The organism is Sphingobacterium kyonggiense (assembly GCF_039536825.1).
Classification (GTDB): Bacteria; Bacteroidota; Bacteroidia; order Sphingobacteriales; family Sphingobacteriaceae; genus Sphingobacterium; species Sphingobacterium kyonggiense.
This window is the reverse complement of sequence record NZ_BAAAZI010000001.1, coordinates 90,096-147,766: the sequence shown is the minus strand read 5'-3', so window position 1 is coordinate 147,766 and position 57,671 is coordinate 90,096. Positions and strand designations below refer to the sequence as shown.

Below are 57,671 nucleotides of genomic sequence, written 5' to 3'. Positions count from 1 at the left end.
CGACCACCATGAATATCCTTTGTGGCGTTATCAACCAAACCGAAGGGGAGGCTTTAATCGATGGAATTAATATCCGGAAGAATCCTGTCGAAGCAAAGCGTTTAATTGGCTTTTTGCCTCAAAAAGCCCCCTTACATTTTGAATTAACAGTAGATGAATATTTAACCTACTGTGCCAATCTTAGGGATATCCCTTCAGCTGATATCCCTAAAGCGTTGGAAGTTGCTAAAGCAAAATGTGGAATTAGCCATTTTAGTAACCGCTTATTAAGCAACCTCTCTGGTGGTTACCAACAACGTGTTGGTATAGCCCAAGCAATCATCCATAATCCAAAGCTTGTTGTATTAGATGAGCCAACTAATGGTTTAGATCCAAATCAAATATTAGAGGTTAGAAAACTCATAAAGGAAATAGGAGAGGAACGGTCTGTCATCTTATCAACCCACATCCTCAGTGAAGTTCAAGCAACATGTGACCGAATTATTATGATCGAACATGGTGAAGTGGTATTTGCAGATACCATGAATGCATTTAACAATTACATTGAACCAAATTCCTTAGTCTTACATTTAGATAATCCGCCAAGTCTTACCGAATTGGAATCCTTGGATCAGATTAGCCAGGTGGAAGTTATTAATCATGGACAATTTAGATTGACCTTTGAAAACCCAAATCAAATCACACAAAAATTAATTGCGATATGTTCGGAACGCCAATGGGGTTTATCAGAGATTTACCTAGAGAAAAGTTCTCTAGATGGCATTTTTGCACAATTATCTGCTAACTCTAAAGGAAGGAAATAAGATGCGTAAAATCTTAAAAATAGCACGCTTAGAATTAAGCGTCCTCTTTTATTCGCCAATTGCATGGATAATTTTAGTTGTTCTGTTCCTTCAAGCAGGATTGGCCTATTTCGATATGTTATACAGTCAGGAGACTCAACAGCAATTGGAGCGTCCTTTAACTGTCCTAACTCGAGTTATGTTTGCAGGGGAAAAGGGGATGCTTTCTTCCATTATTGAATACCTCTATCTCTATATCCCATTGTTGACAATGGGTGTCTTCAGTCGTGAATATACCAGTGGCTCTATTAAATTGCTGCAATCTTCGCCTGTTACCACTACACAAATTGTGTTAGGAAAGTACCTTTCAATTGTTGTTTATGCGCTAATAGCGGTATTGATGATGTCGCCATTTGTTTTATCAGCATACTTCTCCATAGACCAAATGGATTTAACATTTGTCCTTTGTGGCTTATTGGGAATATTTTTGTTGATCTGTACATATTCTGCAGTTGGACTATTTATGTCTAGCTTAACTTCTTATCAAATTGTAGCGGCCATTAGTACCCTTGCATTTTTAGCTTTTCTTAATTATGCCCCTCTCTTGGGCGCTAAATACGATGGATTGCGAGAAATAACCAATTGGCTGTCTATTTCAGGCAGAGCAGAAGAAATAGTCAACGGTTTATTGACGAGCAGAGAAATCGCTTACTTTATTTTGGTAATTGTGTTCTTCCTCAGCATCACCATACTTAGAATGGTGCAATTAAGGGAGGGAAGCAGTGTTTTGAAGCGTATAGGCCAATATGCTGCTTTAATTGCTGTTCTGTTTTTGTTTGGTTTTATTTCTGCAAACCCTAAATATATTGGTTATTATGATACGACCAGAATTAATGATCGTACGATCTCTCCAAATGGTATATCGCTTGCAAAACGCTTTACAGAACCTATAAAATTAGTCTCTTATGTGAATGTATTAGACCAAAATGCAGCATATGGTGACCCGGTCAACCGAATTGCTGATATGTCTAGTTTTGACTTTTATTTTAGGGAAATTCCACAGTTGAAAATGGAATATATAGCCTATTATGATAGCATTCCATATTTACGATTGGATTCAAACGAGACTTTTCTTAGTAAGGCAGAGAAAGCGGCAGATGCTTTAAATCTTAATTTTAAAAAGTTGCTGACTCCTGAGGACATAAAAAAAATGCCATTCATTGCTAAAGAGTCAAAGATGTTTGTCCGTTTTTTCGAATATAATGGAAAGAGGGAAGCACTTCGTATGTATGATGATATGTTTAGATATCCTCGTGAAGGTGAAATATCAGCTGCTTTATTGAGACTCTTGGAAGGGCCTGCCAAATTAGGAATTCTAAGTAGTAATGGCGAAAGGAATGCTATAGACTTTTCAGAAAAGGCATATAGCTTCGCGCTTAATGGAAAATCCACCAGATCATCTATGATTAATCAAGGTTTTGAAATTTTACCTGTAAAAATAGATTCCTTAGCTCAATTTCAGGGGGTAGGAATCATTATCGCTGACCCTGCAAAACCTTATTCTAAGGAAGAATTAAGTGCTATTTTCCAGTATATCGATGCTGGTGGAAATGTTTTTCTTTTGACTGACCCTGCAAGTTCTGCTTTCTTACAACCGATCGTTAATAAGCTCGGCTTGAAATTTATGGATGGTACATTGATGCAGGAAAGTGAGGATTTCGATCCTGATTTATTAAGAATAAAATTTGCTCCTGATGCTGCCAAAAACGGTTTTGATTTTTATGATGGAGCAATTTCAGTAATGAAAGGTACAGTCGGTATTCAATTCGATCAAAATAATAATGGATTTGAACGAACAGTATTAATTGAAACCGATCCTAAAGACACCTGGAATAAAACAGAGAAATATGATCTCGCCTTAGAAAAAGTGCTATTCAATCCGATCTCCGATAAAAGGGTGAAAGTACCAACTGCCGTTCGATTGAAAAGAAAAACAAATGCTAAAGATCAATTGATTTATGTATTTGCAGATGCCGATTATATGAGTAACTCAGAAGTAACACGATTTAATATTAACTCCATGAATTTCAATGTGATTTCACGGATATTTAAATCCTTTACGAATGGGAAATTTCCTGTTTCTGGTAAAAAAGAGAAGGCAACTGATGTCATCATAAAAGCAGACAGAAAAAGCATTAATATCCAAAGACTATTATTGCTCATTGTAGCTCCTATTTCAATAGCAATTATTGCAGCTGTGATCTTACGTAGAAGGAAGCGCAAGTAATCGAATTTTGTTGTTTAGTTTTATTAAAATAGCCCTTTCTGAAAATGTTAGGGCTGTTTTTTTTAATTTTAGATCAGTGCAAAATCTAAAGAGTATCTCTTTCTACCTCCATACCTTCCCGGTCTTTCCGCCTATAAACAAAGGTTTTTTACTCTGCAATCTTTCTGCTATTTCCTCTGTCTCTTCGATAAGTCCTTCCACATAATTCATCCGTTCTTCCATCAATTTAGGGTGGATTTGAAATCCTAATTTGGTCATTTGAATGGATAAACCAACCAATAGCGCATTAATTCTATAAGCTAGGGTCTGTAAATGTACAACGTCCTTTTTATGGTATTTGCCACTAATTGGGTCTTTGGAAAATTCCTCCAACGCATCATAAGACTGCGCTAAAGAAGCTTGAGTGAACTTTCGCATTAAACGTAAATCGTAATAATTCAGATTTTGAGATGCATAGCCTTCTTGGATTTTTTGGAGGTAAGTTCTAAAATGTTCCACTAAGGAATGGGTATTCTGTTGAATAGAACGGTAATGATTGATTGGGATTGCTAAACAGCCTAATACAGCGAATATGGAACCCAAAAGCGTAAATGCAACCCGACTACCCAATATGTCGACTAATTTGCCCTCATACATATGTTGGCCTAAAAGTATGGTTATAGTAATGAAAATCACACAAACCAAGTAATTAGGACGGTTGAATAGTAGAAATAAATATAAACAGACAATGGCAATGACCAATAAACTAATGGGGTCTGTAATCAAGAACAAGATTAAAAAACTTAAGCCAATACCGATTAAGGAGCCTATTATCCGTTGGTAGTTGCGTTTCTGTGTATTGTTGTAACTTGGTCTTGCGACTAAGATAATAGTCAACAGGATCCAAGATGCATAGCGGAATTCAGGTAAATAATAGCCTATAAGTCCACCGAGCATTAATAATACAGCCATTCTAACGGCGTATGAGAAGATTGCCGACTTGAAGGTAAGATTGTTCCATATAGTTCCTAATCCTGCCTTAGGAGCGATGAAATCCTTGAAATTCTTGCTTTCTACCCAGCTTTGGTCAGATTGAACCTCTTTTGCTTCAAGTTGAAGTAAAATGGAGGAAACTTGACGTAATTGTTTGCAGATGGACTGAATCAACTCCTGTTTCTCAAAATTACCCTCATGTTTCTTGGATTCCAGTTGTTGTAATAAACCATCCAATTCTTGCCTCTTTGGGAAACACACATCAGAACTTCGCTTCCATAAAGATAATTGTGCTGTCTCCTCAGACAATAAAATCAAAGATCGACGTACGATAGCTAGGGTTTCATCTCCTTTGAGAACCTCTCGAACCTGCTCATAATCATTGTCTACTGCCATGAGCAATTCGTAAAGATCAATAAGTTGATATAATTTAGCCAACCATAACTTACTTGCTTGATCATCCTCTGAAAAAAGCTTTTTATCACGTAATAGGAGGGATCTTACTGCTTCTAATTGATCACTCACTTTGGTATGAAGGGCTGAAAGGTTTTTATACGTCTGCGCTAATGGTACTTGTTCATCATAACAATCTACCTTTAAGCGGATAAGATTCGCCATTTGTTGGATTCCTCCAGCAACCGCAAAACGTAAGGATCGAAATGGAAAACTATAGACTTGGATTAAGCTAACAGCAAAAAAGAAGATCGCACCTGCTGTAACCGCTATTGTGAATGCCCAAGGATCTTCAGGACGTAAGCCTATTGTAAAACTGGCAACTATCAATCCTAAATTTCCAACGACATTAATCCGAAAACCTAATAAAGCAATTAAAGTATATATAAAACCAAATAAGCCCAATAGAGGAATAATAATCCAAGAGTGCGCATGTAAAGCTGAAGAAATCGAAATTGCGGTAATAAAGAATATAGGAATACAGAATAAACTGGTTTTAACCTTATCCCTTTTGTTGCCAGGAAGGTCTGTCAAAGCGGACAATAAAATACCTACGGCAAAAGCAATAGCAAAGTGGGAATCATAAAAAAAGAATAAAAATACACTTGGAAGAAGGATAACTAATATATTCCTTAATGCATCCTGACTAGACTCTAATTTTAAAAATGGTAATATCTTACCGAAAATAGTTTGTGTCAAATTATTGTATTGTTATTCTGTGTTTTATGGCTGCAAAAATAACAAAAATTAAATTTATAAAAATATTATATGGTCATTTAAATGTAGTTTGATATTTTATTTTGTTAATAGGCGAAACATAAGTCGGATACCACTGAATATTCCGATTTCAATAATTCTAAAGGAAATATTGTTTGGCTTGAACTATACCAATTGGCTAAATGGTTCAATTAATAGGTTGAAATATTCGATGTTATGTAATAAAAGAAACCCCTATTTTACGAATAGAATAGGGGTTTCAATGCTTTTTTATTGAAAATTCATTCTTTGTATCCGAACAGCATTCAGAATTGCCAATAGAGATACACCCACATCGGCGAATACAGCTTCCCACATGTTGGCTAGTCCACCTGCACCTAAAATCAGTACAATGGCTTTTACAACAAAAGCTAATGTAATGTTCTGCCAAACAATCTTCTTGGTTTGTTTTCCAATACGAATAGCCATAGGAATTTTCGAAGGTCTATCATCTTGGATGACTACATCTGCCGTTTCAATTGTGGCATCAGAACCTAGTCCACCCATTGCCATTCCCACGTCACTGAGTGCTACAACTGGAGCATCATTCACACCATCTCCAACAAAAGCAACACGTTGGTTGCTTGCTTTTATTTCCTTGACCTTATTTACTTTATCTTCTGGTAATAAATCGCCGTAAGCTTGGTCTATTCCCAATTCTTTAGCGACTTCATCAACCACGGTAGACTTATCCCCACTTAGCATTGTTGCCTTTACATTCATGCGATGTAAATCCTGAATTGTTTTTGCAGCATCGGCTTTGATGCTGTCTGCTATGGTCAGATAACCTACAAATTCACCGCCCATTGCCACTGCAATGGTCGTATAAACAATACTCTTTGGGTCCAAATCATAGCTAATGCCAAACTTATCCATAAGTTTGAAATTACCAACTAAGAGTTCTTTCCCATCAATATCTGCCTTTAAACCATGTCCTGCTATTTCTTCTATTTGCTGTAAGTTAATCTGATGATCAATTTCACCAACATACTCATGAATTGCTGTTGCAACGGGGTGGGTACTATGGCTTTCTAGTACATTGACATACTCTAATAGCTGATTTTGATCAAATTTTGTGTTGAAATGTACTTCCTGTACTTTGAAAACACCTTCTGTCATTGTTCCAGTCTTATCCATGACCACATGTTGAATAGTGGCAAGACTATCTAAGAAATTAGAACCTTTAAATAATATACCATTTCGACTTGCTGCACCAATACCGCCAAAATATCCTAACGGAATGGAAATAACTAGAGCACAAGGGCAGGAGATAACCAAGAAAATTAAGGATCGATAGAGCCAATCTGTAAACACATAATCTTTCACAAACAAGGCCGGTAATAAGCAAATTGCGATGGCTAGGAATACCACAATAGGAGTATAAACCTTTGCAAACTTTCTAATGAATAATTCGGTTGGGGCTTTCTGAGAACTAGCATGCTGCACCATTTCCAATATTTTACTCAATTTACTGTCTTCGTAAGCTGCTGTAACTTTAACCTCTGCGACACTTTGAAGGTTGATCATTCCCGCTAATACTGTTTCGCCGTTATATTTGCTGTCTGGTTTGCTCTCACCGGTTAATGCTGCGGTATTAAAGGAGGCTTGTTCGCTTATTAACTGTCCATCTAACCCTAACTTTTCTCCGGGTTTAAGCAAGATCACATCCCCAATCCTCACTTGGGCAGCTTTCATAGTTTTAGGTGTCTTATCGACTAACACGGTAACTTCATCCGGTCTTTGATCTAATAAGGCTTTAATATTTCCTTTTGCCCGACTAACTGCTAAGGTTTGGAAAACCTCACCAACGGAATAGAATAACATCACGGCTACGCCTTCAGGGTATTCTTTAATGGCAAATGCACCTATGGTAGCAATACCCATTAAGAAAAATTCAGAAAATACATCGCCTTTTTTGATGCTTTCCCATGCTTCTTTCAGTACCGGGAAACCTACAGGTATGTAGGCTAATAGATACCAGCCCAAACGAATATAGTCCTTAAACCAGGCTTGAGGAATCAGATAGTCAAATGCTAGACCTGTCAATAATAGCACTAATGATATGGCTGGCCACTTAAAGAGATCCAATTTAGAGCCTTCGATATGCTCATGATTATGACCATCATCTTCACCATGCTCATGATCATCTTTACCAGCAGCTTTTTCTTTGCCAATGGCTGTGTTATTTATTCGATCACTGATTTCGCAGCATGAATCTTCATTATTTAATTTTTGATGGTTTTTATCCTTCATATATTAATCCCTTTTTAATAGATGTTTAGTATGATATGGTTCAATTTGCCATTCGGCAATTTTAAACCTGTTTAAGCTCCTGCTGCTGACAGCGTAAAAGAACCTTATTAATTTAATAGATTCCTTTTATAATTTCAATTATTCAGCCAAAAGATGAGTTTTTTATGATGTGAATATTATATTTTATTGTAAATGAATAAAATAAAGATGTTAATTAATGTGAATGTCTATCAGCAGCTGTGGGTTTTACATTGAAGAAAAGGGCTCTTTTTACTATAGTTTTGCTACCCTTTTTGCAAATTTCAGAACTGGAGTGATAGCAGTATAGTCCTGGAGACTTACCTTATTCCGTTTAGCACGATTAAATGTTTAATTTTTAAAAAATTCACACGGAGGCTTCATTTCAAGGCTGCAAATGAAAGCATAATCTTAATTACTAAATCAATGATTGATAAGTAATGTTTTTGAATTCAGTAAATTAAACCTTTGGAGGAAGCCAGATGGAATCTGGGTAAATGGAACTGATTAATGTGTTTTCAAACAGTTTGGGAATATGGAGGTTTCTTTCAAACGGTTTTTCCAATTCTAAGAAATCCAAGTGAAACTCAGATAAAGCAATGCCACAGCAGGAACAGGTGCAAAACGCCGTACAAGTGTCCTTTTCATGGTTATGATCCTGATGTTGATCATTGGCGTCTGTAGAATGGGAATGCCCAATATGACGACTTGTAGAGCTGCTTGGCGTTGTATTTTCATCATATAAATGGTCGCTGCAAGGCACAAAGTGTAAAGCCAATACATAGAGCATTAATATAGTTGAAAATATCTTCATCTATAACAAATGTAATTATAAATCAATAAATACCAATGGATTATAGTGAGATTTCTAAATAAATCATATCAAAAACAAATACGATCCCTTCCAATAAAATAGGCCATTCTGATTGACAGATTGGCCCATTTTTTTATTAATATATAGTGTGCGATTGCCTTAAATTGCTGATGCTCCAGCTTCCGCTACTGCATGGTCATCTTCAACGGTGCTTCCACTCACGCCTACAGCTCCAATGATTTCTCCTGCTGCATTCTTAAGCACTACACCTCCTGGAAAGGTAATAAGACCATTGTTTGAATGTTCAATGTTGTACAAAGATCCGCCTGGTTGAGATAATTTACCAATCTCACCGGTATTCATATTGAAATATCTCGCTGTTCTAGCTTTTTTCTGGGAGATATCAATCGAACCCAACCAAGCATCGTCCATTTTATTAAACGCTACTAAATTGGTGCCTGCATCTACTACAGCGATGTTCATCTTTACACCTAATTCTTCAGATTTTTTCAATGCAGCATCAATTACTTTTCTTGCTCCCTCTAATGTGATGTTATTCATAGTTCTATGTTATTTGTGATTTCATAAATTTATTTCATTTCAAACAGAAAGCATGATACTATCGTTTCAATATATAATAAGATAGTTTCATTACGAATAAAGAAGAATTATACTATTTTAGGGAATCCATTATGGTTGAACCAATGAATCACACAATTGACTTATTAGCTATTCAGACTCCTGAACACCTTCGTGAAGGGCTGGAACATCAAACACGATTTGATGGAGGGCTTTTTGAAGTCAATATTTTTGAAACTTTCCAATCCTCCACCAAGGTGCGCATTCAATATGCCGGACTTAGTATCTCCAGTATGATTCGAGGCTATAAAATTGTATATGGAAAGGATGGAAGGAAAATTAAATTTACTCCAGGTACTTCTTTGGTACTTCCAGCTGAGGAGCAGATTTATGCTGATTTTCCGGAAGCAGATGCACGTAATCCGGTTCAATGTGCTACGATCTTAATTCCTAAAGAAACAGTGGAACGATTGATGTTGGAATTGGAAAAGCAATATCCGGAGGGTAATTGGCAATTTGATTTTGCAAATTATCACTTCCAGAACGACTCTGCTTTCGTACGTGCCATCAATGAGTTGCTGCAATTGGCTAGTGAGGAACGTTTGCAGATTCCTTTAAGTGAGGTTTTATTAAAGTCCTTATTTATACGATTATTGAATGCCCAACGGGAATATGTGCAAGAACAGACCGTCTTCCGTAAGAATAATCCCATGTTGCAAATAAAGCAATACATTCAGGAACATATTGATCAAGATTTAAGCTTGGAAAAACTCATGGAAATAGGCAACTGTAGCAAAAGTACCTTGCATCGGCTTTTTGAAAGCTATTGCTCCAAAACTCCAGGGGCCTATATTTTACAGGAACGCATGCTTTTAGCTTCTAATCTTTTGCTACATCCTGAATTCAGTATCTCTGATGTGGCCTATAAAACGGGTTTTAGTTCCCTCAGTTATTTCGCCAAACAATTTAGAACATTCCACGGCTGTACAGCAGGAGATTTTAAAAAGAAGTTTGGACATTAAAACCGCCATTTTAAACCCGTTTTTATCCCTAAGACCGTTATTCGATCTGGATAATTACCCTCCGAGAATAAAATGATAGAATTAGCCTTTACAAATGGCTCTACAAATAAACCAAAATTGGATGTGAAATAATATTGCCCCCCAATTCCAGCATACAATCCAATACCATTTTGCTTATCTACATATTGGTCATTTCCTTGTAATTGGAAATGAAAATTAGGACCAGCGTGTGCATAAAAGTATTTACCAAGATCCATGGATAATAATACAGGTACCTCCAATAGGCTTAAGTCTATGCTATCCCGAAATACAGGTTTGCTTGGATCAACGATGGCTCCTCTCAAATCAATCTTAAATTTGGCGTATTCAAAGCCGGTATTTATGGAAAATAACCTCGAAATTTTATATTTAATCTTGGCATCTATGGCAAAATAAGAATAGCTATCTTTTGACGAACTTCCATCTAATCGTTCTCTTGGGCCAACATTTTGTTCTGCTAGTGGTGTAATACCTATGGAAATTTCAATTGGATGATTTTTGTTTTCTTGTGCTTGAATCGTCAGATTGCATAAAAATAGCCCCAGGATAAGTCCTAAAGCACGAATGGGTAAATTTACTTTCATAGGTTTTCAAATCTAGTTTTATTTTGAACGAAAATACCAAAGTCTTTGCTACAGAAAGAAAACAATATTTCTTTTCCCGTAAAATCTTCTGTTTTGTTAAATGCAAGTCCAACTAGTTTCTTTGTTTTTAATACTTGCTTCGGTCTTCGTTTCCTTATGTTTTGTCTCCTATGCAATAACAATATCTCAAATCTCATGTCCCAGGTCTAATATCTATTTTCTATCCAATCCCTTTCTATTTCTGGTGTCTTTTGTCTAGTATCTAAGGTCTCTCACTGAGGTTTCATTCGAGACTCTAACGGATCTCCTTCGGAACTCCTTCGGATCTTGTTCGGATCTCGTTCGGTTCCGACCGAACGAGATCCGAACAAGATCCATAGCAGATGCTTACAAAATCCTTTAGACTCTCGAAGCAATTTAGAAGAAAATACAGACTTGACTAGACCCAAACCTTTACAAATCATGGAAGAAAACTGCTGTTGGATTTCGCTTTTTAGCTATAAATAACTAATTTCATAAGGAAAGTCAACCTTATGAAAAACCTTATTCGTTCTACCTACCTCATTCTCTTCCTTACAGTTTTCCAGTTTTCAGCTGTTCAAGCACAGAAAAAACAGAAAATGGAATTGATTATTTTCGATACAGACATGGGAAATGATATTGATGATGTTCTTGCTTTGGATATGTTGTATAAATATGCAGACCAAGGGAAGATTAAGTTGTTGGGGATTATGAATAATAAAGGTTCTGCCTATTCTACTCGATTAATTGATTTGCTTTCTACTTGGTATGGATATGGGAAGGTTCCTATTGGCAAGATTGAAAGTGGAGTGTTAATCGATGATTATGCCGATTATAGTAAAAACATGGTGCAATTGAATGATTCTACTAATCGTTATAAATATTCTGTCAAACAGCATGATCAGTTGCTTCCTGCGCATGAGTTATATCGAAAGATACTAGCAAAGCAAGCAGATGGATCGGTAACTGTAGTTTCTGTGGGTTTTTCCACCAACCTAGCAAGACTATTACAGAGCGGACCTGATAAGTACAGTAAACTGGATGGAAAAGCTTTGGTAGCCAAGAAAGTTAAGTTACTCTCTATCATGGCAGGTTCATTTGGCGATAAAAAACGTGCAGAATTTAATGTGATTCACGATATACCTGCTGCCAGGTATACTCTAGCTAATTGGCCCGGAGAAATAGTATTATCTCCTTTTGAAGTTGGTAAGCAAGTCGTTTATCCGGGGGCCAGTATCCAAGAAGATTTTCAATGGGCAACACATCACCCCTTAGTGGATGCCTATAAACGCTATCGACCTTTTCCTTACAATCGTCCTACCTGGGACTTAACTTCGGTTTATTATATCGGTGAAAAAGAAAACAGCCTTTTGGACAAATCCAAACCCGGCATTTTGACCATAAATGAACAAGGATATACCGATTTTGTGGAAAATCCACAGGCCATACATTATGTACTCTCCATTCAAAAACAACACATTGAACCTCTAAAAACCTACTTTAAGGATCTCATTCGTCAAAAACCTAAAGCTTATAGGAAATAAGTAATTACTAATAATTGGAATGATTCATCTTGGAATAATGGTTTAGGAATAAAATTAAAAGAGGAAATAACCTATCTACTCACCAAATGCAACCACTTAAATTAACCCTAATCCTTTATAAATAAATAGTACAGGATAAGTAAAATCAATCCAATCGCTTGAGCCATTATACCAATAGTTCTAATCTTAGAATATAGAGGTGTATCATTTTTATTTTCCCATATAAGCATTCTAAACGCCAGATATGCTATTAACATGAAGCAACAAATAGCAACAATTGACTCAAGAGTATTCATAACCAAAAATAAAATTCAAATGCGAATGCAAACAAAATGTGAGAGATAAAATTTATAGGACTCCGCACCGGTTGAAAATGGGGCTATGTGGATTTAAAAAGAGTAAACGACAATAGACGAGGTGTTTAATGGTATTACATTTGGGTTGGCACTCATGATATTGAAGATGAAGGAATGCATTGGGTATATTAAATCAACGATTAAATAATACTCCAAAATCAATGATTTTCACCACAAAATTTTACTCTTTTTGTTATATTTGGTTAGCAAACCAGTTATTACATGAAAGTTTTTCATCTATTCATTTGGATGATTTTGTTTGGTTTTACCTCAACCTACGGGGCAGAACCACTTAGGCTTCCTGGGGCCAATGATATCCGTATTATCCCTTATTTATCGGAATATATAGATTGCAGCTGTTCTGAAAATGCTTCAGAGGTTCTAAAAAAATGGAAAGCTGGACAGTTTAAAAAGTTATCAGGTGCTACAGTTGTGAATAAAGGGGTGACAGATTGTGTGCATTGGTTTGCGCTTCATGTCATCAATGATTCCAAGTATAGAGAGAACTACCTGTGGAGTTTTTATAATGATGGAATAAAATTTAATGTATTTGAACTGGATAGTCTAGGGAATAAAATCATTCGATCGACTCAAGGTTCGCACTTTCAACGACTTTCAGAACGTGATGTTCCCATACGCCCAGTGTCCTTTGAATTTCCAATGGAAGCTGCGGAAGAAAAGGTCTTTTTATTACGCACAGAAGTTTTTGGACGGCAGAATCTCTATTTCCCGACAGACATCAGTACAAAAAGTGATATCCTAATTTATGAACTTGGCTTTTCTTTTCTGTTAGGGCGGTATTTTGGTTTCTTCTTCTTCGCCATAGTTTTTAATCTCTGCTTGTTTTTAATTTTAAAAAAACGCTTTTATGCGATGATGCTTGGTTATATTTCATCACTTCTCGCATTTAATATGATTGAATACTTGCACGATGTTTATGTCATTCCTGATGGATTATATGCTGTTTGGACACAAATCCCTAAACTCACATTTCTTGCGCTTACCCTCTATTTTAACGTGTATGTGTTTATGACTTTTGTTCAACAGAAGAAGTATTTTCCGAATTTGAGCAAAAAGTTGATTCTATTGAATAAATTGGTGTTATCTGCTACTTTGATTTATCTGCTTTTGCACTTTGCACTAAATAGTAATACCTATTTAGTACGTGTCTTTCAGTTAATTTTCGCAGCGCTTTTGTTGACACAAACTGCCTTTTTGTTGGTCAATATCTGGTATTGTATTAAAGGTAAATCGCCATATATCTTTCATTATTTATTGGGGAATAGCTTGATATTCCTTTCGGTTGTCATGTACCTACTGAATACGTTTGACATCTTCTATTTTCCTCAATTTGTTAGGCCAGGCAATATCATTTTTGCATTTTCAGTGGAGATTATTTACCTCATGATTGTATTCTCTGTGAAGTATAAACAAGATTTTGATCATTTTGTAGCTGATTTAGCTTTTGCTGAAAACAAAAGAAGGATGCTGGCTCTAGAATTAGTAATGATTCAAGAAAAGGAAAGATCTCGGATAGCACAAGATATACACGATGGTATTGGCGGCACCTTGCAAGGATTAAGATTGTTGTTATCTGCTGAACAGCTACAACAAAAGAACAAAGTTCAGGAAATGCTTAAAGATATCAACGGCGATTTTAAGAGGCTGATTCATCAATTGGCACCGAAAAACTTGAAGAGTCTTGGTTTATGTGGTTCCATTCAGCATGATGCTTTAACTTATGGCTCAGTGCCAAAAATTGAATTGCAATGTTTTGGGGATGAAAAGGTCATGCCTTTTGATATGAAAATACATTTGTTCAGAATCTACCAGGAATTGATAACAAATGCTTTAAAACATGCTATAGGCGTAACACTCATCGAAGTGGATTTAGCGATAGATGATCATGAAGTTCGTTTGTTAGTTCAAGATAATGGGCAGGGAGTCGCAACATGTATGCCTGAAAATGGTAATGGGATAGGGATGCATAGTATTCGTTCAAGGGTAGATTATTACCGTGGGACATTTGATTTTTATTTAACAAAAAGTGGCTGTAGTGCTCAGGTAATAATTCCGTTTAAAACCAACGTAGATAAGATATGATGATAAAGCTGATAAACATTGATAACCATAAATTGTTTAGTGACGGGCTTCGAGCTATCATTTCTCAAGAGAAGGATATGTTGTTTTTAGAGGCATATTCAGATGGCAAGGATATGAAAGATCGCCTTAGATTGCATGAACCTGATATGGTTCTCTTGGATATGTATTTGAATGAAAAGTCAGGTATTGCCATAGCTAAGGAGATTAAAAAAATAAGACCGAAAACCAAAATCATTATTCTTTCCTTAGAGGTGAACCCCGTATTTACTGCTGAACTAGAAGAAATAGGAGTAGAAGGTTATATTTCCAAAGAATTGGATTCGGTGGATCTACTAGCTGTTATTCGTAAGGTTTATGCTGGTCAGACACAATATAGCCATGATATTTTACAGAATTCCAACTCAGTGACCGTGATGGTGAATGATTTTGGTTTAACTTATCGTGAACTCGAGATTTACCAATATATCAAAGAAGGTAAATCAAGTCAAGAGATTGCAGAACTGTTGCATCGTAGTGTCATGACTATCCGTACCCACAGAAAGAATATTAGACAAAAACTGAAAACGAAAATTAGAAATCAAGGTGATTTTTTTGATTATTAATTTTTACCTTGCTGAACCCGGTATTTTTGAATGCTATTGATTAAAAGTAGATACTATCCTGGTGTAAGGTCTACTTTTTAGCATAATCAACCCGAGAAAGCATGGAAAAAGAAATACAAGTAAAGAATAAGTTGGAGCGAAGTCTTAGTCTTAAGGTTGCAGCTTTTGACCAAAGTAAATCGAATACAAAGCCACATAAACATAATGGCTACTTGGAACTTGTATTATTGACGAAAACTTCTGGTAAACATGTAATTGATGGGAGGGTATTCAAAATTGAAACGCCTTGCCTACTCGTGATAAGGCAAGATAATGTACATCATTGGGATTTGGAAAAACCCATCTTAGGCTATGTATTGTTATTAAAGAGACACTTTGTAGATGCAAGTTATGATCCTGAACTCAATATGCTTTTGGATCAACTCGTTAAATTGGATATGCTGCCAATACTTAACGTCAAAGTAGTGGAGACTATTTTTCAGTTATTGATGAATGAAACAAATAAGACCTGTCAAGAGGGATTATTTAAGGCTTTAATCGCAAAATTATTGGAAGCCAATTCTACTTCTCCTAGACGAGCTGAATTACCGGATAATTTATACAAGCGTTTTACAAAATTACTGCGTGAGGATGTACATCCTGTAAATCATGTTGCGCACTATGCAGAGAAATTGCATACCAGCCCGCAGAATTTGAATGCAGCCTGCAAGAGAGAAGCTTCTAAAACAGCTTCTGATGTACTTGCAGACTACTTGATCCAAGAAGCAAAGCGACTGTTGATCTATACTGGTAAGAGTATTTCCGAAGTAGCCTTTGATTTAGGCTTCTCCGATAAGTCAAATTTCTCGAAATACTTTAAACGTTATACCCTTCAAAGTCCCAAAGACTTTCGCCATGAAAACCTTAAAATTCCTTTTCACCAAACTCACTCTTAGGCAATTTCAGGATTTGATTCAATCGTTGAAGATTGATGTTTAAATTAATTAAGAATACGTTTTTCTCATACACATAGTTCGTCGTGGTATAAAAATCGGGAGCATAGGTGCTGATACGTTGTTCATTTACTCCCCATTTACCTAACTCTATATTTTGCCATTGCAATTGTGCTGTCATGGTACCTCGTAAGAATTGCTTGCTGAGATTAAAATGAGGCGTCACGAATTTGGAATCCATCCCTTGAACTGTAGGTCTTTCAGAAATGTAATTTACCTGTAACCCTGTGCTCCAGCCCTTAGAAAGATTGGCCTGCAATCCTGAATTGATGGAATACACCCAATCTTGGTTAGATCGGATATTTTCGTAATCTAATACTTTCCCGGAAACCTTATAATGATAAGCATTAGCTCCTAAATTAAATTGTAGCCAAGGCAATAGTTTGGTATTAGTACCTGCTTCAATTCCCCAACGTTTTGCATAATCTGCATTGCTGAATACGCGATGAAGAATGCTGTCGGCATAAACCGAGTTTACACGTTGAATGGGGTTCTTACTGTGTTGAAAATAAGCATTAAGGAATGCAGATCCTTTTGAGAATGTTTTGACGACTCCTGTTTCTACATTGCTGATGAATTCTGGTAAAAGTTCAGGATCTCCTTGTTCCAATGTTTCGGAATGCTCTCTTTCTGGTATGGGATTCAATTCGAAATTGTTATTTCTTTGCACCCGACGTGCTGCCGCAACTTTCCAAGACCATCCTTGACCTAAATCATGCATGAGGCTCATCGATGGGTATAATTGATGGATGGAGTAGGGGAACTTTTCATTCGTATGCAGCAATACTAAATCTCGATTATAGTATTCATAACGTAATCCAAGACTATATTGTGTTTTATCGCCTTTACGTTCATATTGGCTATATACAGCATGAACGATATTGTCAGCATTCATCCTACCAGAGAACTCGGTGTTGAGAATAGGGTTGTTTTTCCCTCCAATAGATTCGTAATATTCAAAATTGCCTTTTTGTAAATCTTGCCTTAATTGGTACCCGGATGTTAAACTACTATTCTCCCAATTCCATTTATGTTGGGCAGTTAATCTTAAACCCTTAAGCGGATTGGTATAGGTACTCCTTGTCCATTGTATGGTGTCTGCTTGCCCGTGTATGTTGGAGTTAAGTGTCGATCCATGAATATCGGCGTATTCGTAGATAGCTCCTAAGGATAATCCATGCGCTTCATTGATTTGGTATTGATAATTAAAGTCAATCAAATAAAACTCGCCCTGTTTATTTTGAAGGTTAGGGTTATGGTAGTCAAGTCTTTGCAATTCATTTCCTGTAGATGGCTGTATCGTCCGATTGTTGTAATAAATATCCGCTAAGCGATCTTGGAAACGTTTTGAAGCAAGTAGACCTAAATCAAATCGATGTTTCTCCGAAGCTTGGTAAGAACCATTTAAACGTAATCCATAATTATACTTGTCAAAGCTTCTTTCACCTTTTGATGGAAAGAAAGTTTGTTTATCTCCAATGATAGTATTTACATCGCCATCTCGGAAGCCTGCATTGTCATTTCTTAAGTAATTGGCGGAGCCATTCAATTCCAGTTTATCTTTCTTCAATTGAAAGGCAATATCGGCACCATATCGTTGTTGTTTTTCGAGATTGTCATAATCGTGGATACTCGGCAATCCTCCTTGAAGATTCATGTACCAAGAGAAACCATTTACCTGCTTTGTTTTGGTTTTAATATTGATCATTCCCGCCTTTCCATCCGGGTCGAATTGTGCTGATGGATTGGAGATATATTCTACCTCAGAGACATCATTTGCTGCTATCTGAACTAATATGGTAGCTGGATCCATCAGAGATGGCTTTCCGTTTATTAAGACTATTAAGCCAGCATTTCCACGAATGCTAATATTTCCTTGGGCATCCACTGAGGCTGCTGGAAGGTTTTTCACAATATCCAATGCCGTTCCTCCAACAGCATTTTTATATTGATTGGCTTGGTAAACTTGTTTGTCTGCCAAGTGTTTCTGAGCAGGGTCAGCTCCTAAAATACGAACTGTTTCAATGGATTCAGTACTTGGTGAGAGCCATATTGTTGAAAATAGTTTTTCTTTCTCCCCATGTATTTGAAAGGGAATACGTTTTTGTTGATAGCCAATGAATTTTACTAAGAGGACATAGTTTCCATTTTGCGTGTTAGGGATCGTGAAATCACCTAATGAATCAGTCATGACACCATTTATTATTTGGTTATTATGATCCAGTACTGCAACACTGACGTATGCAATGGGTTCCTTACTAATGGAATCTTGTACTTGGCCTTTGATTTGATGCTGCTGCCCAAAAAGACTGCTGCTAATTAATAAGAAATAGGTTAGGTATAGGAGTTTATTCACAATAATTTTATTTTTTGTAAAAATATAAAAGATGTTGATTTTGAGGTTGGAAGTAGAGAATTATACCACTCTATTTTCAAATAGACCTGGATTTGCGCTAATTGAGAATAATTAATATTGTAATTCATTAATCTATAAAAACCCCAAAGTATTAAAGGATAAAAAAAATAGTGAATACTGGGGCTTACACACTACTAATGGCAATGAAAAACAGTCCTTAGAATTACCTTCTTTTAAAACCTTCTAAATAGACTATAGAACAGTACTTGCAAGAAAAGATTGATTACTTTTATTAATCTTGTAAACCATATTACCTATGTCTTTAAATATTCCTGAAAACTTGATAGGACTAACTGATGCTGAAGTATTAGCTTCTAGAAAGAAACATGGATTAAATGAAATGGAGACCATTAAACGGTCCAATTGGCTGACTTTATTATTGGATATAATTAAAGAGCCCATGCTAATATTGCTCTTTGCAATCTCTATTATTTATGTAATAATAGGTGATTATGCAGAGGCATCCTTTATGTTTGTGGCGTTAGTTGCTGTTTCAGCTATTTCTTTCTACCAAGATAACCGCAGTAAGAAAGCTTTGGAAGCCTTGGAGAAGCTGAATGAACCATTAAGCCAAGTAATCAGAAATGGGGGAGTACTTAAAATTCCAACTCGAGAAATTGTGGTAGGTGATTTAAGTATAGTAGAAGAGGGTAAGATGATTAATGCAGATGGAAGAATTGTACATAGTCATGACTTTTCAGTAAATGAGTCTTCTTTAACAGGTGAAAGCTTGTCTGTTTTTAAGAATGCCGATCATGAAGATAATCGAGTTTATAGTGGAACATTAGCTGTGTCAGGATTGGCGGTATTTGAGGTAGAACAAATAGGCAAGGAAACACGATTGGGTAAAATTGGAACTACAATAGGGCAAATTAAAGAAGAACAATCTCCATTACAACATCAAATAGGGAAGTTTGTGAAGAATATGGCCATTATTGGGATAGTCATATTTCTATTGGTCTGTGCGGTAAATTACTACAAGGGACATGATTTGTTGCAAAGTCTTTTAAACGGCTTAACCCTGGCAATGTCCGTTCTGCCAGAGGAAATACCAGTTGCCTTTACCACCTTTATGGCGTTAGGTGCTTGGAAACTAATGCGAGAAGGGGTAATCATAAAACGAAGCAGTATTGTAGAAACATTGGGTAGTACAACGGTAATCTGTACCGATAAAACCGGAACTATTACAGAGAACAGTATGCACTTGAAACAGATCTATGATTTTGCTACTGATAAAACATACAATGAAGCAGAATTTGCTGCTCCTGCATTAAATGAATTGATCAGTTATGCTATGTGGAGTAGTGAGCCTGTACCATTTGATCCTATGGAGAAGACTTTGCATGAGGTTTATGTCAAAACACAAAAGGAGGATCTTCGTAAAGGCTATCACTTATTCCATGAATACCCTTTGGAAGGGAAACCACCCATGATGACTCACCTTTTCGAAGATAAGCATGGTAACCGAATTGTCGCTGCTAAAGGAGCACCAGAAGCCATTCATCAAGTATCTAATTTATCGAATGAAGAAAAGGAAAAGGTTAGGGGCTTGATTACTTCTTTTGGCAGGGAAGGATATCGTGTATTAGGTGTTGCAAAGTCTAATTTTGAAAGTACAGAATTTCCAAAAATACAACAGGACTTTCCTTTTGAGTTTATGGGATTGGTTGTTTTTTATGACCCTCCAAAAAAAGGAATTCAGGAGGTTTTTCAACAGATTTATGACGCTGGAATTCAAGTTAAAGTAATCACTGGTGATAACACAGATACTACCAGAAGTATAGCTAGCCAAGCTGGAATTCAACATACGGATGAAGCTTTAGAAGGCAAGCAGATTATGGCTCTTTCTGAGGATCAATTGCAGACTTCGGTTGAGAAAAATGTCCTTTTCACCAGGATGTATCCTGATGCCAAATTAACCGTGGTCAATGCCCTTAAGAAACAAGGTGAGGTGGTTGCCATGTTAGGCGATGGTGTCAATGATGGCCCTGCCTTAAAGGCTGCCCATATTGGGGTCGCCATGGGAAATAAAGGGACTGAGATTGCAAAAGCAGCGGCTTCTTTGGTTATTACCAATGATGACCTTGGCAAATTGATTGTTGGAATAGCAGCGGGTAGAAGGATATATACCAACATCAAAAAGGCTATTCAATACATCATATCCATACATATCCCTATTATTTTAACAGTTTCATTGCCCCTGTTCTTAGGGTGGATTTATCCACAGATATTTACTCCAGTACATGTGATTTTCTTGGAGTTAATTATGGGGCCAACCTGCTCCATAGTGTATGAAAATGAACCTATGGAAAAAAATACAATGATTCAAAAACCTCGGAAATTAACCGATACTTTTTTGAATTGGAAGGAGTTGACCATCAGTATTATTCAAGGCTTAATTATCACCATAGGCGTGCTTTTTGTGTATCAATGGTGCGTTTGTTTTGGTGCAAATGAAGAGAATGCACGTGCGATGGTATTTACCACGTTAATCTTTGCCAATATCCTTTTGAGTTTAACAAATAGGTCCTTTTATTACAGCTTGTTTGAAAGCTTTAAAAATCGCAATATATTGTTTGCAATCGTTATCACTTTGACTTTATTATTATTGATGGCTATTTTGTACATCCCAGTATTTGCCAGGTTTTTTGATCTAAGTCCATTAAGGTTTGGTGATCTTGTATTCTGCGGATTAATTGCTGCGGTCTCTGTACTTTGGTTTGAACTATATAAATTGATTAGGAGAAGAACAAAGGTTGAAGGCTAATTACAGAAGAATTTAAGATAGGGCATTAGCATATATTGCCAATGCTCTTTTCCTTGCCTCGTCATGGTCTACCATAGGTGAGGGGTATTGATCTGTACCATACTCTGGAACCCATTTTTTGACATAAAGATTTTCTTTGTCAAACTTCTTTAATTGGATATTGGGGTTAAATATTCGGAAATAAGGAGCAGCATCACAACCTGAACCTGCTGCCCATTGCCAATTACCATTGTTGGAAGCTAAATCAAAGTCATCCAATTTTTTTGCAAAATAAGCCTCACCCCATCGCCAATCAATAAGGAGATGCTTGCATAGAAAACTTGCAACCAACATTCGGACACGATTGTGCATAAATCCTGTTTGATTTAATTGACGCATTCCTGCATCCACCAAAGGATAGCCTGTATTCCCAGAGCACCAGAGCTCAAAATCCGCTTCCTTATTCAACCAAGGGATATGGTCATATTTTGGTTTAAATGATTGCTGTTCAACTTGTGGAAAATGATAGAGGATTTGCATGAAAAACTCTCGCCAGATTAACTCCTTCAACCATGTTTGATTATGGTCTAATGCAAATGCTACCGCCTCGCGGATACTTAATGTCCCAAATCGGAAAGCTATGCCTAAATGTGTCGTTTGATCCAAATAGGGATAATCCCGATATTGCTCATAAGAATCAATTATAGAATCATCAAACACAGGGGCAGTATACATGATTTCGGTTTTATTAAAACCTAATTCATTAAGGGTTATGATTCTCTGTGCTTGAATTTGTAGTAACCTTTCCCAATTCATTTCTTGCGGAAGGAGCATTTTCTCGTTCAATTTCTCGATCCACTTTCTTGAGTATGGCGTAAAGACCGTATAAGGCTTTCCATCCTGTTTTAATATATCCGATCCTTCAAATATGACTTGATCCTTATAGGATTGAAAGGGGACATCCTGTTCTTCTAAAAATGATTTTACTTCAAGGTCACGTTTGATTGCATAAGGTTCATAATCGTTATTACAGTAAACCGTATCAATTGCATAATGTTCCAATAATTGGGTGAATGCTTGAATCGGATTTGTGTAGAAACATCTTAAGGAAGCCCCCTTTTTTTCTAATTGCTGATTGACATCAAGAAGAACTTGCTGAATATAATCTACTCTGCGATCTGTTTTATCTTCCAGTTGATCGAGAATAGTAGGGTCGAAAATAAAAATAGGCAATACCGGCGAACTACCCTTTAAAGCATTGGCCAAACCTACATTATCCTTTAACCTTAAATCGCGACGAAACCAAAAAATAGATACCTTTTTCTTCATGAATACATAACCTCAAAAGCCTAAAATTAGCTATTAAATCAACAAAAATTAATCACTTAAAGGCACTAAAAGAATTTCTTTGATAATAAAAGAGAATCTTTAAGTATATTTAATTGATAATGATTCCTTTAAACCTATTTAATACCACTGCATTAATTTAGGCTGCATTATTTGACTAAAACAATGAAAGATATCAACCAACAAAACCAGGTAAACCGTCGTTATTTTTTGAAATCTGCTGCCTTTTTATTGGGTAGTTTGGGTTTATCACAGTTTGATGCATTTGCTGTTCCACTTGAACATGCTCAAATGGAAGAAGGACTTTTTGCCTGTAACCCGTTAATCTGGCGAAGGGGAGATGCGGAATTAGAAATTTTATGTGTTTTTAAAAAACCTGTAGTTTGCTGGGTTCATTATGGTAAGCAACCTGAAAACTTAAATCAAAAAACCAGGGAAGTAAGAGATGGAATGGCTCATGTTGGTACCATACATCGAATCCCTGTAGCTAATTTAGACCCGAATATTCCTTATCATTATCAAATTGAAGCCTCAGAAGTAATACAATTAGAGCGGAAAGACAGCCAATTTGGACCAAAGGAAAAAAGTCCTGTATTCTCTTTAAAAGGTTCTCAATCTAATCAGGCAGAAACATCTTTTATTGTCTTTAATGATATACACGAAACCCCAACTTCTTTTGCCGAATTGAGAAAATTGAGTACCATCAATGAGCCTGAGTTTTATGTGCTAAATGGAGATATGGTCAGTTCCATGAAATCTGAAGATCATTTTATAACGAGTGTTTTGGCTCCAATGGCACTTTTAACGGAGTCTACCATTCCTGTAATCTACTCCAGAGGAAATCATGAAACCTGGAGTGGACATGCTCGTCAGATTACCGATTATATGCGTGGAGTAGATCATCCTTTTTACTATGGATTTCGGCAAGGACCGGTGTACATGCTGATCATGGATTCTGGCGAAACGCGCTCCGATGAAGATGCGGCAAACTGGGGTTTAATAGAGTTTGATGCTTATCGTAGTAAACAAACTGCCTGGCTCAAAGAAGAATTAGAAAAACCTGCATGTCGTGATGCCAAATATCGAATCGTAGTGACACATATTCCTCCATTTTATGCTGGCAAAGAACTTCATGCTGCAACCCAGTATTTCAAAGAATGGGGTGATTTGCTCAATGCTGCTAACATTAGCCTTATGCTTTGTGGGCATACACATAAACCTGGTATACACCCTTCTGTTCCTGGAAAACACAATTTTCCAATTGTAATTGGTGGGGGGCCTAAACCCGGTAATCGAACTGTTATTCAAGTACAAGCCAATTCAGCTAAGTTAAATTTATCCCTTATCCGTGATGATGGTACTTCATTAGGAAACCTAACTGTTTAAAAATATCCTTTGTAATTGAGCCTTTTCATTTATATCTTAATTCCTTCATCAATTTGAGGGAGGTACAATACTTATGCGAAAAGTTATTTTAAATCTGGCGGTTACACTCGATGGTTTTATTGAAGGAAGCAATGGGGAAATTGATTGGTGTATCATGGAACAAGAAATGGATTTTAAAGGCTTTTTAGATAGTGTAGATACCATTTTCTACGGAAGAGTTAGTTATGATCAATGGGGGAATTATAAAGTTGATGAAACGGCTGACCTTTATGAACAAATTATGTGGAAGAAGATTCACGGAATGCATAAATACGTGTTCTCAAGACAAAAGAAGAAGGATGCTGGAGTGACCTATATTTCAGAAAATGTAGTGGAGCAGGTTGCGGCTATTAAACAGAAACCCGGAAAGGATATTTGGTTGTATGGAGGGGCAAGCTTAATTAATTCTTTTATTACAAATGACTTAATTGATAAATATATTTTATCAGTCCATCCAATTGCACTCGGAAAGGGAAAGCCGCTCTTTGAAGACTTAAAGCAATCGCTCTCCTTAAAGCTCGAAAATACAAGGATTTTCCACTCAGGAGTGATTGAGCTCACTTATGTACCCATAAAATAGGCGTCATTATAAGATTTTGGTCATTGTTTTATTTGGCTAATATCAAGCATATATACCCTTTTTCGGACATAATTTGTTCATCAATTGATGATTTAAATAAAAATAAAAAATTCGTTTCCAATAATTTCCACTATCTTTGAGCTAAAGCAAGGCCCTGCTACGGTAATGCTGGTGGAAAAATCTACGTGATCAACCATCATAATAACTATTTCAGTTGCCAAGAATTCGTTAAAAGAGATATAACGACTTAAGTGTTGACAATTGGAAAAGAATCCTTTAAGAATAATTTCCCAATATATTACGATTAACAATTTTAACATGCTCCAATTTATGCGGAGAAGGTCTTGTTGAATAAAGAATAACTTAGCCCTTGTACTAATCAAAGGGTTAAAGTAATAGATTGCGTTAATGAATTTTAAAGATATAGGAGTAATTGCTCCCATTTTAAGTGCCCTGGAAGAGAAGGGATATGTACAACCAACTGAAATACAAAAGCAGGCAATTCCGGTTGTACTTTCTGGAAAAGACCTTATAGGTTGTGCTCAGACAGGAACTGGAAAAACTGGAGCTTTCGCTATTCCCATATTACAATCCCTAAGTAAACAGAAAGAAAAGAGCTTTAAAACTCGTGCTTTGATACTTGTTCCTACTCGGGAATTAGCTATTCAAATTGATCAGAATATTTCTTTTTACGCCAAGAACCTTTCCTTATCCCATTTAGCCATCTTTGGTGGAGTACCACAGAAAAAGCAAGTTGATGCTATCCGCAAAGGCGTGGATGTCTTGATTGCTACTCCAGGTCGATTAATGGATCTGGTAGGACAGGGAATTGTTCATCTTGATGCAGTGAAATGCTTGGTATTGGATGAGGCAGACAATATGCTGGACATGGGCTTTATCCATGATATAAAAAGAATTCTAGCAAAAATTCCTAAAAACAGACAAAGCTTATTGTTTTCAGCTACTATGCCTACCGCAATTCGTAAATTAGCAGCTGATATTCTTACGAATCCAAAGGAAATAAGTGTCACTCCTGTTTCCTCAACAGTGGAAAAGATAAATCAAATGGTTATGTTTATGGAAAAGAAACAAAAACCAATCGTTTTATCCGATTTGCTGAATCAAAAAGAATACAAGCAAACCTTGGTTTTTACACGAACCAAACATGGAGCAGACCGTTTGGCAAAATCTTTGATTAAGAAAAATGTGAATAGCGTTTGTATTCATGGAAATAAATCGCAAAATGCAAGACAAAAAGCATTAGCTTTGTTTAAAGCTGGTGAAATACCTGTACTAATAGCTACAGATATTGCAGCGAGAGGGATAGATATTAAAGAATTACCACATGTAATCAACTATGATCTTCCCGATGACCCGGAAACTTATGTACACCGAATTGGGCGTACAGGTAGAGCAGGAAAGTCTGGCCACGCCATCTCTTTTTGTAGTCCGGAAGAAAGACAGCTGTTACAAAAGATTGAAAAACTAATAGGTTTTAAAATAGATAGTAAAAAAGAAAAAATTAATAACAATAAATAATAATTACAATGCAAGAAGGAACAGTAAAATTTTTTAACGATACTAAAGGTTTCGGTTTTATCACTCCAAACAACGGTGGAGCTGATATTTTTGTTCATACTACTGGTTTAGTGAGTAACATCAGAGAAAAAGATCAAGTGACGTATGACGTAGAAGAAGGAAGAAAAGGATTAAACGCAGTTAATGTACGCGTAGTTAAATAGTCTATTTTAACTTTTTGTGGAAAGGTTGAATTATCAATGGTAATTCAACCTTTTCTTTTTGGTACTGATCTCTTCTTTAATGTTGTGCTCATTTCCGAAATCAAATAATTCCCAACCTTAACACTATAAATAATAATCCATTTCGCATCTCCTGTTACTATATTCATGAAATAAACCTGTTTACATAAAAAAAATATATTTATGTATTCGCGGTTTTGATTGATGGAAAGATGGAATTATCCTGTGTTAGCTCTCATTCTCTTTATAATATTTTATCTTTTTTACGATTTTAATAATAACCCGCTAACAATTTGTTAATCGTTTGTGGTTTATTAATTTTACTTTCATGAAAGTATATGACGTATGAAGTCCCTACTTTTACATAAAGTCCTATTTTAAGGTTCTAATAATAGCACACTAAATTATAAATTGGCATGGTATTCCAAGGGGATAAGGAAAGCTTATCAGATGCAGATTTGTTTTTGAGAATAAAGGATGGAGATACCACATCTTTTCAGCTGCTTTATAATCGGCATATTGACAAAATCTACAGTTATGCATACAGTCTGAATTTAGAAGAAGACGATGCTGAAGACTGCATACAGGAGGTTTTCACTTCTTTATGGCAAAGACGTGCCCAATTGCAAGTTGATAATTTAGGTGCTTGGTTATTTATGGCACTAAAAAAACAGATGCTTTTTCAATTACGAAAAAAGAAGTATCAAGACCAATATGTTGACCAGATTGTCCGCTTTGTTAGCCCTTTCTATGATCCCGTATTGGATACACTCCAAGAAAAACAATTGCAAGAGTTCTTAGAAGTACAAATTCAGCATCTCCCTCCCCGAATGCAAGAAGTATTTAGGCTTAGTCGTATCGACCAGTTGAGCCATAAAGAAATTGCCGCTCAATTACAGATATCCGAACTTACCGTCAAGAAACAAATCAATTCTGTCTTAAAAATATTTAAGCATAAGCTTGGTTATAAGAGTGTTGAAACACTGTTAATCATCTTTTACCTCCTTGACAAAAAATAATTTTCACTTTTTTATACTACCCATGCTCTACTTGTGCAACATGTCTATAATTAGGGCTAATAGAGACCAATTATGACCAATGCTGATATAGCTAAATTGTTGGATAAATACCATGCTGGAGTGTGTACTCCAGAGGAACGTCTATTGCTTGAACTTTGGTTAGAAAATAACCGAAATAATACTGATCGAATCCCCTCAGAGGAAGAAAAAGCTCGAATCTGGCAAGCTATATCCAATTCCACACAAGAACAAGAAATTCAATTACTTTCTAAACCAAGAATTCCAATTTGGAAATGGTCAGCTGCTGCGGCAGTATTGTTGCTGGGCATGGCCTTAACCTGGAATTTAAGCCATCAGCACAAAACTCAAAAAGCGCAAGTTGAGGTGGCACAGCAAGGTCCTATTACTCCAGGAACTGAAAAGGCGGTCCTGACCCTAAGTGATGGAAGACAAATTGATTTGTCCAGTATATCCCAAGAAGGAATAGCGGACCAAGGGGTTGAAATAAGCCGAAATAAAGATGGATTATTGCAATATAAAGTCTTAGGTCAAAATACCCATTCCACAACAGCTTATAATACCATTGAAACTCCTCGAGGTGGACAATACAATGTATTGTTGCCCGATGGAAGTGAAATCCTACTCAATGCTTCTTCGAAATTGAAATTTCCGGTCAATCTTCATCTACAAGATCAACGCCAAGTTGAGTTTTCTGGTGAAGGGTATTTCCAAATAAAAAAAGATGCTGCCCATCCATTTGTGGTGAAAACCGAAGCTCAAGAAATGAAAGTCTTGGGAACAGCATTCAATGTAAACACGTATAGACAAGCTGAAACAGTGACTACCCTGATTGAGGGAAAAGTTCAAGTAAATAACCAAGAAATATTACGTCCTGGCCAACAAGCACGAAGTAATCCAAATGGAACGACTTTAAAGAATGTCCAAGTGGTAGATTTTATTGACTGGAAAAATAAACTATTCATATTCCGTGATGAACCATTGGAGAGTATCATGGAAAGAGTGTCTCGTTGGTATGATGTGGATATTAAATATGTGAATTCATCTAACAAACAAATAAAATTCAATGGGGAAGTTTCTCGATATGCTAAAGTGGAGGAATTACTGGATTTATTGCGCAAAACCAGTACAGTACAATTTGCTGTTCAAGGACGAACTATTGAAATCCGATAATTATCGGAAATGTAATTAATAATTTATTATAAACTAACTTAAATTATGAGGTTAAAATCATTAAAAATGATGAGAACCCTTGGCTTTTTTCTATTGCTATTCCAAATCTCGATAGCAGCAGAAGGTCAGGGTGTAATCTCCTTGCGGAAGCAACAAATCAAGGTCTCCACCTTGGTACAGGAAATCAAAAAACAAAGTGGTTTTCGTGTCTTATACTCCAGTCAAGTCCTTTCTGGAGATGAGAAAATAGTTGTTGATTTTGAAAACAGCTCCTTAGAAGCTGTTATTGCTAGCTTAGCAAAGCAATTGAATGTAGGTTTCGAAATCAAAGATCAAACGGTTTTATTAACGCCAATTGCAAAGTCGAATAAGACTACTACAAACGCAACTTCTGAACGCCAACAATCGCGTATTACAGGACAAGTTAAAGATGAAAAAGGGAATCCACTACGTGGTGCTACCGTTGTTCTTGTAGACAAAAATCAGACAGTAAGTACGGATGAGGATGGTTCATTTAGCTTTGATGCTGCTAGTATTGGAAGTAAAATCCGTGTTCAGTACATCGGTTATCAAACTCAAACGGTGACGGTTAATTCCCTCAGCGAAAAGATTCAGGTACAACTAACTGCTAACCCTAATGTTATTGAGGATGTTGTCGTAACTGCTTTAGGTATCAAACGTGCTGAACGTTCTTTAAGTTATAATGTACAGCAAGTAGGAGGGGATGAGTTGACAAAAGTTGCGGACGCCAATTTGATTAATGCCTTAAATGGTAAAGTTGCTGGGGTAAATATCAATAGTAGCTCTGCAGGAGTAGGTGCCGCATCGAAAGTTGTTTTACGTGGTGCTAAATCGATTTCTAAAGATAATAATGTCTTGTACGTAATTGATGGTATTCCAATGTACAATCGTAAAGGTACAGAGGGTAAAGAGTTCGCATCGACAGGAACATCTGAGGGTATTGCAGATGTCAATCCGGAGGATATTGAATCCATGTCGGTATTGACAGGTGCTGCAGCTGCTGCCCTTTATGGGTCTGAAGCTGCCAATGGAGCGATCGTTATTACCACTAAAAAAGGTGCTGTGGGTAAGACTACCTTAAGTGTAAGTCAAAATACCCAGTTCCACAATGCATTCGTTTTACCTGAATTCCAAAACCGTTATGGTACTGGAAGTGGCATTGCCAGCAATGTTAATGATAAGAGTTGGGGTAAGAAATTAAATGACGCGACTTTTATGGGTTATGATCCTGCGAAAGATTACTTACATACAGGATCTACCTTAACCGAGGGGGTTACCTTCTCTACAGGTACCGAAAAGAATCAAACCTATGCTTCTGCTGCAGCAGTCAATTCCAAAGGCATTATCCCTAATAGTTCTTACGACCGTTATAATTTCACCTTCCGCAATAGCTCCAAGTTTTTAGATGATAAGTTGAGCTTTGATGCCGGACTAAATTATATCATCCAAAACGATCAAAACATGACCAACCAAGGGGTGTATTCTAACCCGTTGACTACAGCATACCTTTTCCCTCGTGGTGATGATTGGGATGCTATCCGCATGTTTGAACGTTATGACGTACAGCGTAAAATCAATACACAGTATTGGCCACAAGGTTTGAATGAAGTAGTTGGTCAAAATCCTTACTGGATTAACTACCGCAATATGCGCAATACGGTGAAAAACCGCTATATGATCAATGCTAGCTTAAACTATAAATTGAACGATTGGTTGAGCTTTACTTCTCGTGGTCGATTGGATAATATTCATGGAAGATTCACCGAAAAATTATACGCTTCAACCAATACCACGATTACAGACGGTTCTGCCAATGGATTCTTTGGTAATGAAGAAATCCAGAATAAACGTATTTATGGTGATGTAGTAGCTAATTTTAATAAAACCTTTAATCAATTCTCTATTCAAGCGAATTTAGGTGCTATTTTACAACAGGATAAATCTTATTCATTTCCAATCAGAGGTCCAATCCTTGAAAATGGTATCCCTAATATTTTCAATATTACCCAAATTGATGATCGTAAGAAATCGCCTTTAATTGATAGAACCCAAGAAACACAATCCATGTTTGTGAACATGGAGTTAGGCTATAAAAACACCTATTTCCTAACGGCTACTGGTCGTAACGATTGGGCATCTCAATTGGCGGGACCACGTTCTGTCCAATCCTCTTTCTTCTATCCATCCATTGGGGCATCGATTATGTTATCAGAGGCTTTGGAACTTCCAGAAGCGATTAGTTACTTGAAGCTACGCTCATCTTATGCTTCTGTAGGTACGCCATTCCCTGAGTTTTTAGCAAATCCAACCTATACTTGGGATGTCGCAACCCAGCAATATACGGATAGAACACATTATCCTATTAGCGATTTAAAACCCGAAAGAACCAATTCATTTGAGGTAGGTTTGGCAGCAAAATTCCTTAATGGCTTCAATCTAGATGTTTCCCTTTATCATGCGATGACCTTAAATCAAACATTTGACCCTAAAATCTCAGTTTCATCTGGTTATAGCACCCTTTATGTGCAGACAGGTCGTGTGTTGAATAAAGGTATAGAATTGGCCTTAGGTTATGACCATACTTGGGAAAATAGCCTTCGTTGGGCAAGTAACTTTACTTTCAGTGCCAATAAAAACCGTATTGAAGAACTGGTTCGAGATTTCACACACCCCGAAACAGGTGCTATTATCAATAAAAACCGCTTAGATGTTGGCGGTTTATCTCAAGCTCGCTTTATTCTGAAAGAAGGTGGAACCTTAGGCGATTTGTATTCGCTTTCTGATATTCGTCGCGATGATCGTGGATTAATCTATGTGGATGAGAAAGGGCAAATATCTGAGAATAATAATGTGGGTGATATTTTTATCGGTAGTGTATTGCCAAAGGCCAATATGGCATGGCGCAATAGTCTGGATTATAAAGGATTCAACTTTGACTTTATGTTTGCTGCTCGCTTAGGTGGTGTGGTTTATTCTGCTACGCAAGCATTCTTGGACTACTATGGAGTTTCAGAAAATTCAGCTTTAGCTCGTGATCAAGGTGGTGTCTTAATCAATGGAACAGACTATATCAATGCCGAGTCGTATTATAATGTAGTCGGTAATAAAAGCGGTATCCCACAATATTATGCCTACAGTGCCAGCAATGTTCGTTTACAAGAAGTGTCATTAGGTTATACTTTCCCGAAATCCTTATTGAAAGAGAAGGGACAATTAAGCGTGTCATTAATTGGTAGAAACCTGTTGATGCTTTACAAGAAGGCTCCTTTTGATCCGGAATCAACGGCTAGCACCGGGAATTATTACCAAGGTATTGACTACTTCATGGTACCAAACACGAGAAACTTAGGATTCAATGTTAGGCTTAAATTTTAAAAATTATGAAACGATATAAATCATTGGTTTTTTCCATGGCTGTATTGGCAGGGGTGCTTCAGCAATCATGTACAAAAAACTTCTTAGACTATAATACCGATGGTAGGGGCGCCACACCAGAAGAGGTGCAGCGTGATGGCTATATTTTAACTTCTGCATTAACAGGGCTACAAGCATGGGTTGTTCCATTGGATGTCAATACCAATCAGTTTGTAGAATGTTTATTAGGCGGTTCCTTTTCAGGTTATTTAGCCGATTCCAATAATGGTTTTAACGGGAAGAATTTTGCTTCCTATAATCCGGAAAATGGCTGGGCAAGGGTAGCATTTAATGATATCATCCCCAATATTATCATCCGTCATAAAAAAGTGAAATCGGTAACAAATGAACCTGTGCCTATTGCTGTAGCCGATGTTATCAAAGTCATGGCTATTTCAAGGGTGACGGATATTTATGGCCCTATTCCATATTCTAAAATAGGAGAGAACGGGGCACTTGAAGCTCCTTATGATTCCCAAGAGGAGGTTTATAATAAACTTTTTGAAGAATTAAATGCTGCCATTAAAGTGCTTTCAGAGAATCTGCAACAGAACTTCTCACCAAAGGCGGATAATGTGTATGCAGGAAATGTTGTTAAATGGCTTAAGCTGGCTAATTCCTTAAAACTACGCTTGGCAATGCGTATTTCTAATGTTAGTCCGCAAAAGGCTAAAGAAATGGGCGAACAGGCTTTACAACAAAGTACTGGGTTGATCGTGGCGAATGCGGACAATGCATTTGTTAAACCGATCAATAGAAATCCATTTCGGGTAATTATGTATGAATACAATAATGGTGACTCCCGTGTATCTGCTGATATTACCTCTTTTATGAATGGTTATGCAGATCCAAGACGTGAGAAATACTTTACCCCTTCTGCTTTTACAACGGGCACAAATGGATTCTTCGGCCTACGTTCGGGTATTCAGATCCCTAGTGGTAATAACATTAAGCTGTATACCAATATGAAAGTGGACGAGTCGGATGACATCTTATGGATGAATGCTGCAGAAGTTGCTTTCTTAAAATCAGAGGCTGCCTTACGTGGCTGGCAAGGTGTAGGTGGTACTGCCCAATCCAACTATGAAGAAGGGATTAAATTATCCTTTGAACAATGGGGGGCATCTGGTGCTGAATCTTATCTAGCGAACACAAGCAACCGTCCGGATAGCTATGTGGATCCTATGGGACAATTCAGTTATACCGGCACACCGAGTCGTATTACCATCAACTGGAGTGAAGCAGCTACGCAAGCCGAGAAAATGGAACGTATCATTACCCAAAAATGGATTGCTAATTTTCCATTAGGTATTGAGGCTTGGTCTGAATACAGGCGTACAGGCTATCCTAAATTAATGGAGGTGATGCAGAACAACAGTGGTGGTCTTGTGAGCACTAGTCGTATGGCAAGACGATTAGCATATCCTCAGGAAGAATACACGGAGAATAGCAAAAACGTAAATGATGCAGTAACTAATATGTTAAAGGGTGCCGATAATATGGGTACTGATGTATGGTGGGCTAAAAAATAATAGACAATGATGAAGAAATTAACGATAAAATGGATTGCGTTGTTATGCCTACCATTAGGTGTCATCAGCATCTTAAATTCATGTAAAGACTGGACAGATGTAGAATCCTTAAAAATAGAGCAAGCTACAGTAAAGGAGAAAAATCCTGCTCTTTATGCCGCTTACCTTGCCGATTTGAAGGCATTTAAGGCTGCTCCACATAAAATCAGTATAGCTTGGTACAATAATGCTGTCAAAAATACTGTTGGTCAGGCAGATCATATTAATGGCATTCCAGATAGCTTAGACTATGTTGTCCTTGAACAACCAAAATATCTCCTTGACCGAGAACAGGCAGAGATGAAACAGATCTTGGAGGAGAAGGGTATTAAATCGCTTTATGAAATTAATGTGGATTTCATGAAAGGAGTTTATGACCGTAAGGTAGGGGATGCTAAGCCAAAAACTTTCCAAGCATTCTTAGTCGATACTTTGTCGGTTGCACTGTCATATTCCACCGAATTTGCTTATCAAGGAATAGTGCTATCATTCCAAAGCAAGGCCAAACTTCATTTGAGTGCAGATGAGCAGACAGCGCAAATTGCCTTAGAGAAAACGGTGTTTGATGCGGTAAATGAATGGAAATCAAAACATACTGACAAGGAGTTTATTTATAAGGGAGTTCCATATTTCGTCTCTACAGAAAAGTATTTAGATCAATCTTCATATGTGATTCTTCCAACACAAACTGCTCTAAGTAAAAGTAATCTAGCCTTGCAATATAATGAGGCAATGGCTGCAGCTGATCCAAAATGGAAAATCATTCTCATGGCATACTTACCGTCTTTAAAGCCTGATGAAAGTGCCTTGGGTTATTTCCAAGATAAATCATTGGCAGGAGTAGGAACAGCAGAGTTTGTGAAAAGCACAACTGGAAATCAAGAAATCCATGGCGTAGGCCTTTTGAACCTTCAATACGATTACTATAACATCTTGAAATCTTATGGGAAATCAAGAGAGGTAATTGGAATATTAAATCCAACCAATAAGAAATAAGGGTTATGAATATGCGAATTAATAAGTCAATTTTATTTCTCTTCAGCATGCTTTTCATCTTTCAATCCTGTAAACAGGACGATGAAAACTTTGAGAATAAACTATTTTTATTGTCTCCAAAGTTAGAGACCATTTTGATAAAACCTTCAGTGATAAATGTGGAAAAACAAATTCAAGTTGCAATTGCCAAACCACAGGATGCTGAAATTCTGGCAAAGGTAAGTGTAGATGAAAACCAAGTTGCCCGATTCAATCAAGCCTTTGAAGAAAAGGCTGAATTATTAACTAAGGAATTCTATGATCTGCCAAATGCGGATTTAAAAATTACGGCAGGAAGTGTAAAATCTGAATCCTTAAACATCACTTTCAAAAATGTAAATGCATTGGATAAAAGTAAGGTATATGTACTTCCTATTAGTCTAAATAGCAGTAGTTTATCGGTTTTGAATTCAGAGTCCATTAGCTATTTCTGTTTCAAGGGAGGCGATTTGATCAATAAAGTTGCCGGTTTAGAGAAGAACTACCTTTATTTCGACAGCTGGAAGAACCCGGCAGTTGTAAATAACCTTCGATCATTTACACTGGAAGCTTTGGTACGCGCTAAGGACTTCAAGAATTTCATCAGTACCATTATGGGTATTGAAGGCAAATTTCTAATCCGTATTGGGGATGCAGGATTTCCAAGTAACCAGGTCCAAGTTGCCACTACTGCTGGAAATATGCCTGGAGCAGATCCGAACAAAGGTTTAACAGCCAATAAATGGACACATATTGCTGTAGCAGTCAATGGAACAACCGGAAGTATCAAATTATATATTGACGGTGCGTTACAGGCAGAGGTGTTAAAACCTAGTTTAGGTGCTGTCAACTTTGGAATAGCAGGGATCAATGGTTTTCAAATTGGTCGTTCCTATGAGGATGCACGCTATTTTAATGGTGAATTCTCTGAAGTTAGAATATGGAACAAGGAACGTAGCAAAGATGAAATCGCAGGTAATTTCTATGAGGTACCAGTAGACAGTGAAGGGCTAGTTTCTTACTGGAAATGTAATGAAGGCGAAGGTAATTTGATTAAAGATCATACGGCAAATCAAAACCACATGATAGCTAAATCGGCCATTAACTGGGTGAATGTCGCATTACCTGAAAAAACAGTTGGTACGAAATAATAAAACCTAATGACATGAAAAAAGTAACTAAAATATATAGAAAATCCATTCCCCTTTTCTTAGGGGTAATGGCTCTTTTCGCCTTCAACTCTTGTAAAGAGGAAGTAGTGAAGGTAGGGGAAGAAAAGGAAGCTTCTTATGAAACCAATCCGAATGCACTAGCTACCTTGATTGGTCAAAATGGAAAGTCTGATCAATCCTTATTTGAATTTAAAACCGCAGGTGAATTTGGTCTGTATGTAGAATTGACTAAGCCTAGTGCTGCTGCTGTCAATAATTCCGTGGCTATTAATGAAGAAGTACTTCAAGCTTACAACAGCAAGAATGAAACATCCTTCAAAATGTTTCCTAAGGAATTAATCAGTTTAGTGGATCAAGGCAAGTTTAGCATTAATGCCAATGATAAAAAGTCTTCAGAAATAAAGATTCGCTTAACAAGTAATCAGCAACTTTCCGAGGCAGAAACATTTGCTATACCCTTAAGGACCAAACTTGCAGATGGTCAATCCATCGATTACTTATTATTGGTAAAGGATGTTTCCAAATTACCTAATGCCGATAAAAGTACAGGCATCAAGATTATCTCTTGTATGGAAGTTAATGATACAAACCCGCTAAACAACTTATCCATTACCTTGAAAAATAGTGGTAAACCGCTTGTGGATATGGTTATTTTATTCTCTTCTAACATCAACTACAACGAACAATTGGGAAAGGTTATGATCACGCATAACCCGAATGTAACGCACATCTTGGAGAACAAAGACAAATACTTGAAACCGCTAAGGGATCGTGGTATTAAAGTGATATTAAGTATTCTAGGAAACCATGATAAATCAGGTGTTGCCAATTTGGATGGGGAAGCTGCAAAGGCTTTTGCGCAGGAAATTGCGGCAACATGTAAAGCTTATGATTTGGATGGGGTATTTTTTGATGATGAATATTCATCGTATTCGTATTACGACATACCAGCTGGTTTTGTTTACCCTTCTGCTAAAGCAGCAGCCAAGCTTTGTTATGAAACAAAAAAAGCCATGCCTGATAAATTGATCATGGTATATGTATATTCCAGGACAGGTAACTTCGGTGGTAATAATGCCATTTCAGAAGCTCCAGCCGGTGATTATGTGGATTACGCATTGCACGATTATTTAGGATCCTACAGCTTGACAAACTATTACCCTGGTCTTGCCAGAACAGGTTGGGGAATGTCTTCAGGTGAGTATGCACAAGGAAGATTCCCAAGCACCAACGCATTGAGAAATATTCGTACCGGCGGTTATGGTGCCCATATGATCTTCGCATTTGATCCTAATCGATCAAACTTTACTTCAAGACAAAAACCTGCTCTTGAGAATATTGCAAAAATATTATTCGACGATGAACTCGTTTTCGACTCATCGAAGAAATTCGCTAAGGATTGGTAAAGAAACATTTTTTAATGTGATTATTGGTAAATTGTGATTATAAAGAGAGGGGTGGTGCCCTCTCTTTTTGTTAACACTAGGCAAAACCTCGAATTTTTTTCCTGTTTTTCTTTTTTCCTACCTAAAAAGGATAAAATTCTATACTACTTTTTCCTTTATGACCTTATGTTTTACACCTGTGTTGTAGAATAGATTTCTAAGCTATTTTCTATTCGTATTACTTTTTCCTTCTATCAGGTTAAAAATAGGTTTGAGACCATTTAAACACGTATTTGAATAAGGTTTCCTTTTAGAACGCTTCGGAATTTCTTTGGATCTTAGTTGGATCTTGTTCGGATCTTGTTCGCTTCTAACCGAACGAGATCCGAACGAGATCCGAACAAGCTCCGAAAGTGTGTCGAAGAAAACTCCTAGGAAACTCCTAAGAAACCCCTGTAAAATTCAAGGATAATTGGAGCAGAAGGTCAATAATTTATCCTAAATATCAAGTCCTGGAATACGTCATATATCACTCATTTTCAACCACTATCAGGTATGTTCAATTCTTGTCATAATCGGTCTTTATATTGCTATTTCACCGAGCTATCCTTAGGTTTATGCTAAAATTAATATTTGGAGATGAATTGGAATACAGAAATAACGGAATTATTTGATTTGGATTACCCCATCGTACAGGCTCCGATGTTTGGTGTTAGTACAGTTGATATGCTTGTTTCCGCTAATGATGCAGGATGTTTGGGCTCCTTGGCATTAGCTGACCTTAGTCCGGAGCAATCCATCGAATTGATACAAAAGGCAAAGAGCTTGACAAATAAACCTTTTGCTGTCAATATTTTTACCCATCAAATACCAGCAAGAACAGTTGAACTGGATCGCAAATATGAAGTAGTAAAAAAAAATTTAAAGGAATTAGCCCTTAATAATGGTTTAGAAGTAGATTTTCCGGAAATCGCATCGATCAATTTAACACCTTATCAGGAACAGGTTGATGCACTGGTTGAGGAAAGATGCCCCATAGTAAGTTATACTTTTGGGAATTTGGATGCAGTGTCCGTTCAGAAATTCAAAGCTGTTGGAACAAAATTGATAGGAACCTGTACATCGGTTGAGGAGGCTTTAGTATTAGAAGAAACTGGAGTAGATGTTATTTGTGTACAAGGTTGGGAAGCAGGGGGACATCGTGGGTCTTTTTTAGAAGAGGAATTGCCGAGGATTGGCGGGTTTTCTCTGTTAGCTCAAGTTAAGGATGCTGTCCATTTACCTTTGATCTATGCTGGTGGGGTTTATAATGGCAGAACGGTTTTGGCGAGTAGAGAATTAGGTGCAGCTGGAGTGCAGGTAGGGAGCATATTATTGGGGTCGAAGGAAAGTGCATTACAAGCGTTCGAAAAGAATAGGCTCAGAAAAGTAAAGGAGAAGGACATTGTTCTTACTCGAAGTTTTTCTGGACGATATGCACGTGGAATAAAAAATACCTTCATAGAGGAAGTAGAAAGTGCAGGGGCTATATTACCTTATCCATATCAGAATAAATTGACTGCTGCCCTAAGAAAGGCTGCCAAAGAACAAAATAATGCTGAGTTTGTCAATATATGGCTGGGACAATCCATTTCCGCTTATGCTGATCTTTCCACGAAGGACATTCTGAAGGGTTTAATCAACGATACAGAAGCCCTTGGCAAGTGATAATTCAAGTAAGGATAAAAAGTTTTTAAGGATTTACTTATGAAAGAGAATAAATATGATGATCCCCAATTTTTCCAAGCTTATGGAAAAATCCAACGTTCTTTAGAGGGATTGGAAGGGGCAGGAGAATGGCCGGTATTACGCAGTATGTTTCCAGATGTATTGGGTATGCATGTATTGGATTTGGGATGTGGCTATGGTTGGCATTGCCGTTATATCATAGAAAAAGGTGCAAACTCGGTGGTTGGAGTTGATATTTCAGAGAAAATGCTTGAAAAGGCAAAAGAAATTAATGGTATTAAAGAGGTTGAGTATATGCAATCAGCATTGGAGGATTTACAATTTTCTGCCCATAGTTTTGATTTTATATTCAGTTCTTTGACCTTGCATTATCTTATGGATTATGAAGGGTTTATGGCATCTGTCTACGATTGGTTAAAGCCAGGTTGTAGGTTTGTTTTTTCTGTTGAGCACCCCATTTTTACTGCGGAAGGTTCTCAGGAATGGTTTAAAGATGAGGCTGGTAATTTACTTCATTGGCCAGTTGATCAATACTTCAAAGAAGGGCAAAGGCATCCGAAATTTTTAGATATAGAATTGGTAAAATACCACCGTACTTTGAGTACTTATGTTCAAACCTTATTAAAGCTCGGTTTTGAATTGTTGGAAATTCAAGAACCTACGCCAAGTAAGGAAAAACTAGCCAAGGATCCTGCATGGAGAGTAGAGCTACGCAGACCGATGATGCTATTGATCTCCGTGAAAAAGAACTAATCGATATCTTCTAATAGTTTTAAAAATATGCATTAGTTAGTGCTAATTGTAAAATTAATGTTGGCTTCATAATCCATATATATAAGGGGTTTTTAGGCTAATACTTACTTCCAAATGGCTGCAAGTTTTTTGCGGCCATTTTTGATATTGAACCTAACTGACCAAATAGTTTTCTTAAACCCTATCCAATATATTTATTATATGCAACAATGTTGCAATTGATAATTTTATAATTATATTTGTTCTGAAATTGAATGGCAGTTGGTCTGAAAAGGATTTTTAGAATCCTGTTATAACAGCAATTAAATAACATATAATCAACAAATTAAATTCTAAGAGCATGAAAGTTAAATTGCCGAGTACTTACGAAGAATGGAAGGATTGTATTGAGATACAATGTCAGATTCCATTGACTTTTGCTTTTGCCCAAGAACGTCTTCAAGTTTATGAAGATGTAGAAAATGAGGAGCGGATGCGCTTTATCCGACTATATGGAGAATCACATTTAAATAATATTATCACTTGGTTTAAACAAGCTTGTCTATGAAAAAGAAATTGCCTGTAACTGTTCTCAGCGGATTTTTAGGAGCAGGAAAAACAACCTTACTTAATCATGTTTTGCACAATAAGGAGGGGCTAAGAGTAGCTGTAATAGTCAATGATATGAGTGAGGTTAATATTGATGCTCGATTGATTGAACAAGAAAATACGCTTTCAAGAACAGAGGAGAAATTAGTGGAATTGAGCAATGGCTGTATTTGTTGTACGCTTAGGGCGGATTTGATGGAGGAAGTGGAGAAGTTGGCAAAAGAAGAACGTTTTGATTATTTATTAATTGAAAGCACGGGCATCAGTGAACCCATTCCTGTTGCGCAGACCTTTTCATTTGTTGATGAAGAAAATGGAATTGATCTATCCGCTTACAGTTACATTGATACCATGTTGACTGTAGTGGACTGTTATAATTTCATGAAGGATTTTTCGAGCGATGAGCTATTAGTTGATCGGGAATTAACCGATATGGAAGGTGATTATCGAACCATTGTCAATCTGCTCTGTGATCAAATAGAATTTGCCAATGTTATTGTATTAAATAAAACGGATTTGGTGGATGGTGAATCAGTGGCCTTATTACATGCCGCTATAAAAACCCTTAATTCGGTAGCAAAAATAGTGGAGACAAGTTTTGGTCAGGTTCCTTTAAAAGAGATTATCCATACTGGTTTATTCGATTATGAGGAAGCGGAGCAATCGGCAGGATGGATCAAGGAATTGGAGAAAGAGGAGCATGTTCCAGAAACAGATGAATATGGAATAGGGTCATTTGTATTTCGTTCCTCAAGACCCTTTCATCCGGAGCGCTTTTGGGATTATCTACACGAGTCTTATCCAAATACAGTCATTCGTGCCAAGGGCTTGTTTTGGTTAGCTTCCAGACCGAATGATGCCTTGAATTTTTCGCAAGCAGGTGGGTCTTCCCGGTTAGAGCGAGCAGGAGTTTGGTGGAGTAGCATGCCCTTAAAGGAGCGACTGGCATATCCAAGTTTTGTGACACACCAAGATCTCATTGAATCTAAATGGGACAGGGATTGGGGCGACCGAAAGAATGAGTTGGTATTCATAGGTCAAGGTATAGACCAAGAGAAGATGATTGCGGAACTGGAATCCTGTTTATTGCAGGAATCCGAAGATTATTTATATAAAAATAACATACTTATTAACGATCCATTTCCAGTGAATCTTTAAATTGGAGATTGATTTTATTTAGTAGTGCAGGTTTAATAGGAAGGAAAATGGAGAAGAATAAAGAATTTGATGTCATAATTATCGGCGGTAGCTTTGCGGGTTTGTCTGCGGCTATGGCATTAGGAAGGTATTGATTGTTGATGCCGGAAAGCCTTGTAATCGTTATACACCTCATTCGCATAACTTTATTGGGTTTGATGGTGAATTACCGGGGGATGTAGCGAAGAAAGCAAGGAAACAAGTGCTTGCTTACCCAAGTGTTCAAAGCTTATCAGATGAGGTGCTTAAAGCAAAAACGATTAAGGGTGGATTTGAAATTCAATTAGCAAATTCAGGGAATTATACGGCCAAGCGCATTATTCTAGCAACAGGATTAATAGATGAATTCCCTGCTGTTCCTGGCTTTGAGGAGTGTTGGGGTAAGTCGGTTATTCATTGTCCTTATTGTCATGGCTATGAATTTCGTGATCAACCGACTATTATCATGGTTGGAAAGGATCATGCACTTCACATAGCTGCTTTGGTACACAATTTAACCAAAAATCTGGTCCTATTGAGCAGAGATTATGATTCCTATGAACCAAATGAGTTAGCAAGCTTTGAGCAAAAGGACATACGCATATACCCGGGTACATTAAAGGCCATCATTCATGAAGATGGAATGATGAAAGGTGTAATTCTGGAAAATGGGAATCAGATTCTTGCCAATGCGATGTATGCTGGAATACCCTTTAAGCAACAATCTACCTTGGCAGAGCAATTAGGTTGTTCGATGAATGAAAAAGGGCTAATAAGCGTCAATGCCATGCAAGCGACAAGCGTAGAAGGTGTATTTGCTTGTGGTGACAATACAAATCACGTTCGTTCATTGGCACAGGCAGTAGCTAGCGGAGGTATGGCAGGGGCAGCAGTCAATGCAGATTTGGCGATACAAGAATTTATACAAGTATAAAATAGCTTAGGTATTTCGGGGCATGATATTTCATTTTCCTCATGTTAAGCTATGCTATAGCCAATTTACTATACATACAAGATCAATATGCTTTATCGCAATCTTATATATTTTGTATTTCCTCCATTGCATTGCTTTTATTCTTCTTTAAACCCGTTATAAAACGTGCAACTAGATTGGCTATTTAATTTTTTTTTAATAATTTAGAATAAATTATTAACCCAAAATAAAGCAATATGAATATTAAGATTAGTAAGGAAAACAAGTATTACTTTATAGCTATATTTGCCATTATACTTGTCTTTTTGGCCCTTAAAGGCGGCGAGCTATTGGGGGCATGGTATTATTGTCTTACCCATTAATCTTCGTCAATAATTTCTGCTACACGGCCAATTTGACCATCCGTAAGGCGTACTTTAATACCTCGGCTGTGGTATGGGGCAGAGGTCAGTATATCTTTCACAATTCCTTCGGTTAAGTTTCCAGATCTTTGGTCTTTTTTAAGGATGATATTCACCAAAATCCCTGGTTTAATGTTCACTCTGCTGTTTGGATCACTCATTTTTTATGCTCTTTATTTCTTCAAAATTACTATAAAAGTTTCTGAATTCGTATTAGTTGTAAATTCAAACAGTTAATAGATTATTAGACATAGTAATAATTGATAATTGATGAGCTAAGTGGATAAACATAGAATACCATGAAGCCTCCTTTTTAAGATAAAAGGCAGTGATCATCAAGATTCACTGCCTTTTTTTGTTGGTTTATTTAATGGTGATTACCGTTGCTACAGCTCTTTCGCCTTCGTGGTCAAACTTTCCATTATCGGAAGGGAAGTTGACAATCCCTTCATCTTTAGCCCAAGCGGTACTAGAACCTCCGCCATCAAAATTAGCGGCTGAAGTACATCCTAAAGCTTTCATTAGGGAAGATAATTGCATAATATTCAATCCTTGCGATTGAGATGAACGACCATCTACAACTAATAAGATCATTTTTTGATCAGCAGTGATGCCGACAGCCGTTCTTGGGTGTCTCGCGGTGTTGAAGTCTACGTTTAGTTGTTTTTGTTCCTCGCCATTGACAATCATCAAGGGACCACCTGCTAATGCAAAAGGTTCTGCTACAGATGACCAACCTGAACTTGGCTTCTGAATGATCTTAGGTTTTCCAGCAGCATCAACTATAAGTGCTGCATTTTCGCGATGTAAATCGAAACCATTGACTGTTTGATTCATAATGTTCCCTGCGTATTTAAAGAATACTGTAGATCCACCTTTGCTGGTATTAAAATACGAACCATTGATGGCCACCATAGCATTTGCTTGAACAGCAGCAGCACTGGTTTTTAGGAACCCAGATTTCACATACGGAATATCAATTGAAGGTGATTTTGTTAAGTCGATCTCAAAAATATTGATGTATTGCTTGGATTCGAAAAGCTGAGGGAAATGAAAATATTTCCACACGATTCCATCCTTAATTTGCTTTGTTTTCCATTCGGTTTTCGCCAGGAGCTCATCTAAGCCGACCGCTTGTTCCTGGGAATAGTCATAAGGCAATTGCCTTCCTTCATCTTCCTTTGAACAGGAAATGAAGAGAAATATAAAGAGGAAATAATATAATAAAGTTGACTTTTTCATTGTCTTGTTTTTTAGGGTTTTATTTTACCATTTTAGTTTTAGTGGTTTTACTTCACTTACCTCGGTCAATTCTTGATTTAAGAGCAACTGTTCTTGATTTCTATACAAGATGATTTGCTTAGTGTTAGGATCAATAGCTGCGGCAGATACATTTCCTTTGCCCCAGCTAAATGGCCAGTTCTTGAAATATTGATTGGCCGTGGTTTCCTGGATAATGGAATACGTTTTTCCTTTTTTCTTTGCAATCAACAAGCCATCATCTTTAAATAGAAATAGCTGATCATCTTTGATAAAGCCTGTTTTAGCATGGATTTTCCATTGTTCAGGTAGATTAGGAATGAAAGCACTTAAGTCAATTTTCTTGCTTATTTTTTTCTTTTCCTTATCAATCTGAAACAATTGCGATCCAACTAGAAAATAACCATGGTCACCAGCATCAATGAAGCGCAGGGCTTCTTGGTTGGCGAGTTCTGGAATGAAAGGAAAGAATTGTCCTACGGCTGAGGAATTGTATGTATTGTGCACCTTATCACTGCTGTACAACTTATTATCCATGAAATAACGGATACTATCAGGCATAAACCATACAGCATTAGGGGTTAACCATTTGCCTTTGCTAATAAATTTTTCGGAATCTGTTTCTCCGTTGAAAATATTGACATAGTCCAATTTATCGGTTGCCTTAGGTTCAACTTGACCTTCAATATGAAACTTCGCATAGACCTGATCGTATTTTTGTAATCGGGCTGCAACCGAAATAGCATGCCAATGGTTGGAAACCACATATACCGTATCTCCGGGTTGAATGATCCTTTTTCCCAGTTCATCTTTAAGCTCTCTACTGAAAACATAATTTTGAACGGTTGTTTTAGCATTCTCTTCTTTATGGATTTTAGCCGCTGGCACACCACCTTTGTTCAAGGTTTCAAACATCAGGCTGGCTTCACAAATTACAGATCCATGGGCAGCACACCCGCCGGAAACAATAATATCATCAAATGGCTGTGACTTATATAAGCGAAGGGCAATATTTACACGATCCAACAAGATTTCCTTATTATCTGATCCAAGAACCAGCATGACCTTTTTTCCTTGTCCCCAAGAGGACAAGGAAAGGCATGCGAAGAATAAAACTAAAATGTGTTTTTTCATGCTTATTTAATTAATGCACCCATCACGGTTTGCGTTCTTTCATTCGCGTTTTTATCGGATTTGATTCGATCATCCAATGCTGGTTTGTAGGTCTGTCCCACATTAGACAAGGAGGAGCCTGTTAATCCGTATGTTAATGCTGGGTTGCTGCTTCCAATAGGTATATATTGTGCACTCAACATCGTTCCTGGATTGAAAGAAGCACCTGAAACCAATGTACCTGCTTCACCGTAAACTTGTGAGGCAATAACTGAGCTTTTTAGAACTGCTGGAATACCTGCATTATCCGAATAAGCATCTACGTCGGTTGATGCATTGTCTTGAATATTACCTGAAATTATGGAGTTAATGACCGTTAAGTTATTGACTTTAGAACGACGATAAACACCCGCACCTGGACCAGCCACTTTATTTCCGGTAATGGTAGAACTGATGATGTCTACTGAACTTGCATCATAAAGCATGACTGCACCACCACCGTTCTTAGATGTACTGGTGTTTTCCACCATTAAACAGTTGACAATAATGGCTTTGGAGTTCTCTCTTAAATATAAGCCAGCTCCATAAGAGGTGTTGCTATTGTAGCTTACTTCGGAATTGTAAAGCGTGATATTGGCATTCGGGTAACCATGAACACCACCTGCAGTACCTTTCGCATAGTTTCTGTTGAATTGAGAATTGTAGGCTGTTAGATTGGATGTATGCATCCAGACACCACCACCATTGTTACCGGTGTTTTCGTTGTCATTGACCTTACAATTTTCCATAGTTACATTGGCCGAACCAAAACCATAAAGCCCTGCTGCAAAACCAACTGTACCCTTATCAGCTGTAGCTTTATTATTGATGATCTCTACATTTTTCATGTGAACTTCAGATCCACCAACAGCCACGCCGCCACCTTGACCACGGCTAAAGTTCAAGCCATTGATGCTAATGTTTGTACTACGGTCTGTCGCATTACCACCAGTAATCTGTAGACCTTCTAGGTAAACTCTACTCTCTGCTTCTTTAATTGCCGTAATGGTCACTGTATGGAATGCCTGCTTACCAGAAGCTAAGTTCCCATCCAATACCGTTTTATATAAACTGGCATTTGGTTTTGCTCCAATCATGGCATCTTTAGCATATCCACCAATGATGGAAATGTTTTTAGATACTTCAAAGGTTTTATCGGATTCCACGGATGCATCACCATTACGAATGGTTTTAACGGGTTTATAAACACCTTCCATTAAATGTATGGTACTTCCGCTAGTAGCTTTTTCCATAGCCGTATGGAACGCTGTAGGAGAGGACCAAGAAGAGCCATCACCATTGCCCTCAGGACTCACATAGAATACAGGTACTTTGCCCGATTCTTGGCTCACCAATACTTGTGTACTTAAGTTTTCATTGACTTTAACAGTGATTATCCCAGAACGCTCATCCTCTTTATTATCGGCAACTTGAAAACTTACTTGGCGTTTGCCTTTCGCTAATTCGGTGGTGTCTAAGGTAATCCAATCCACATCTGTTTCTAATAGCATGTTCTGATTGGACAAGACACCAAATTGGTATGTCCCAGTTTTGCTACCTACCTCAATTAATTCGGTAGTGGATAGGAGTTTTTCCTCAAAGGATTTATTATCCTTTTTACAGCTACTCATATTGACTATAAGTAGGAGGATAAATATGTTTGCAAATAGGTATTTCATTCGATTAATGCTTAGTTTTTTTACTAGTTTGGTAATTATTCCAAAGCGTATTATAACAATCTACGATTTCCTTCTCATCGTTAAACTTGCATTCATGCATATATACACCCTTGTATTTTATGCGTTCTAGGGTTGCGAAAATAGCGTTCCAATCATTTGAACCACGAGGGTCGCAAGGAAGAAGGTGATCTTCCGCCTTTCCATTTCCATTGGAAACATGCAAGGTTTTAACTCTTGAACCAAAAGCTGCAAGCAGATTTTCTGGATGAGCAATATGGCAGAAGTCTACAGCTATTCCTACATCTTTAGGGAATGTTTTAAAGAGCATCAAGGCTTCTTCAACGGTACGCATCAAAGGCCTTTCACGATCACCAACTGTCAGTTCTGGACCCAACATGTTTTCTACAACCATAGTTGCACGTAAGCCCTTCACCGATTTGTTTAATGACTCAACCGATTTCTTCAATTGCATAGCGCGTTGATCACGGACATTATTTTCCAGGTAAAAAGAAGGGTGGAACAGAATAATCTGTGGTTTGACAGGTTTTAATACCTTCAATACATTATTCTGTGCTTCCAAAACTCGAAGTCGACCTTCTTCATCCAATCTGGAAATATCAAGGTGTTTGCTGAATGGCATGTGTACAGACCATACTTTGACTTTGTGACGCTTAAGAATATCTGCAATTTCTTGCATGCGAACATTCCATTTGGCATCTACCGTAGTTTCTTGTAAGTTCTTTTCCAACATAGCGCCTATTCCGGCAAGTTCGATGTAATCAATTCCCAATCCTTTGATATACTTGATTTTTTCATCGGTTATTTTTTTGATGTCTAAAGCATAACCAATAGGGAATTTCTTGTCCTTCGCTTGAATTTGATTTCCTGAAAAACTTCCTAGAAGCAGGAAAAGCGTAATCAATAGATTTTTCATCTTATTTCCATCCTGGGTTTTGTTTCAGGTTTTCATTAAGCTTCAGATCCTCTGATGGAATAGGGAAGAAGTAATCTCTTTCTTCGTCAAATACACCACCTTGAGGGAATGGGTCAAGATTTCCTGAAGTTGCTTTCTGTTGACCTGTAATCGGGTTCCTTAAAGTACGCTGATTGATATTAATCATTGAAGTTACAGTAGAAGGTGCACCAGTTGTACTTCCAGTATGCAAGAATACATCTACATTGCCATCCCCCGTAAAGTCATGGCCACCAACGCCTGAGAAGTATACACCAACCATAGGTTTGGTTACTTTTTTACCTTCCTTCCAACGCATTAAATCGTCCCAACGTTGACCTTCATTGAATAGTTCAATACGACGTTCTCTACGGATTTCAAGGATAACACCTTTGTTTGCCGTATTGGACACATTTGGATACATATCTGCCAAGTAGGGGTCAGGGTTAGCATTCGCTTGCGCTAGGTTTAGATTAGGCATACCTGCTCTTGCTCTTAGTTTATTGATGGACAGATCCAGATCTGCTTGGGTAAGTGTTCCTAATTCTGCTTTTGCTTCAGCGAAAACCAATAAGGCTTCTGCATAGCGGAATAAAATAAGATCAAATACGGAAGCACTGGTAGCCCATTGGGAGCGATTAGGCAAGGCTTTGATTAAGCGATATCCAGTGGTGGTGATATTTAAAGTGACAGGTTCGTTTTTAGACTCACCGTTTACTCTAAAATCAGGACCTGCAGTAGTTTGAATAAGCCTTGGATCGCGATTTTGCATCTCCTGGAAATAAGAGGTTGTTTTATAGTTTGCCTTATCTGTAAAGCGAGACCCATCATTCATCAGGTAGCTGTCAATAGCATCCTTCATGAGTCCATAAGAACCTGAAGTAGCTGAAGTGAACAAGTATCCTAGGTTATGCACCTTTAAACCTAACTCATAGTCTGCTGCAAGTATGGTTTCAATATTATCTTGTTTATCACGTCCAAACAAGTTTCTATATGCCGCCTGCGGTCCACCTTCAGTATACAGGGTATATGCGTTGGCTTGCATCAGTTCTTGAGCCGCATTGGCAGCTTCGGTAAGAAACTTTTCAGAACCCTCTATTTTATGGTATTTACGGAAAGTACCTTCAAATAAGGATATACGTGCTTTTAATAATAGAGCCGTATACTTTGTGACAAGGTTCAATTGTTTTTCAGCTGGGATATTTTTAATAGCATAATCCAAATCAGCTAGTACAGAGTCCATGACCAATTGTCTTGAATCTCTAGGCTTGTATAAGTCAGGATCTTTTCCTGATAACACCTTACCATACCAAGGCACATCACCAAAGGTTTTAACCTTATCGTAATAGAAATAAGCACGGAAGAAGCGGGCAATACCGCTGTATTTATCTTTTGCAGCTTGGCTTCCAACCTTGTGGTAGTTTTCCAAGAAGTAATTGATCTTACGAAGATTCCCCCAAGACCAACCTCCGCTACCAGAAGCTACTGGAACTATACGATTTCCTTTGATTTGGTTTGCCGGGTTTAAGGGCATAAGATTATCGGAGTTGGCGTCATTGGTGTAAACTTCCATGGTTGCCAACATGCTGTAGAAATCATTGGTAGCTACTTCTAAATCTTTTTCGGTGTTAAAGAAATATGGAGCCTCCACCTGATCTTCTGCAGGCTGATTTAAAAAGTCTTTACTACAAGAACCAAACATGAATACTGCAGAACTGGCAAGTATGATGCTGGTATATTTTAATTTTTTCATGATTCGCTGAGATTAAAGATTTAACATGACACCAAAAGAGAAGGTTTTACCCATAGGATAGGTCCTTAAGTCACCTCTGTCATCTGCAGTAGCAGGGGCAGAGTAATTTACGGCAGCACCGGCTTGCTCTGGGTCAAGGTATTTAGTTAATCCGCCGAAGCTCCAAGTCAGGATGTTTTCTCCACTAAAGAATACACGGAATTTATCAACTTTCACACGCTGTGTCCATTGTTGAGGAAGCGTGTAACCAACGCTGAAGTTTTTCACACGTAAATAACCTAAGTTTTGTAGGTAATAATCGTTTAACTCATATAGTGATCTTCCAGATTGAAGAGAAGAGTAACCACGGTAAATCTGTGGATACTTATTTCCTGTTTCATCTGGTCTCCATGCATTATCAATTAAGTCTTTACGGATAAAGGATAAGTATGGTCTTTGGTATGGACCCCAGAAAAGATCACCAGTAGGATACCAATCTTGACGTGCAACACCTGCTAATGCTACGGACATGTCAATGTTTTTCCAACGCATATTTAAGTTTAAGCCGAATGGGAATTGTGGCATGGAATTACCAATACGTTGTAAGTCACCATGATTGTCTAAGGTGTTTTCACCCTTGTCAATTCGTCCATCGCCATTCACATCAACATAGCGAATATCTCCACCACGTAAATGATTCCATTCACTGTTCTGCGTCACGTTTAAGACGTCATTATAAACTTGTGATAGACTATTTGCTGGGTTGGTGAAAGAGTTTTGGTAAGCTAATGCTTCTTCATCCGATTGGAATTGTCCATCGATATGATATCCCCAAATCTCTCCTAAACGTTTTCCTTCATAGTAGGAGCTTAATAAACCTTTCGGGTTATTATAGCGTGTGATTGTACCGATGAAGTTAGAAACGTTAGCTGATACATTGAAGTTTAATGGTGATCCTGCAACATCGAATTTATTCTGATAGGAAACACCTACTTCAAATCCTTTATTCATTAAAGCAGCATAATTTTCTCTAGGCTCACTTGCACCGAATACAGCAGGAAGTGGTTCTCCTGGAAGGTACATACCTTCTACATTCTTACGGAACCAGTCTACATTGAATAACAATTTATTTTCTAGGAATCCGATATCAGCACCAATGTTCGTCGACTTAGTAGATTCCCAAGTAACGACATTAGGAAGTGGGCCCGGCATAGTAGCAAATACTAAACGGTTTCCACCATTCAACCAATCCGACTTACCAACGCTCATCAGTTCTTTGAAGGTATTGACATCCACAGTTTGGTTACCAAGTTTTCCATATGAACCTCTGATTTTTAAAGAAGATACATAAGGTTTGATAGGCTCCCAGAATGCTTCACGATCAACCTGCCATCCCAAGGAAACAGAAGGGAACAAACCCCAACGGCTATTTTCAGGGAATCTTGAAGATCCATCATAACGCGCATTGATTTCCAATAGGTATTTGTTCTCATAGTCGTAGTTTAATCGACCAAAGAATCCTTGAATCGCCCAATTGGTGGCTGATCCAGAGATACTGTTCATGACAGTAGCCAATGAAAGATTGGATAGATCTTCAATCAATAAATCATCTGCTGTTGTAGCAATACGATCTCTATCAAATTGCTCTTGGTTGTAACCAGCTAATAATTTTAGATTGTGTTTATCAGCAAATCTGTTTTCATAAGTAGCAAATAAATTGATTGCATTGTATTTATCCTTCCAACGGTATTCTGTTAGCCGGTTTAAACCTACAATACGGTGATCTAATTTATTTCCAGCTAGGTATTCAAATGGGTTTAAACGGAAGGTACGAGCTGTGTTTTCTATACGATTGCTGTAGTCAAAGTTGATTTGTAAACCTTTAACTGGTTTTGCTACTGCACGGAAGGTATTGGTGAATTCTTCGTTATTGAATAAGCGCCAAGTCTTACCAGAATGAAGACCAGCATTACCACCCTGACCACCAGTACCTGTGCCGATATCCGTAGGAATTCCATCTACCATAATCGGGTAGAAGGCCATTAGATTGTACCAAGTCGTCGTACTCCAAAGACCTCCAAAACCATTGGTGTAACCACCATAATCTTTATCTTTTTCGTTGATGAACTGCGTATTATTGGAGATTTCTAACCAAGAGTTTGGTGTAAAAACTAAGTTTGCTTTTAAGTTTTGACGATCCATGTCTGCATCTTCATTAATGTTATTGATGCTTTCTCTTTTGAAGACACGTCCCGATAAATATCCTTTTAACTTATCAGTACCTCCAGAAATGGAGATGTTATGAAAGTTTGAAGCTTGTTGTTTTTTAAATAGGTGATCCCACCAATTTGACTTGTAGAAAAACTTGTAAGATCCATTGTTTTGCAGTTCATGGAAAGGTTCGATTTCTCCATTAGCAACCATTTTAATGGTTTCCCAGTCCATGTCATTGTAGTTGGTATAAGAAGTTCCATTGTAACCATACAATGCAGCATCGACTGTTTTTCCGTAGATGTAAGGGTCAGAAATATAATCGGTTCGAGCGGTAGGTGTGGTCCAACCAAAGTTGTTGGTATAGGCAATGGAAGTTGTTCCTGCTTTTCCGGTTTTAGTGGTGATTAATATAACCCCAAAAGCACCACGGGCACCATAAATTGAAGCAGAGGAAGCATCTTTTAACACCGTTACACTTTCAATGTCATTCGGATTAACACGCGTGATATTACCTTCAATACCATCGATTAATACCAAAGGACTTCCTCCATTGATGGAGTTGAATCCACGGACATTGATGTCTGGAGTTGCCGATGGATCACCATCATTCATTTGAATGTTTAATCCAGGCATAAGGCCTTGTAAGGTGGTTGCAATGTTGGCATCCGGACGTAATGCGATATCTTCGGCATTGACTTGAGAAACAGCACCCGTTAAATTGGCTTTCTTTTGAACACCATATCCAACAACAACTACTTCATCCAAATCAGAAACAGCTTCTTTTAAAACGATTTGTAATGGTGCAGATCCAGTAACCGGGATTACCTGTGTTGAATAACCCATCGCACTAACAGAAATTGTAGCTTGCGCAGTAGGACTTTGTAATCTGAAATATCCTTTTTCATCTGTTGCGGTAGCCAGATTGCTGTTTTGAAGGGAAACAGAAACACCGGAGATAGGTTGGTTCTGTGCATCCTTTACATATCCTTCAATCACACGTTGAACCAATTCTGGACTAGTCGCTAACTCCGTACGCGACTTAATTAGCACCATATTGTTCTCTACAAAGAATACCAAACCTTGTGGTGTCAACACTTTTTGAAGAACCTCCCGAAGGTCTTTGTTCTTCATGGAAACATCAATCTTATCCACGTGTTTAATCTGGGTATTGCTATATAGAAAATCGTAGTTTGTTTGATTTTGGATATCCTGCAATATTTCTTGTAATGTTGCTTGCTTGGCATGAACAGAAACTTTCTGTCCAAAGGTAGATGCACTAACATGTAGCATGGTTCCAAGTAACAACAACGAAACCAGTTTCATAATTAACAGTAGTTTTCTTAACCCCACCAGCTTAGGGTAGGGATTTCTAGTAAAAAAATAATACATTTGATTAGTATTGGGTAAATAATTCAATGTTAATAAGGACTTTATCCCATACGATTTAAGCGGAAGCGTGGCCGCGCTTCCGTTATTTTACATAGGTTAATTTCTTACGATAACCCTCCCTTCTTTCATATCGAATTTTAGATTGGCAATTTTTTCCATAGCTGTTAATACTTCTTTTAAACTTCTACTTCTAACGATAGAACCTGTAAAGCGTTCATCGGTATTTAATTCATAGCGGATGTCGGTGATATTATACCAGGTACTGATATCACTCATTATATCTTTTATACTTGCATTATTAAATCGGAAATAACCATCTCTCCAAGCTAAGTCTTCACGGAAATTAGCTTTACCCTTGCTTAGTTGAATGCTTTTACCTGCTTTGGCTTGTTCTCCTGGAACTAACTTCAATGCCTTGGCAGCAGTATTGACTTCCACAGAACCTTTTACTAAGCTTGTTTTGGTTTGAGTCAATTGTGGATAGGATTTAACGTTGAATTGTGTTCCTAAAACCTGAATTTGGTAATCCTTTGTTTGTACCTTGAAAGGTTTGTTTTTGTTGTGTGCTACATCGAAATAAGCCTCTCCACTAAGATTAACTTCACGGGATTTTTTATTGAAGTCAGATTTTAGTTTTAAGCTTGAGCCTGAGTTTAATTGAACAGTACTACCATCCGGTAATTCCAAACTGTAGCTAGTACCCTTTGGGGTATTGAACTCATGAAATGCTATTGGATCTGCTATATGCTGTTCATCCATTCGGACACGAATTAAATCCTTATTGATCTTAGAAAGAACTACACCATGATAGCTTACTTCTTGTTTGTCTATGTCATTAATATCTAATCTGGTGCCGTCTGCTAGTTGAATAGCAGTATTAGTACTATTAATGCTGGATTTTGTAGATTCTTGTTGAACAGTTGGGGTTTCATGTACAAGCTCTTCTTTGGCTTTGTCTTTTGGATAAAAAATAAATCCTAATACAAATGCTATGGAGCAAGCAACCGCAATCCACTTATAGGGTTTAAGTCTTTTGGTTTTTGCATGGTCTTGAAACTCTTCATGCTGTATGATTTTTAGAAAGACTTGCTCATTATCGAATTCAGCATCTTGATCAATGTTGGGGAGTTGGTCCAATGATTCATAAAACAAGTCTTCATGCTGCTCTAATAGATTGAAATAATCTGTTAGCTCCGATTCCGAAATGTTATTGTTTAAGAATTTTTGGTTAAGATATTTAAAACGTTCTTTGTGCACTTTTTAGGGTTTAACTATATAGAGTACACACAAGAGAGGGGATAGGACTATTGCAGAAAGAAAAAAAGTAATAAATATAAATAATCTGCCTGTTTGAAGGTGTGACGTAAGGTTTTTAAGGTTTGAACCAAACAGTTTTTTACAGTATTTGGAGAAATACCAAGTTCTTCAGCTATTTCTTTATGGCTTTTTCCTTCTTCTCTACTCATGATCCATACTTGGCGTTGTCTGCCTGGTAAGGCTTTTACTGATTCGTCAAGTAAATGTTGTATATCCAAAAGTTGAATTTTAGAGTCTTCAACATTCTCATTCATGTTCCGAAGAAGTTCTTGTTGAGCTATCATATCATACTTCATCGATCGAAGCTGATTGAAACATAACCTTTTTGCAATTACATAGATATATGGCCAGATATCCTTAGTCTCATCAATTTCGCTTCTGTTCAACCAAGTCTTTAAGAAGGTCTCTTGTACTATTTCTTCAGCTTGTTCTTTGCTTTTAAGAATTTTGAATGCAGTGTTGAAAATAGACTGTCCATAGCAATCAAATACCATTTGAAAGGCGTTAATGTCGCCATTCTTCAAGTTCTTGAATATTTGCATGTCTATCTTCATGGTAGATTTAGTGATTCAACTGCTGTTAAGTCGAAGCCAAAATTAAAAATCTAATATTAACAATATATTAAATGATTAATGGATCTATATTTTGGTTACCAATTATTGTCCTAGTTGGAACAATCAATAGACAAAGTAAGGCAAAAAATTAAATAGTTGGAATAAAAAGCAGGAAAGAATTGTTGGTGGCATATCAACTATTCATACAATTTACACTAAGTCACTTCAAAACCATTTTACTCTTGTAATTGAAAATTTTTCTCTATCTTGAAAGAAGCCCAAAACGCTTCACACAATACACTGAGAAAATACTATGGAAAAACTAAACGAAAATTACATTCGAAATCTGATTATTAAACTTGGTTTAACCGATACTATTATAGAAATATTTGATGAACATATTTCGGATGAGGTAATAGCAGAAGAATTGGGATATAGTTGGAGTAAGCCATATTCCATTTTGGAACTTCCTGCCGAAGTTCAGCAAGAATATCAGGTAGATAAGTATATTCCACTATTGTCACTTAATAATACACAAATCATTGCCTATGATGCGGGTCGAGATGGGTATATCAAATACGATGTTGAGCAAGGCTTAGAAGATTTAACTTGTTATACTTGGGATGGTGTTCTTTTGGAAGAGCTGACGTTTTGGTGGGAGAATGAGGTGGAAGAAGAAGATATTGAACATATAGCCAAGAAAATTGAACTTAAACATTATGCCCCGATTCTAAAATCTTTGGAAGAACATTCCGAAGCTGGTTTACTAAGCACATTTGAAACACAGAAAATCTGGTTTGAGAAGATGTATAAGGAGTTTAATCTCAAAAAATAAGAAATTTATAAGTATTTATATAAACAGCGTATTTCCATCTTCGAAATACGCTGTTTTTATTAATCAATGATGACATTGATCCCTTGTTCCGTTAATTTTGCTAATCCGGTTTTAAATTCATTGATAAACTCTTCACTATGACCATTCCAATTACTTACTTCAGCAATTACTTTAAAAGGATGAATTGATCGGTAGGACTTTGTGGGATTACCTGGGAATTTTTTATCCGTAACGTTAGGATCATCTTCCAACTCACCTGTAGGCTCTACCAAGTAGATACGTTCTTTACCTTCTCCTTGAGCGAGTTCTGCCGCTAAAATAGCTGCGTGAAGTGTTGCAGAAACATACACATGTTTTAATTTTTTATCAATAAAATTAGAAGTATATCCAATTTTTATGAAGTCTCCGATTTGTAAATCTGCCTTGGTTCCATGGAAATAAGTTTGGGCAAAAGGACTTGGTAATATATTCTCTTGATTTTGGTCTTTGTTCTGGTTATCCATGTTATTGAGTTAGGTAATAAGCGTAAATATAAACCAACAACGAATGTATTTGTTGCATATTATCTAACAAAATAGTAACCTATTAATCCAAACTAGCTTATTACTTCAGAATGTTTGTCATTGCTCAATTTAATCACCTCCAATCATTTTAGAGCTCATTCCTCTTTTCATGCCTCGTTCTGCAAGGAATATTCCGCCAATGTGCAATACTATAAAGATTGGGAACCAATAAACGCCCCATTTATGGACAGTTTCGATGCTTTCCTTAGAATCAGTAAAAAATCCTTTTTCAATGCAGATACCTGTTGCTGCTGAAATAGCCAAAAAGAAATAGAAATATACATAAGTCAATCCTTGAAGTCGTTCCTTTAACGACTGGTTTTTAAGGAAAGGATTTGGAAAGCGAATTCCTTGGACAAGCATGTAAATGATACGTGCAATAAAGGAAAATATGATCACATGGGCAAACAATTCATGCCATTCCCACATCGGCTCTCTTATGAGCTTCACTATATTGGAAAGTTGGTCTTTGTTTAAACCAGGAGCGTTTTGTTCTACTGCTGTGATAATACTATTCTTACTCATCCAATACATACGTAGAAATCCAGTAATGAATAAGACCGGCATGGCAATGGCCATTATCCAATGCAAAAGCCGGTGTATGGCTGTAAATTTTCGATTAGGATTCATTTTATTTAATCATTAGATTTATTTGAAATATTGATTATATAAACTATAGGATTGTTGTAGTTGACCGATAAGATTTGCTGTCTCTACAGAATCGGTGCTATTGCCTAATGACTTCACTAATTCCATATGAGGTAATAACCATTTATGTAATTCTTCGTGTCCTTTACCCGTCATGGTACAACTCTTGACGATTTGATCATTCTGTTCTGTCAAAAGTGAAGCTAACGCTTTTGGGTCCTTATTACTTTCTTTATCAAAGTCAGTAAGCAAATCAGATCCTTTCTGCACAAAAGGTCTCATTTCCTCATTGACTAGCCATTTATCACCATTGTTCAAGGACAATTCTTGGCTTGCCTCATCAATCGATACGTGTTCATGTTTTGGTTTTTCAGGTTCGGTAGTTGGAACTTGTTTTTCTGTTTTTTGTTGGCATCCCCATGCCAGTGTAGCCAAAAGGCCAATAATAATTAGTTTTCTCATAGCTGATTATTTAACTGTATTTAATACAGGTTAAATTAATCAATAACTAGGTAATCAAATATGATTCAAATCTTCTTTCCAAAGCCTGTTTAAAGA

Annotated in this window: 44 protein-coding genes (1 of these 44 only partly in view); 25 read left to right on the top strand and 19 right to left on the bottom strand. The window is 37.2% G+C overall.

What is annotated here, in order from left to right:
* Both ABD676_RS00625 and ABD676_RS00620 read left to right on the top strand, forming a co-directional pair.
* Window positions 1–803: the 3' portion of an ABC transporter ATP-binding protein gene (locus ABD676_RS00625; protein ID WP_344672748.1), read on the top strand. 133 nt of this gene lie to the left of the window's left edge; 803 of the gene's 936 nt are visible here — the last part of the coding sequence; its start codon lies off the left edge, out of view; it ends in the stop codon at window positions 801–803.
* A gap of 1 nt (window position 804) precedes the next feature.
* Entirely contained in the window at window positions 805–3,069 is a 2,265-nt protein-coding gene (locus ABD676_RS00620; RefSeq protein ID WP_344672747.1) for an ABC transporter permease subunit, read from the top strand.
* A gap of 102 nt (window positions 3,070–3,171) precedes the next feature.
* Here the strand turns inward: ABD676_RS00620 and ABD676_RS00615 are convergent, their stop codons facing one another.
* The 4 genes from ABD676_RS00615 to ABD676_RS00600 form a co-directional block, all read right to left on the bottom strand.
* Window positions 3,172–5,193 carry an FUSC family protein gene (locus ABD676_RS00615; RefSeq protein ID WP_344672746.1) on the bottom strand — a complete coding sequence of 674 codons (2,022 nt, stop codon included), beginning with the start codon at window positions 5,191–5,193 and terminating at the stop codon, window positions 3,172–3,174.
* A 288-nt stretch (window positions 5,194–5,481) separates the two neighbouring features.
* Entirely contained in the window at window positions 5,482–7,503 is a 2,022-nt protein-coding gene (locus ABD676_RS00610; RefSeq protein WP_344672745.1) for a heavy metal translocating P-type ATPase, read from the bottom strand.
* Window positions 7,504–7,981: 478 nt separating this feature from the next.
* On the bottom strand, window positions 7,982–8,335 hold the full coding sequence (locus ABD676_RS00605) for a hypothetical protein (RefSeq protein ID WP_344672744.1): 354 nt from the start codon (window positions 8,333–8,335) through the stop codon (window positions 7,982–7,984).
* 159 nt (window positions 8,336–8,494) lie between these two features.
* On the bottom strand, window positions 8,495–8,896 hold the full coding sequence (locus tag ABD676_RS00600; protein ID WP_344672743.1) for a GlcG/HbpS family heme-binding protein: 402 nt from the start codon (window positions 8,894–8,896) through the stop codon (window positions 8,495–8,497).
* A 143-nt stretch (window positions 8,897–9,039) separates the two neighbouring features.
* On the opposite strand from ABD676_RS00600, the gene ABD676_RS00595 reads away from it, so the two are divergent.
* On the top strand, window positions 9,040–9,936 hold the full coding sequence (locus ABD676_RS00595; protein ID WP_344672742.1) for a helix-turn-helix domain-containing protein: 897 nt from the start codon (window positions 9,040–9,042) through the stop codon (window positions 9,934–9,936).
* Here the strand turns inward: ABD676_RS00595 and ABD676_RS00590 are convergent.
* On the bottom strand, window positions 9,933–10,559 hold the full coding sequence (locus tag ABD676_RS00590) for an outer membrane beta-barrel protein (RefSeq protein WP_344672741.1): 627 nt from the start codon (window positions 10,557–10,559) through the stop codon (window positions 9,933–9,935). The genes ABD676_RS00595 and ABD676_RS00590 overlap by 4 nt on opposite strands.
* A gap of 533 nt (window positions 10,560–11,092) precedes the next feature.
* Between ABD676_RS00590 and ABD676_RS00585 the strand changes: the two genes are divergently transcribed.
* The 4 genes from ABD676_RS00585 to ABD676_RS00570 all read left to right on the top strand — a co-directional run bounded on the left by ABD676_RS00585 (window position 11,093) and on the right by ABD676_RS00570 (window position 16,120).
* On the top strand, window positions 11,093–12,124 hold the full coding sequence (locus ABD676_RS00585; protein WP_344672740.1) for a nucleoside hydrolase: 1,032 nt from the start codon (window positions 11,093–11,095) through the stop codon (window positions 12,122–12,124).
* A 578-nt stretch (window positions 12,125–12,702) separates the two neighbouring features.
* Window positions 12,703–14,583: an ATP-binding protein gene (locus tag ABD676_RS00580; protein ID WP_344672739.1), complete on the top strand. Its 1,881-nt coding sequence runs from the start codon at window positions 12,703–12,705 to the stop codon at window positions 14,581–14,583.
* Entirely contained in the window at window positions 14,580–15,185 is a 606-nt protein-coding gene (locus ABD676_RS00575; RefSeq protein WP_344672738.1) for a response regulator, read from the top strand. The genes ABD676_RS00580 and ABD676_RS00575 overlap by 4 nt, the downstream gene beginning before the upstream one ends.
* 101 nt (window positions 15,186–15,286) lie before the next feature.
* A complete protein-coding gene (locus ABD676_RS00570) occupies window positions 15,287–16,120 on the top strand; it encodes a helix-turn-helix domain-containing protein (RefSeq protein WP_344672737.1) in 834 nt (277 codons plus the stop codon).
* Here ABD676_RS00570 and ABD676_RS00565 read toward each other — a convergent pair.
* Window positions 16,089–18,533 carry a TonB-dependent receptor gene (locus ABD676_RS00565; RefSeq protein ID WP_344672736.1) on the bottom strand — a complete coding sequence of 815 codons (2,445 nt, stop codon included), beginning with the start codon at window positions 18,531–18,533 and terminating at the stop codon, window positions 16,089–16,091. The two genes, ABD676_RS00570 and ABD676_RS00565, sit on opposite strands and share 32 nt — an antisense overlap.
* A gap of 316 nt (window positions 18,534–18,849) precedes the next feature.
* Here ABD676_RS00565 and ABD676_RS00560 point away from each other — a divergent pair, with 316 nt between their 5' ends.
* Window positions 18,850–21,360, top strand: coding sequence for a cation-translocating P-type ATPase (locus ABD676_RS00560; protein ID WP_344672735.1), 2,511 nt, complete (start codon window positions 18,850–18,852; stop codon window positions 21,358–21,360).
* Window positions 21,361–21,372: 12 nt separating this feature from the next.
* On the opposite strand, the gene ABD676_RS00555 is transcribed toward ABD676_RS00560, so the two are convergent.
* Complete coding sequence (locus tag ABD676_RS00555) at window positions 21,373–22,668, bottom strand: cryptochrome/photolyase family protein (RefSeq protein WP_344672734.1); 1,296 nt, start codon at window positions 22,666–22,668, stop codon at window positions 21,373–21,375.
* A 183-nt stretch (window positions 22,669–22,851) separates the two neighbouring features.
* Between ABD676_RS00555 and ABD676_RS00550 the strand changes: the two genes are divergently transcribed.
* The 16 genes from ABD676_RS00550 to ABD676_RS00475 all read left to right on the top strand — a co-directional run bounded on the left by ABD676_RS00550 (window position 22,852) and on the right by ABD676_RS00475 (window position 42,417).
* Window positions 22,852–24,072, top strand: a complete 1,221-nt coding sequence (locus ABD676_RS00550) for a metallophosphoesterase family protein (RefSeq protein ID WP_344672733.1) — start codon at window positions 22,852–22,854, stop codon at window positions 24,070–24,072.
* A gap of 73 nt (window positions 24,073–24,145) precedes the next feature.
* Window positions 24,146–24,691: a dihydrofolate reductase family protein gene (locus ABD676_RS00545; RefSeq protein WP_344672732.1), complete on the top strand. Its 546-nt coding sequence runs from the start codon at window positions 24,146–24,148 to the stop codon at window positions 24,689–24,691.
* Window positions 24,692–25,099: 408 nt separating this feature from the next.
* Window positions 25,100–26,230: a DEAD/DEAH box helicase gene (locus ABD676_RS00540; protein ID WP_344672731.1), complete on the top strand. Its 1,131-nt coding sequence runs from the start codon at window positions 25,100–25,102 to the stop codon at window positions 26,228–26,230.
* 8 nt (window positions 26,231–26,238) lie between these two features.
* Window positions 26,239–26,433 (top strand): cold-shock protein, encoded by a 195-nt coding sequence (locus ABD676_RS00535; protein WP_344672730.1) that lies wholly within the window; start codon window positions 26,239–26,241, stop codon window positions 26,431–26,433.
* Between the two features lie 434 nt (window positions 26,434–26,867).
* A complete protein-coding gene (locus tag ABD676_RS00530; protein ID WP_344672729.1) occupies window positions 26,868–27,470 on the top strand; it encodes an RNA polymerase sigma factor in 603 nt (200 codons plus the stop codon).
* Window positions 27,471–27,542: 72 nt separating this feature from the next.
* A complete protein-coding gene (locus tag ABD676_RS00525; RefSeq protein ID WP_344672728.1) occupies window positions 27,543–28,661 on the top strand; it encodes a FecR family protein in 1,119 nt (372 codons plus the stop codon).
* 66 nt (window positions 28,662–28,727) lie between these two features.
* Window positions 28,728–32,057: a SusC/RagA family TonB-linked outer membrane protein gene (locus ABD676_RS00520; RefSeq protein WP_344672727.1), complete on the top strand. Its 3,330-nt coding sequence runs from the start codon at window positions 28,728–28,730 to the stop codon at window positions 32,055–32,057.
* 5 nt (window positions 32,058–32,062) lie between these two features.
* Window positions 32,063–33,628 (top strand): RagB/SusD family nutrient uptake outer membrane protein, encoded by a 1,566-nt coding sequence (locus tag ABD676_RS00515; RefSeq protein ID WP_344672726.1) that lies wholly within the window; start codon window positions 32,063–32,065, stop codon window positions 33,626–33,628.
* A gap of 6 nt (window positions 33,629–33,634) precedes the next feature.
* A complete protein-coding gene (locus tag ABD676_RS00510) occupies window positions 33,635–34,663 on the top strand; it encodes a glycoside hydrolase family 18 (protein ID WP_344672725.1) in 1,029 nt (342 codons plus the stop codon).
* A gap of 47 nt (window positions 34,664–34,710) precedes the next feature.
* Window positions 34,711–35,832 carry a DUF1735 and LamG domain-containing protein gene (locus ABD676_RS00505; protein WP_344672724.1) on the top strand — a complete coding sequence of 374 codons (1,122 nt, stop codon included), beginning with the start codon at window positions 34,711–34,713 and terminating at the stop codon, window positions 35,830–35,832.
* Window positions 35,833–35,846: 14 nt separating this feature from the next.
* Window positions 35,847–37,259 carry a BT_3987 domain-containing protein gene (locus ABD676_RS00500; protein ID WP_344672723.1) on the top strand — a complete coding sequence of 471 codons (1,413 nt, stop codon included), beginning with the start codon at window positions 35,847–35,849 and terminating at the stop codon, window positions 37,257–37,259.
* 618 nt (window positions 37,260–37,877) lie between these two features.
* Window positions 37,878–38,945, top strand: a complete 1,068-nt coding sequence (locus ABD676_RS00495; protein ID WP_344672722.1) for an NAD(P)H-dependent flavin oxidoreductase — start codon at window positions 37,878–37,880, stop codon at window positions 38,943–38,945.
* A 39-nt stretch (window positions 38,946–38,984) separates the two neighbouring features.
* Window positions 38,985–39,719 carry a class I SAM-dependent methyltransferase gene (locus tag ABD676_RS00490; protein WP_344672721.1) on the top strand — a complete coding sequence of 245 codons (735 nt, stop codon included), beginning with the start codon at window positions 38,985–38,987 and terminating at the stop codon, window positions 39,717–39,719.
* Window positions 39,720–40,059: 340 nt separating this feature from the next.
* Window positions 40,060–40,266, top strand: coding sequence for a hypothetical protein (locus tag ABD676_RS00485; protein WP_344672720.1), 207 nt, complete (start codon window positions 40,060–40,062; stop codon window positions 40,264–40,266).
* Window positions 40,263–41,465: a GTP-binding protein gene (locus ABD676_RS00480; RefSeq protein ID WP_344672719.1), complete on the top strand. Its 1,203-nt coding sequence runs from the start codon at window positions 40,263–40,265 to the stop codon at window positions 41,463–41,465. Before ABD676_RS00485 ends, ABD676_RS00480 begins: the two co-directional genes overlap by 4 nt.
* 130 nt (window positions 41,466–41,595) lie before the next feature.
* Window positions 41,596–42,417, top strand: coding sequence for an NAD(P)/FAD-dependent oxidoreductase (locus ABD676_RS00475; RefSeq protein ID WP_344672718.1), 822 nt, complete (start codon window positions 41,596–41,598; stop codon window positions 42,415–42,417).
* Between the two features lie 358 nt (window positions 42,418–42,775).
* On the opposite strand, the gene ABD676_RS00470 is transcribed toward ABD676_RS00475, so the two are convergent.
* From ABD676_RS00470 to ABD676_RS00430, 9 genes are all read right to left on the bottom strand, one after another.
* Entirely contained in the window at window positions 42,776–42,979 is a 204-nt protein-coding gene (locus ABD676_RS00470) for a YwbE family protein (protein ID WP_344672717.1), read from the bottom strand.
* A gap of 202 nt (window positions 42,980–43,181) precedes the next feature.
* Window positions 43,182–44,060 (bottom strand): phosphodiester glycosidase family protein, encoded by an 879-nt coding sequence (locus ABD676_RS00465; RefSeq protein ID WP_344672716.1) that lies wholly within the window; start codon window positions 44,058–44,060, stop codon window positions 43,182–43,184.
* A gap of 24 nt (window positions 44,061–44,084) precedes the next feature.
* Window positions 44,085–45,212: a YdcF family protein gene (locus ABD676_RS00460; RefSeq protein ID WP_344672715.1), complete on the bottom strand. Its 1,128-nt coding sequence runs from the start codon at window positions 45,210–45,212 to the stop codon at window positions 44,085–44,087.
* A 2-nt stretch (window positions 45,213–45,214) separates the two neighbouring features.
* Window positions 45,215–46,909 (bottom strand): right-handed parallel beta-helix repeat-containing protein, encoded by a 1,695-nt coding sequence (locus ABD676_RS00455; RefSeq protein WP_344672714.1) that lies wholly within the window; start codon window positions 46,907–46,909, stop codon window positions 45,215–45,217.
* 4 nt (window positions 46,910–46,913) lie between these two features.
* Entirely contained in the window at window positions 46,914–47,843 is a 930-nt protein-coding gene (locus ABD676_RS00450; RefSeq protein ID WP_344672713.1) for a sugar phosphate isomerase/epimerase family protein, read from the bottom strand.
* A gap of 1 nt (window position 47,844) precedes the next feature.
* On the bottom strand, window positions 47,845–49,614 hold the full coding sequence (locus ABD676_RS00445) for a RagB/SusD family nutrient uptake outer membrane protein (RefSeq protein ID WP_344672712.1): 1,770 nt from the start codon (window positions 49,612–49,614) through the stop codon (window positions 47,845–47,847).
* 12 nt (window positions 49,615–49,626) lie between these two features.
* Window positions 49,627–53,130, bottom strand: a complete 3,504-nt coding sequence (locus ABD676_RS00440; RefSeq protein ID WP_344672711.1) for a TonB-dependent receptor — start codon at window positions 53,128–53,130, stop codon at window positions 49,627–49,629.
* A gap of 162 nt (window positions 53,131–53,292) precedes the next feature.
* Window positions 53,293–54,453 carry a FecR family protein gene (locus tag ABD676_RS00435; RefSeq protein ID WP_344672710.1) on the bottom strand — a complete coding sequence of 387 codons (1,161 nt, stop codon included), beginning with the start codon at window positions 54,451–54,453 and terminating at the stop codon, window positions 53,293–53,295.
* Between the two features lie 47 nt (window positions 54,454–54,500).
* Entirely contained in the window at window positions 54,501–55,067 is a 567-nt protein-coding gene (locus tag ABD676_RS00430; RefSeq protein WP_344672709.1) for an RNA polymerase sigma factor, read from the bottom strand.
* 313 nt (window positions 55,068–55,380) lie between these two features.
* Between ABD676_RS00430 and ABD676_RS00425 the strand changes: the two genes are divergently transcribed.
* Complete coding sequence (locus tag ABD676_RS00425; RefSeq protein ID WP_344672708.1) at window positions 55,381–55,902, top strand: hypothetical protein; 522 nt, start codon at window positions 55,381–55,383, stop codon at window positions 55,900–55,902.
* Between the two features lie 59 nt (window positions 55,903–55,961).
* On the opposite strand, the gene arr is transcribed toward ABD676_RS00425, so the two are convergent.
* The 3 genes from arr to ABD676_RS00410 all read right to left on the bottom strand — a co-directional run bounded on the left by arr (window position 55,962) and on the right by ABD676_RS00410 (window position 57,575).
* Entirely contained in the window at window positions 55,962–56,405 is a 444-nt protein-coding gene (gene arr, locus ABD676_RS00420; RefSeq protein WP_344672707.1) for an NAD(+)--rifampin ADP-ribosyltransferase, read from the bottom strand.
* Between the two features lie 129 nt (window positions 56,406–56,534).
* Window positions 56,535–57,095 carry a cytochrome b/b6 domain-containing protein gene (locus ABD676_RS00415; RefSeq protein WP_344672706.1) on the bottom strand — a complete coding sequence of 187 codons (561 nt, stop codon included), beginning with the start codon at window positions 57,093–57,095 and terminating at the stop codon, window positions 56,535–56,537.
* Window positions 57,096–57,113: 18 nt separating this feature from the next.
* Window positions 57,114–57,575, bottom strand: coding sequence for a hypothetical protein (locus ABD676_RS00410; protein WP_344672705.1), 462 nt, complete (start codon window positions 57,573–57,575; stop codon window positions 57,114–57,116).
* Window positions 57,576–57,671 lie beyond the last annotated feature (96 nt).

What these genes read in the sequence shown, in the direction of transcription:
- ABD676_RS00585 (WP_344672740.1), top strand. Translation starts at nt 11,093, where the DNA reads ATGAAAAACCTTATTCGTTCTACCTACCTCATTCTCTTCCTTACAGTT.
- ABD676_RS00470 (WP_344672717.1), bottom strand. Translation starts at nt 42,979, where the DNA reads ATGAGTGATCCAAACAGCAGAGTGAACATTAAACCAGGGATTTTGGTG.
- ABD676_RS00580 (WP_344672739.1), top strand. Translation starts at nt 12,703, where the DNA reads ATGAAAGTTTTTCATCTATTCATTTGGATGATTTTGTTTGGTTTTACC.
- ABD676_RS00450 (WP_344672713.1), bottom strand. Translation starts at nt 47,843, where the DNA reads ATGAAAAATCTATTGATTACGCTTTTCCTGCTTCTAGGAAGTTTTTCA.
- ABD676_RS00480 (WP_344672719.1), top strand. Translation starts at nt 40,263, where the DNA reads ATGAAAAAGAAATTGCCTGTAACTGTTCTCAGCGGATTTTTAGGAGCA.
- ABD676_RS00430 (WP_344672709.1), bottom strand. Translation starts at nt 55,067, where the DNA reads ATGAAGATAGACATGCAAATATTCAAGAACTTGAAGAATGGCGACATT.
- ABD676_RS00555 (WP_344672734.1), bottom strand. Translation starts at nt 22,668, where the DNA reads ATGAAGAAAAAGGTATCTATTTTTTGGTTTCGTCGCGATTTAAGGTTA.
- ABD676_RS00515 (WP_344672726.1), top strand. Translation starts at nt 32,063, where the DNA reads ATGAAACGATATAAATCATTGGTTTTTTCCATGGCTGTATTGGCAGGG.
- ABD676_RS00465 (WP_344672716.1), bottom strand. Translation starts at nt 44,060, where the DNA reads ATGAAAAAGTCAACTTTATTATATTATTTCCTCTTTATATTTCTCTTC.
- ABD676_RS00550 (WP_344672733.1), top strand. Translation starts at nt 22,852, where the DNA reads ATGAAAGATATCAACCAACAAAACCAGGTAAACCGTCGTTATTTTTTG.
- ABD676_RS00620 (WP_344672747.1), top strand. Translation starts at nt 805, where the DNA reads ATGCGTAAAATCTTAAAAATAGCACGCTTAGAATTAAGCGTCCTCTTT.
- ABD676_RS00425 (WP_344672708.1), top strand. Translation starts at nt 55,381, where the DNA reads ATGGAAAAACTAAACGAAAATTACATTCGAAATCTGATTATTAAACTT.
- ABD676_RS00545 (WP_344672732.1), top strand. Translation starts at nt 24,146, where the DNA reads ATGCGAAAAGTTATTTTAAATCTGGCGGTTACACTCGATGGTTTTATT.
- ABD676_RS00495 (WP_344672722.1), top strand. Translation starts at nt 37,878, where the DNA reads ATGAATTGGAATACAGAAATAACGGAATTATTTGATTTGGATTACCCC.
- ABD676_RS00575 (WP_344672738.1), top strand. Translation starts at nt 14,580, where the DNA reads ATGATGATAAAGCTGATAAACATTGATAACCATAAATTGTTTAGTGAC.
- ABD676_RS00520 (WP_344672727.1), top strand. Translation starts at nt 28,728, where the DNA reads ATGATGAGAACCCTTGGCTTTTTTCTATTGCTATTCCAAATCTCGATA.
- ABD676_RS00445 (WP_344672712.1), bottom strand. Translation starts at nt 49,614, where the DNA reads ATGAAAAAATTAAAATATACCAGCATCATACTTGCCAGTTCTGCAGTA.
- ABD676_RS00485 (WP_344672720.1), top strand. Translation starts at nt 40,060, where the DNA reads ATGAAAGTTAAATTGCCGAGTACTTACGAAGAATGGAAGGATTGTATT.
- ABD676_RS00570 (WP_344672737.1), top strand. Translation starts at nt 15,287, where the DNA reads ATGGAAAAAGAAATACAAGTAAAGAATAAGTTGGAGCGAAGTCTTAGT.
- ABD676_RS00455 (WP_344672714.1), bottom strand. Translation starts at nt 46,909, where the DNA reads ATGAAATACCTATTTGCAAACATATTTATCCTCCTACTTATAGTCAAT.
- ABD676_RS00530 (WP_344672729.1), top strand. Translation starts at nt 26,868, where the DNA reads ATGGTATTCCAAGGGGATAAGGAAAGCTTATCAGATGCAGATTTGTTT.
- ABD676_RS00605 (WP_344672744.1), bottom strand. Translation starts at nt 8,335, where the DNA reads ATGAAGATATTTTCAACTATATTAATGCTCTATGTATTGGCTTTACAC.
- ABD676_RS00595 (WP_344672742.1), top strand. Translation starts at nt 9,040, where the DNA reads ATGAATCACACAATTGACTTATTAGCTATTCAGACTCCTGAACACCTT.
- ABD676_RS00440 (WP_344672711.1), bottom strand. Translation starts at nt 53,130, where the DNA reads ATGAAACTGGTTTCGTTGTTGTTACTTGGAACCATGCTACATGTTAGT.
- ABD676_RS00535 (WP_344672730.1), top strand. Translation starts at nt 26,239, where the DNA reads ATGCAAGAAGGAACAGTAAAATTTTTTAACGATACTAAAGGTTTCGGT.
- ABD676_RS00540 (WP_344672731.1), top strand. Translation starts at nt 25,100, where the DNA reads ATGAATTTTAAAGATATAGGAGTAATTGCTCCCATTTTAAGTGCCCTG.
- ABD676_RS00590 (WP_344672741.1), bottom strand. Translation starts at nt 10,559, where the DNA reads ATGAAAGTAAATTTACCCATTCGTGCTTTAGGACTTATCCTGGGGCTA.
- ABD676_RS00415 (WP_344672706.1), bottom strand. Translation starts at nt 57,095, where the DNA reads ATGAATCCTAATCGAAAATTTACAGCCATACACCGGCTTTTGCATTGG.
- ABD676_RS00460 (WP_344672715.1), bottom strand. Translation starts at nt 45,212, where the DNA reads ATGAAAAAACACATTTTAGTTTTATTCTTCGCATGCCTTTCCTTGTCC.
- ABD676_RS00490 (WP_344672721.1), top strand. Translation starts at nt 38,985, where the DNA reads ATGAAAGAGAATAAATATGATGATCCCCAATTTTTCCAAGCTTATGGA.
- ABD676_RS00560 (WP_344672735.1), top strand. Translation starts at nt 18,850, where the DNA reads ATGTCTTTAAATATTCCTGAAAACTTGATAGGACTAACTGATGCTGAA.
- ABD676_RS00525 (WP_344672728.1), top strand. Translation starts at nt 27,543, where the DNA reads ATGACCAATGCTGATATAGCTAAATTGTTGGATAAATACCATGCTGGA.
- ABD676_RS00610 (WP_344672745.1), bottom strand. Translation starts at nt 7,503, where the DNA reads ATGAAGGATAAAAACCATCAAAAATTAAATAATGAAGATTCATGCTGC.
- ABD676_RS00510 (WP_344672725.1), top strand. Translation starts at nt 33,635, where the DNA reads ATGATGAAGAAATTAACGATAAAATGGATTGCGTTGTTATGCCTACCA.
- ABD676_RS00505 (WP_344672724.1), top strand. Translation starts at nt 34,711, where the DNA reads ATGCTTTTCATCTTTCAATCCTGTAAACAGGACGATGAAAACTTTGAG.
- ABD676_RS00600 (WP_344672743.1), bottom strand. Translation starts at nt 8,896, where the DNA reads ATGAATAACATCACATTAGAGGGAGCAAGAAAAGTAATTGATGCTGCA.
- ABD676_RS00500 (WP_344672723.1), top strand. Translation starts at nt 35,847, where the DNA reads ATGAAAAAAGTAACTAAAATATATAGAAAATCCATTCCCCTTTTCTTA.
- arr (WP_344672707.1), bottom strand. Translation starts at nt 56,405, where the DNA reads ATGGATAACCAGAACAAAGACCAAAATCAAGAGAATATATTACCAAGT.
- ABD676_RS00410 (WP_344672705.1), bottom strand. Translation starts at nt 57,575, where the DNA reads ATGAGAAAACTAATTATTATTGGCCTTTTGGCTACACTGGCATGGGGA.